This window comes from Hymenobacter terrenus, from assembly GCF_000972495.1.
Taxonomy (GTDB): domain Bacteria; phylum Bacteroidota; class Bacteroidia; order Cytophagales; family Hymenobacteraceae; genus Hymenobacter; species Hymenobacter terrenus.
In genome coordinates this window covers 518,581-576,251 of the sequence record NZ_LATM01000001.1, presented here as the reverse complement: position 1 = coordinate 576,251, position 57,671 = coordinate 518,581, and the positions used below count along the sequence as shown (strand labels likewise).

Annotated in this window: 50 protein-coding genes (1 of these 50 running past the window's edge); 25 read left to right on the top strand and 25 right to left on the bottom strand. The window is 58.7% G+C overall.

Annotation, left to right across the window (positions count from 1 at the left end; all coding sequences use genetic code 11):
• Positions 1–382: 382 nt before the first annotated feature.
• Both WX88_RS02460 and aspA read right to left on the bottom strand, forming a co-directional pair.
• Positions 383–2,191: an SWIM zinc finger family protein gene (locus tag WX88_RS02460; protein WP_046242669.1), complete on the bottom strand. Its 1,809-nt coding sequence runs from the start codon at positions 2,189–2,191 to the stop codon at positions 383–385.
• Positions 2,192–2,402: 211 nt separating this feature from the next.
• Entirely contained in the window at positions 2,403–3,809 is a 1,407-nt protein-coding gene (aspA, locus tag WX88_RS02455) for an aspartate ammonia-lyase (RefSeq protein WP_046242668.1), read from the bottom strand.
• A 194-nt stretch (positions 3,810–4,003) separates the two neighbouring features.
• Here aspA and WX88_RS02450 point away from each other — a divergent pair, with 194 nt between their 5' ends.
• Together WX88_RS02450 and WX88_RS02445 are read left to right on the top strand one after the other, a co-directional pair.
• Entirely contained in the window at positions 4,004–5,758 is a 1,755-nt protein-coding gene (locus tag WX88_RS02450) for a DUF885 domain-containing protein (protein WP_046242667.1), read from the top strand.
• A 43-nt stretch (positions 5,759–5,801) separates the two neighbouring features.
• Positions 5,802–6,569, top strand: coding sequence for a YdcF family protein (locus tag WX88_RS02445; RefSeq protein ID WP_046242666.1), 768 nt, complete (start codon positions 5,802–5,804; stop codon positions 6,567–6,569).
• Positions 6,570–6,676: 107 nt separating this feature from the next.
• On the opposite strand, the gene WX88_RS02440 is transcribed toward WX88_RS02445, so the two are convergent.
• Positions 6,677–8,071: an NAD-dependent succinate-semialdehyde dehydrogenase gene (locus WX88_RS02440; protein WP_046242665.1), complete on the bottom strand. Its 1,395-nt coding sequence runs from the start codon at positions 8,069–8,071 to the stop codon at positions 6,677–6,679.
• Between the two features lie 194 nt (positions 8,072–8,265).
• On the opposite strand from WX88_RS02440, the gene WX88_RS02435 reads away from it, so the two are divergent.
• The 5 genes from WX88_RS02435 to WX88_RS02415 all read left to right on the top strand — a co-directional run bounded on the left by WX88_RS02435 (position 8,266) and on the right by WX88_RS02415 (position 12,214).
• Positions 8,266–8,826, top strand: coding sequence for an RNA polymerase sigma factor (locus WX88_RS02435; protein ID WP_046242664.1), 561 nt, complete (start codon positions 8,266–8,268; stop codon positions 8,824–8,826).
• Positions 8,827–8,834: 8 nt separating this feature from the next.
• On the top strand, positions 8,835–9,740 hold the full coding sequence (locus WX88_RS02430; protein ID WP_046242663.1) for an anti-sigma factor: 906 nt from the start codon (positions 8,835–8,837) through the stop codon (positions 9,738–9,740).
• Between the two features lie 315 nt (positions 9,741–10,055).
• Positions 10,056–10,589: a rhodanese-like domain-containing protein gene (locus WX88_RS02425; protein WP_072052921.1), complete on the top strand. Its 534-nt coding sequence runs from the start codon at positions 10,056–10,058 to the stop codon at positions 10,587–10,589.
• Positions 10,582–11,232: a TIGR04282 family arsenosugar biosynthesis glycosyltransferase gene (locus WX88_RS02420; RefSeq protein ID WP_046242662.1), complete on the top strand. Its 651-nt coding sequence runs from the start codon at positions 10,582–10,584 to the stop codon at positions 11,230–11,232. The genes WX88_RS02425 and WX88_RS02420 overlap by 8 nt, the downstream gene beginning before the upstream one ends.
• 88 nt (positions 11,233–11,320) lie before the next feature.
• Positions 11,321–12,214 (top strand): hypothetical protein, encoded by an 894-nt coding sequence (locus WX88_RS02415; protein ID WP_052732261.1) that lies wholly within the window; start codon positions 11,321–11,323, stop codon positions 12,212–12,214.
• 2 nt (positions 12,215–12,216) lie between these two features.
• On the opposite strand, the gene WX88_RS02410 is transcribed toward WX88_RS02415, so the two are convergent.
• From WX88_RS02410 to WX88_RS02400, 3 genes are all read right to left on the bottom strand, one after another.
• Positions 12,217–13,533: a glycosyltransferase 87 family protein gene (locus WX88_RS02410; protein ID WP_046242661.1), complete on the bottom strand. Its 1,317-nt coding sequence runs from the start codon at positions 13,531–13,533 to the stop codon at positions 12,217–12,219.
• A gap of 208 nt (positions 13,534–13,741) precedes the next feature.
• Positions 13,742–15,196 (bottom strand): glycosyltransferase, encoded by a 1,455-nt coding sequence (locus WX88_RS02405; protein ID WP_046242660.1) that lies wholly within the window; start codon positions 15,194–15,196, stop codon positions 13,742–13,744.
• A gap of 63 nt (positions 15,197–15,259) precedes the next feature.
• Positions 15,260–15,958 (bottom strand): glycosyltransferase family 2 protein, encoded by a 699-nt coding sequence (locus tag WX88_RS02400; RefSeq protein ID WP_046242659.1) that lies wholly within the window; start codon positions 15,956–15,958, stop codon positions 15,260–15,262.
• Between the two features lie 135 nt (positions 15,959–16,093).
• Here WX88_RS02400 and WX88_RS02395 point away from each other — a divergent pair, with 135 nt between their 5' ends.
• Positions 16,094–16,549: a peroxiredoxin gene (locus WX88_RS02395; RefSeq protein ID WP_046242658.1), complete on the top strand. Its 456-nt coding sequence runs from the start codon at positions 16,094–16,096 to the stop codon at positions 16,547–16,549.
• A gap of 864 nt (positions 16,550–17,413) precedes the next feature.
• Here WX88_RS02395 and WX88_RS02390 read toward each other — a convergent pair.
• The 4 genes from WX88_RS02390 to WX88_RS02375 form a co-directional block, all read right to left on the bottom strand.
• Complete coding sequence (locus tag WX88_RS02390) at positions 17,414–17,842, bottom strand: hypothetical protein (protein ID WP_046242657.1); 429 nt, start codon at positions 17,840–17,842, stop codon at positions 17,414–17,416.
• Positions 17,843–18,120: 278 nt separating this feature from the next.
• Entirely contained in the window at positions 18,121–19,479 is a 1,359-nt protein-coding gene (locus tag WX88_RS02385; RefSeq protein ID WP_046242656.1) for a 4Fe-4S binding protein, read from the bottom strand.
• A gap of 5 nt (positions 19,480–19,484) precedes the next feature.
• Complete coding sequence (locus WX88_RS02380; protein WP_046242655.1) at positions 19,485–19,751, bottom strand: hypothetical protein; 267 nt, start codon at positions 19,749–19,751, stop codon at positions 19,485–19,487.
• A gap of 72 nt (positions 19,752–19,823) precedes the next feature.
• The gene (locus WX88_RS02375; RefSeq protein WP_046242654.1) at positions 19,824–21,161 is read right to left on the bottom strand and encodes an NAD(P)/FAD-dependent oxidoreductase; all 1,338 of its coding nucleotides are present in this window, start codon (positions 21,159–21,161) and stop codon (positions 19,824–19,826) included.
• Positions 21,162–21,688: 527 nt separating this feature from the next.
• Here WX88_RS02375 and WX88_RS02370 point away from each other — a divergent pair.
• From WX88_RS02370 to WX88_RS02355, 4 genes are all read left to right on the top strand, one after another.
• Complete coding sequence (locus WX88_RS02370; protein ID WP_082115799.1) at positions 21,689–22,459, top strand: DUF547 domain-containing protein; 771 nt, start codon at positions 21,689–21,691, stop codon at positions 22,457–22,459.
• A 146-nt stretch (positions 22,460–22,605) separates the two neighbouring features.
• Positions 22,606–23,037, top strand: coding sequence for a hypothetical protein (locus tag WX88_RS02365; protein WP_052732259.1), 432 nt, complete (start codon positions 22,606–22,608; stop codon positions 23,035–23,037).
• A 278-nt stretch (positions 23,038–23,315) separates the two neighbouring features.
• Positions 23,316–24,068 carry a carboxypeptidase-like regulatory domain-containing protein gene (locus tag WX88_RS02360; protein ID WP_046242653.1) on the top strand — a complete coding sequence of 251 codons (753 nt, stop codon included), beginning with the start codon at positions 23,316–23,318 and terminating at the stop codon, positions 24,066–24,068.
• Positions 24,069–24,441: 373 nt separating this feature from the next.
• Complete coding sequence (locus WX88_RS02355) at positions 24,442–25,683, top strand: serine hydrolase domain-containing protein (RefSeq protein WP_046242652.1); 1,242 nt, start codon at positions 24,442–24,444, stop codon at positions 25,681–25,683.
• A gap of 134 nt (positions 25,684–25,817) precedes the next feature.
• Here WX88_RS02355 and WX88_RS02350 read toward each other — a convergent pair whose 3' ends face one another.
• From WX88_RS02350 to WX88_RS02340, 3 genes are all read right to left on the bottom strand, one after another.
• Positions 25,818–27,302 (bottom strand): APC family permease, encoded by a 1,485-nt coding sequence (locus tag WX88_RS02350; protein ID WP_046242651.1) that lies wholly within the window; start codon positions 27,300–27,302, stop codon positions 25,818–25,820.
• A 162-nt stretch (positions 27,303–27,464) separates the two neighbouring features.
• The gene (locus tag WX88_RS02345) at positions 27,465–27,956 is read right to left on the bottom strand and encodes a hypothetical protein (protein WP_156175911.1); all 492 of its coding nucleotides are present in this window, start codon (positions 27,954–27,956) and stop codon (positions 27,465–27,467) included.
• A gap of 162 nt (positions 27,957–28,118) precedes the next feature.
• On the bottom strand, positions 28,119–28,742 hold the full coding sequence (locus tag WX88_RS02340; RefSeq protein WP_046242650.1) for a hypothetical protein: 624 nt from the start codon (positions 28,740–28,742) through the stop codon (positions 28,119–28,121).
• 306 nt (positions 28,743–29,048) lie between these two features.
• On the opposite strand from WX88_RS02340, the gene WX88_RS02335 reads away from it, so the two are divergent.
• Together WX88_RS02335 and WX88_RS02330 are read left to right on the top strand one after the other, a co-directional pair.
• Positions 29,049–31,814 carry a hypothetical protein gene (locus tag WX88_RS02335; RefSeq protein WP_046242649.1) on the top strand — a complete coding sequence of 922 codons (2,766 nt, stop codon included), beginning with the start codon at positions 29,049–29,051 and terminating at the stop codon, positions 31,812–31,814.
• A gap of 150 nt (positions 31,815–31,964) precedes the next feature.
• Entirely contained in the window at positions 31,965–33,011 is a 1,047-nt protein-coding gene (locus WX88_RS02330; RefSeq protein ID WP_046242648.1) for an AAA family ATPase, read from the top strand.
• 115 nt (positions 33,012–33,126) lie between these two features.
• On the opposite strand, the gene corA is transcribed toward WX88_RS02330, so the two are convergent.
• Positions 33,127–34,335 carry a magnesium/cobalt transporter CorA gene (corA, locus tag WX88_RS02325; protein WP_082115798.1) on the bottom strand — a complete coding sequence of 403 codons (1,209 nt, stop codon included), beginning with the start codon at positions 34,333–34,335 and terminating at the stop codon, positions 33,127–33,129.
• Positions 34,336–34,499: 164 nt separating this feature from the next.
• Between corA and WX88_RS02320 the strand changes: the two genes are divergently transcribed.
• The 7 genes from WX88_RS02320 to WX88_RS31730 all read left to right on the top strand — a co-directional run bounded on the left by WX88_RS02320 (position 34,500) and on the right by WX88_RS31730 (position 42,743).
• Positions 34,500–35,519 (top strand): hypothetical protein, encoded by a 1,020-nt coding sequence (locus tag WX88_RS02320; protein WP_046242647.1) that lies wholly within the window; start codon positions 34,500–34,502, stop codon positions 35,517–35,519.
• A gap of 77 nt (positions 35,520–35,596) precedes the next feature.
• Positions 35,597–36,892 (top strand): MATE family efflux transporter, encoded by a 1,296-nt coding sequence (locus tag WX88_RS02315; RefSeq protein ID WP_046242646.1) that lies wholly within the window; start codon positions 35,597–35,599, stop codon positions 36,890–36,892.
• 78 nt (positions 36,893–36,970) lie between these two features.
• On the top strand, positions 36,971–37,924 hold the full coding sequence (locus WX88_RS02310; protein ID WP_156175910.1) for a glycosyltransferase family 2 protein: 954 nt from the start codon (positions 36,971–36,973) through the stop codon (positions 37,922–37,924).
• Between the two features lie 114 nt (positions 37,925–38,038).
• A complete protein-coding gene (locus tag WX88_RS02305) occupies positions 38,039–39,703 on the top strand; it encodes a hypothetical protein (RefSeq protein ID WP_046242645.1) in 1,665 nt (554 codons plus the stop codon).
• 175 nt (positions 39,704–39,878) lie between these two features.
• Positions 39,879–40,859 carry an acyl-ACP desaturase gene (locus tag WX88_RS02300; protein ID WP_046242644.1) on the top strand — a complete coding sequence of 327 codons (981 nt, stop codon included), beginning with the start codon at positions 39,879–39,881 and terminating at the stop codon, positions 40,857–40,859.
• Between the two features lie 134 nt (positions 40,860–40,993).
• Positions 40,994–42,430 (top strand): FG-GAP-like repeat-containing protein, encoded by a 1,437-nt coding sequence (locus tag WX88_RS02295; RefSeq protein ID WP_197076643.1) that lies wholly within the window; start codon positions 40,994–40,996, stop codon positions 42,428–42,430.
• On the top strand, positions 42,312–42,743 hold the full coding sequence (locus WX88_RS31730; protein WP_082115797.1) for a T9SS type A sorting domain-containing protein: 432 nt from the start codon (positions 42,312–42,314) through the stop codon (positions 42,741–42,743). The genes WX88_RS02295 and WX88_RS31730 overlap by 119 nt, the downstream gene beginning before the upstream one ends.
• A 201-nt stretch (positions 42,744–42,944) precedes the next feature.
• Here the strand turns inward: WX88_RS31730 and WX88_RS27110 are convergent, their stop codons facing one another.
• The 3 genes from WX88_RS27110 to WX88_RS02275 all read right to left on the bottom strand — a co-directional run bounded on the left by WX88_RS27110 (position 42,945) and on the right by WX88_RS02275 (position 46,615).
• Positions 42,945–44,720 (bottom strand): SMP-30/gluconolactonase/LRE family protein, encoded by a 1,776-nt coding sequence (locus tag WX88_RS27110; protein ID WP_197076642.1) that lies wholly within the window; start codon positions 44,718–44,720, stop codon positions 42,945–42,947.
• A 788-nt stretch (positions 44,721–45,508) separates the two neighbouring features.
• Positions 45,509–46,258, bottom strand: coding sequence for an NAD-dependent epimerase/dehydratase family protein (locus WX88_RS02280; protein WP_046242641.1), 750 nt, complete (start codon positions 46,256–46,258; stop codon positions 45,509–45,511).
• A gap of 75 nt (positions 46,259–46,333) precedes the next feature.
• The gene (locus WX88_RS02275; protein WP_046242640.1) at positions 46,334–46,615 is read right to left on the bottom strand and encodes a DUF427 domain-containing protein; all 282 of its coding nucleotides are present in this window, start codon (positions 46,613–46,615) and stop codon (positions 46,334–46,336) included.
• Positions 46,616–46,836: 221 nt separating this feature from the next.
• Between WX88_RS02275 and WX88_RS02270 the strand changes: the two genes are divergently transcribed.
• On the top strand, positions 46,837–47,943 hold the full coding sequence (locus tag WX88_RS02270; RefSeq protein WP_046242639.1) for a vWA domain-containing protein: 1,107 nt from the start codon (positions 46,837–46,839) through the stop codon (positions 47,941–47,943).
• Between the two features lie 50 nt (positions 47,944–47,993).
• Here the strand turns inward: WX88_RS02270 and WX88_RS29355 are convergent, their stop codons facing one another.
• On the bottom strand, positions 47,994–48,194 hold the full coding sequence (locus WX88_RS29355) for a DUF6576 domain-containing protein (protein WP_052732255.1): 201 nt from the start codon (positions 48,192–48,194) through the stop codon (positions 47,994–47,996).
• Positions 48,184–48,822, bottom strand: a complete 639-nt coding sequence (locus WX88_RS02265) for a rhomboid family intramembrane serine protease (RefSeq protein WP_052732254.1) — start codon at positions 48,820–48,822, stop codon at positions 48,184–48,186. Before WX88_RS02265 ends, WX88_RS29355 begins: the two co-directional genes overlap by 11 nt.
• A gap of 319 nt (positions 48,823–49,141) precedes the next feature.
• Here WX88_RS02265 and WX88_RS02260 point away from each other — a divergent pair, with 319 nt between their 5' ends.
• The 3 genes from WX88_RS02260 to WX88_RS27095 all read left to right on the top strand — a co-directional run bounded on the left by WX88_RS02260 (position 49,142) and on the right by WX88_RS27095 (position 51,922).
• The gene (locus WX88_RS02260; RefSeq protein WP_046242638.1) at positions 49,142–50,665 is read left to right on the top strand and encodes a sigma 54-interacting transcriptional regulator; all 1,524 of its coding nucleotides are present in this window, start codon (positions 49,142–49,144) and stop codon (positions 50,663–50,665) included.
• 430 nt (positions 50,666–51,095) lie between these two features.
• Complete coding sequence (locus WX88_RS31725; protein ID WP_052732253.1) at positions 51,096–51,275, top strand: TPM domain-containing protein; 180 nt, start codon at positions 51,096–51,098, stop codon at positions 51,273–51,275.
• Positions 51,276–51,340: 65 nt separating this feature from the next.
• The gene (locus WX88_RS27095; RefSeq protein ID WP_052732252.1) at positions 51,341–51,922 is read left to right on the top strand and encodes a TPM domain-containing protein; all 582 of its coding nucleotides are present in this window, start codon (positions 51,341–51,343) and stop codon (positions 51,920–51,922) included.
• 249 nt (positions 51,923–52,171) lie between these two features.
• On the opposite strand, the gene WX88_RS02250 is transcribed toward WX88_RS27095, so the two are convergent.
• The 6 genes from WX88_RS02250 to WX88_RS02230 form a co-directional block, all read right to left on the bottom strand.
• Entirely contained in the window at positions 52,172–52,591 is a 420-nt protein-coding gene (locus WX88_RS02250) for a nuclear transport factor 2 family protein (protein WP_046242637.1), read from the bottom strand.
• A 138-nt stretch (positions 52,592–52,729) separates the two neighbouring features.
• Positions 52,730–54,691: an Ig-like domain-containing protein gene (locus tag WX88_RS02245; protein WP_156175909.1), complete on the bottom strand. Its 1,962-nt coding sequence runs from the start codon at positions 54,689–54,691 to the stop codon at positions 52,730–52,732.
• Positions 54,692–54,872: 181 nt separating this feature from the next.
• Positions 54,873–55,808: a nuclear transport factor 2 family protein gene (locus WX88_RS02240; protein ID WP_156175908.1), complete on the bottom strand. Its 936-nt coding sequence runs from the start codon at positions 55,806–55,808 to the stop codon at positions 54,873–54,875.
• Between the two features lie 86 nt (positions 55,809–55,894).
• Entirely contained in the window at positions 55,895–56,752 is an 858-nt protein-coding gene (locus WX88_RS02235) for a helix-turn-helix domain-containing protein (RefSeq protein WP_046242634.1), read from the bottom strand.
• Positions 56,753–56,772: 20 nt separating this feature from the next.
• Positions 56,773–56,889, bottom strand: coding sequence for a hypothetical protein (locus WX88_RS32065; RefSeq protein WP_394331743.1), 117 nt, complete (start codon positions 56,887–56,889; stop codon positions 56,773–56,775).
• Between the two features lie 552 nt (positions 56,890–57,441).
• A protein-coding gene (locus tag WX88_RS02230; RefSeq protein ID WP_052732251.1) for a TonB-dependent receptor crosses the window boundary here: on the bottom strand, positions 57,442–57,671 show its final stretch. Its footprint extends 2,320 nt past the window's final position; only the last 230 of its 2,550 coding nucleotides appear in the window; the start codon falls outside the window, past its right edge; the stop codon is at positions 57,442–57,444.

The window sequence follows — 57,671 nt, the reverse complement described above, 5'->3', positions numbered from 1 at the left end:
TAAAAATTTAATTTAAAAAAATACTTGAAAAGCATGAAATACAAGATAGAAAACGGCAAACCGTAAAATAATACCCTCCATAAATTCCATAGTATTACACTTTCATGAACTCCCCTATGCTCAGCTGAACTAAAAAAGAGTACTATGAAACCGATTGCTATTTCAGCTAAAAGTAGAGTTGAATGTAATTATTAAAAATGAAATGTATTTATTCATGGAAAGATTTAATTGCGAGTCAATATACTTCTAAATTGATGAGGTTAGAAAATAAAATCATCGTAGCAGTAGGTTAGGTCAGGTACAAGCGCGAAGCTGATTCTACAGTGGCTTGTTGTATTCCGCTCAGTGTGTGAAACAGCCTACTATCAGCATCCGCAGGAAGCTACTGCCCTCGCCGGCCCGGCTTGGCCTTCACGGGGACCGGTTCCGTCACCAGCAGCCCCTCGCGGCGCAGAATATCTTTCAGGCCGTGGAGGGTGGGGAACTCTTCGCGCAGCTCCTGGGCCAGGCGGAGCACGGGCTCGGTGAGGCGGGGGGCGGCGCCGCGCACGGTGACCAGCCAGCGGCCAATGCGGTCGTATAGGAAAGTGCCGCGCTTGGTGTTGGCGCGGCCGTTGAGGTAGGCGCGGGTGCGGGTTTCCAGCTCCAGCATGAGGGGCGTGGGATCGGTGGTAACGAGGCGTAGCAGCGCAATTTCGGTATGGTAGGGCGGGCTCACGGTTATCCACTCCAGGCCCAGCACGAAGTCACGGAGTTCGGCGGTATCGCCTTCGCGGACCAGGAGCTCGGCGGCGAAGGCCACGCTGCCGCGCCGGGCCTGGGCAGCGGCCACAGCTTCCTGCACGAAGGCCCGGATAGCGGCTGGTTGCAGCAGGGGGCGCAGGCGTTCAAAGTCTTCGAGGCTGCTGTTGGCGAGGGTGTGGTGGCGCAGGGCAGCGTGGTAGAGGTCGGGGGCCTGGGCCGGGGTGAAGGTGCTGAGGACGTAGGTGCCGAACCGGTCGGGCCAGGTGGTGAAGGCGGCAGTGGCGGTGCGCAGCAGGGCGGGGCCGTCGGCCTGGTTGGCGTAGAAATTCAGCAGCTGTTGGGCCACGGTGGCATCCGTAGTGAGCAGGGTTTCGGCGGCTTCCTGCCAGGCGGTGTCGTTGGTGAGGGTCTGGGCGCTGCGCAGCGCGAGGCGGGTCCGGGCCGCGGGGCTGAGGTAGGACCGCTCCAGGTGGGACGCTAGTAGCGGGGCGGCGCCAGGGTCGGCGGCCAGGGAGAAGAGCAGGGGTAGCCAGCTTTCCTCAAAATCAGCCCACTTGGCTGGTGGGTTGGCGAGGTATTGGCCTAGCCACCGCAGCGCCGCTTCCAGCTCGGCGGGCGGAATGACGGCGGTGAGCAGCACGGCGGGCCAGCCCGTGGCGGCCAGGTCGGCGTGCCATTGGCGCAGCACGTCGGTGCCGTAGTGGCCAAACGAGCCGTAGTCGTCACTGGCTGGCCCCTCCACCTGATAGATGGCCGCGCACGCCGTGGCCCAGTAGCGCAGTGCGGTGCTGAGCTGGCCGCCGCGGGCGAGGCCCAGCAACTCGGCCACGAAGGACGCCAGAGCATCGCGGAGGGCGTCCTCAGTGGCTTCGGCTAAGGCGTCGCCCTCGTCGTCTTCGTAATTGGCCTCGCTGTTCTCCCAAAACTCTTCGTCAAACTCCAGTACTTCCAACGTGTCGGCGAGCCGCTGGGGCAGGGTGGCGAGCAGGGCGGTGTTGGAAACGGGCACGGGCTGGATACCGAACCCCAGAAACTGCCGGGCCAGGTCGTCGTTTTTGGCCAGCGCCTGCTTGAGGAAGCGCAGCTTGTCGGACTTTTTGCGGTCGGCCCAGACGGCCTTGAGAGCGGCAGGGAGGGCGTTGGGAGACGGGGTGGTGGTTGGGGGCGGGCTGGCCAGGGCGGTGCCGTAGGCATCGAGCACGGCCAGGCCCAGGGCCACGGCGTGCTTGCAGATGCCATCGAACGAGTAGGGGCAGTTACAGGTAAATTCCGGCCTCGCGGCGGCTAGGCGCAGCGTCACGCGGTAGCTCCGGCTGCCCCGGATGCTGGCGTGGAAGCCGTCGCCCTCGCGGCGCAGCTTGGTTACGCTGCCTTCATCGTAATAATCTTCTCCGCGCTGGAAGCTGTTGGCGTTGGCCAGGCGGCGCAGGGTTTGGCGGGTAAACATGACTACTGAAAAGCTGGGAGGCGCCGCCAAAAATACGCGGACGGCGGCTGGTATGGGGCTTTTCGGCGGATAGCTCCCTGCTTCGCGCTCATAGCTAAAAGGCTACGGCGGTTTGAGTAAATAGGGTGCGGGACTGTGACGCATTGCCGCCTTCGCCGCAGGGCGGCGATACGCGTAGCAAAGGCTACGCGCCACAATTCGTTGCGATGTATTATTGGATAAAGACGGGGCGAATCAGGTTTTCGAATGTGAAAATCTCGTTCCATTTCTCCTCGGTCAACAATTGGCGCTCCACCACGGCGATATCGTGGACGGATTTACCGGTTTTGAGGGCTTCCTTGGCGATTTCGGCGGAAGCCTCGTACCCGATGACGGGGTTGAGCTGGGTGACGATGCCGATGCTGTTGCGCACGAGGTTTTCGGCGTGGGCCTTGTTGGCCGTGATGCCGACCACGCACTTCTCGCGCAGGGTGCGGCAGGCGTTGGTCATGTAGGAAATGGAGGTGAACAGGGCGAAGGAAATCACGGGCTCCATCACGTTGAGCTGGAGCTGGCCGGCTTCGGCGGCCATGGTCACGGTGAGGTCGGCGCCGATGACGTAGAAAGCCGTCTGGTTCACTACTTCGGGCACCACGGGGTTTACCTTGCCGGGCATAATGCTGGAGCCAGGCTGCAGCGGCGGCAGGTTGATTTCGTTAATGCCCGTGCGTGGGCCAGAGGATAGCAGGCGCAAATCGTTGCAGATTTTGGAGAGCTTCACGGCCGTGCGCTTCAGCACGCCGGAGAGCTGCACGTAGGCGCCCGTATCGTAGGTCGCCTCAAACAGGTCGCCGGCCAGGGTCAGGTTGAGGCCGGTGATGTCGCGCAGGTATTCGGTCACTAGCTCGGGGTAGCCGGTCGGCGCGTTCACGCGGGTGCCGATGGCGGTGGCGCCCATGTTGATTTCGTCGATGAGGCGGCGGGAGTCGTCGATGCGCAGCAGTTCCTCGCGCAGGTTGGTGGCGAAGGCGTGGAACTCGTCGCCCATGCTCATGGGCACGGCATCCTGCAACTGGGTGCGCCCCATTTTGAGGATGTCGTGAAACTCTTCGCCCTTCGCGGCAAAGGCATCGGCCAGGTTATACAGCGTTTCGCGGTAGCCCACCAGCTTGTTGTTGAGAGCGATGCGGAAGGCAGTGGGGTAGGCGTCGTTGGTGCTTTGCGAGCAGTTGACGTGGTTGTTGGGGTGGCAGTACTGGTATTCGCCCTTCTGGTGCCCCATGATTTCGAGAGCTACGTTGGCGATTACCTCGTTGGCATTCATGTTGACCGAGGTGCCCGCCCCGCCCTGAATCATGTCGGTGAGGAACTGGTTGTCGAACTCGCCGGCCGCCACCCGGTCGCAGGCCGCGGCAATGGCCGTAGCAATGGGTACGGGCAGCACGCCCAAGTCGCGGTTGGCCAGGGCGGCGCCTTTTTTCACGAAAGCCAGGGCCTGTACAAACAGCGGCTCAGTATTGATGGGAATGCCAGTGATGGCAAAATTTTCGAGCGCACGCAGGGTTTGGATGCCGTAGTAAGCGGTATCGGGGAGGAGGCGCTCACCCAGAAAATCATGTTCGATGCGGGAAGTATTCATGGGAAAAAGCTGGGTGGGAATGTTGAGTTTGTAAGTGATAGGCAAAACGCCTAGGCAAACCTACGGCGGCGCTTTGCAACGTGCGGGTTTTGCGGTGTTCCTTTATAGCATACCGGGCTCGTTAGCCCGGCATGCCAGAGCGGAGTATGACGTTCTTTCGTTTCGTTGCTAATCCATTCTTTCCCCACCCTTACATGAAATTTCTCTACTTACCCTTGCTGATTCTAGCGCTGGCCGGCTGCTCTCAGGCCGACAAAGCCGCCACCGCTACCACCGGCCCCGATGCTCGTTTCGATGCCTTCAAAAATCAGTTTATTGAAGCGCTGTGGCGGCAAAATCCTGGTTACGCGTCTGGCCAGGGCTACCACAAATACGACTCGCTGCTGGTGATTCCCAACGCTGCTCAGCGCCAAAGCGACGCGGCCTTCACCCAAAAGTACCTGGCCGCGCTGAGCACGTTCGGGCTCGACAGCCTCTCGCCCAACAACCAGATTGACCTGCGCCTGCTGCGCAACGAACTGCGCGCCCAGCGCTGGTACGCCGACACCCTCAGAAGCTGGCAGTGGGACCCCTCCAACTACAACCTCGGGGGGGCAGTGGGCGACCTGCTCAACGGCCGCCACTACCCGCTCGACCGTCGGCTACGCAACATTTCTGACAAAATCAGCCACGCCGCCGAGTTTTACGCGGCGGCCCGGGCCAATCTTAGCAGCCCGACCCGAGAGCATACGGAGTTGGCCATTAGGCAAAACGCGGGCGGCCTAGCGGTATTCGGCTCGGCGCTGGCGGATTCGGTGCGCAAATCGGGGCTGACCGAGCAGGAGAAAAAAACGTTGACCGACCACATTGCCACCACTCGGCAGGCCGTGCAAGGCTACCTAGATTTTCTGAAGAATGAGGTGCTATCGGTGGGCAAGTACCGTTCGTTCCGCATCGGCAAAAACTTGTTCGAGCAGAAGTTTGCCTACGATATTCAGTCACATTTCTCGGCTGCCGAAGTCTACCAGCAAGCCCTGAAGCACAAGGCGGAGCTGTTGCACGACATGGGCCACCGCGCCGCCCGGCTCTACCCCAAGTATTTCCCCGGCCAAAAAGCCCCCGCCGACACGCTGGCCCTGATTAGGTCCGTCGTGAACCAGCTCACGCTGAAACACGCCCCGCGCGACGGTTTCGTGGACGCCGTGAAGCGCCAGATTCCCACGCTCGTGGCCTTTGTGAATGAGCACAAATTACTGACTCAGGACCCCAGCAAGCCGCTCGTGGTGCGCGAAACCCCGCTCTACATGCGCGGCAGCGGCGCGGGCGCCAGCGTATCGGCCCCCGGCCCTTACGACAAGGGCGCTAACACCTACTACAATGTGGAGCCCCTGCCCGCCGAATGGACGCCCGCCCAGGCCGAAAGCTACCTGCGCGAATACAACGACTACACCCTGCAAATCCTCAATATCCACGAGGCCATTCCGGGCCACTACACCCAGCTGGTGTACGCCAACCGTTCGCCCTCGCTGGTAAAAAGTATTTTCGGCAACGGCGCCATGATTGAGGGCTGGGCCGTGTATACCGAGCGCATGATGCTGGAAAACGGCTACGGCAACAACTCCGACGAAATGTGGCTGCTCTGGGATAAGTGGAACATGCGCGTGACCCTGAACACCATCATCGACCACGCCATTCAGGTCGACAATATGAGCGAGAAAGACGCGGTGGCCATGCTGCGCCTCGACGGTTTTCAGGAGGAAGCCGAGGCCCGTGGCAAGTGGCTGCGCGCCACCCTGAGCCAAGTGCAGCTCAGCAGCTACTTCACCGGCTACTCCGAGATTTATGCCCTGCGCGAAGAGCTGAAGCAGAAACAAGATAAGGAATTCGACCTGAAAGCATTCCACGAAAACTTTCTTAGCTACGGCAGTGCGCCGGTGAAATACATCCGCGAATTGCTGCTGCGCAAGTAGGCGGTACTCGGTACGACCACGGGGCAGCAGCCTACATTTGGGGGTGTTTTTCCTGCTCTCCAAACTCCTCGACCTCCTGCTGCTGCCCACGGTGTGGCTGTTGGCGCTGCTACTGGCCGCCTTGGTAGCCCGGCAGCCGCACCGGCAGCGCCAGTGGCTGCGGGCAGTGGTGGCACTGCTGCTCGTCGGCACCAATTCGGCCCTCGTCAACGAAGCCCTGCTGGCCTGGGAGCGCCCGCCCGTGCCACTGGCCGCCCTACCCACCCGCGCCGATGCCGCCGTGCTGCTCACTGGCATCACGTTGGTCGATAAATCGCCTCACGACCGAGTGTACCTCGGCCCCGGCGCCGACCGCTTCACCAATACCTTGTGGCTGTACCGCGCCGGGCGGGTGCGCCGCATCATCATTTCAGGCGGCTCCGGGTCAGTGCTCAGCAAGGCCCACACCGAGGCCGGAGATTTGGCCACGCTGCTCCGCCTAGCCGGCGTGCCGGCTTCGGACATTTTGCTGGAGGAAAAAAGCCGCAACACCCGCGAAAACGCCTTGTTCACTAAGCAGTTATTGGCCGCACACCCCGATATTAAGTCGTTGGTGCTCGTCACGTCGGCGTTTCATCAGCGGCGGGCGCTGGGCTGCTTCCGCAAAGTGGGTTTGCAGCCCATTTCCTTCCCTGCCGGCTTTCGCAGTTCCGACCGCACTTACACGCCCAATTACTGGCTGGTGCCCAGCGCCGAGGCTCTGGAAAACTGGAGCCTGCTGGTACACGAGATAAGCGGATGGCTGATGTACAAGGCGCTAGGTTATCTGTAGCACCGGCTACCACAAGCACGGGCTCAGAACTTATTCAAACTAGCCGAGCGAGATGCTTCGTTGCGCTCTGCATGACGTCCTACTGAGATAGGGCCCCAGGTCTGTTGCTATTCCGTTTTGGCTTTCTGAACCACTTCCTTGCCAATCCAGATTGACTTTTGGTTCACGAACTCGCGAATGCCGAGGTACGACAGCTCCCGCCCGTAGCCCGACTTCTTGACGCCACCAAATGGCAGCTCGGGCATGGATTTGACGAGGCCATTGACAAACACAGCGCCGCTCTCCACTTGTCGGGCCAGAGCTTCGCCTTTTTGCACGTCCTGGGTCCAGATTGAGGCACCCAGACCAAACCGCGAGTCGTTGGCCAGGCGCACGGCATCATCGGCGTTTTTGGCTTCAAGCACCAAGGCTACCGGGCCGAAGAATTCCTCCGCATAAGCGCGCTGGCCGGGCTTGATGTTGGTCAGAATCATGGGCCGGAATAAAGCAGTGCCGGGCTTGGCTTGGCCGCCGTGCAGCTCTATTTTGGCACCTTGACCCACCGAATCCGCTACTTGCTGGGTCAGCTCATCGGCCAAATCGGGGCGGGCCAGCGGGCCGTATTGAGTGGCTTCGTCGAGCGGGTCGCCGGAGCGCATGGCCAGCAAGTGGGTCTTCAGCTGCGTAATAAATTCTCTGATAACCGGCTTCTCCACGATGAAGCGCTTCGCCGCGATGCAGCTCTGGCCGGTGTTTATCATGCGGGCCTGAGCGGCGGTTTTGGCAGCCAGGGCCACATCGGCATCAGCCAGTACGATGAAGGCATCGGAGCCGCCCAGCTCCAGCACGGTTTTCTTAATCTGCGCCCCCGCGATGGCGGCCACGGAGGCGCCGGCGGCTTCGCTACCGGTGAGAGTGGCGGCGCGCACCCGGTCGTCGGTCAGCAGTTTTTCCACCAGGTCGGAGCCGATAAGCAGGGTGCGGAAGCAGGCCGGTGGCAGGCCCGCATCGTGAAATATTTTTTCCAGCGCCAGCGCGCACTGCGGCACGTTGGACGCGTGCTTGAGCAGGCCCACGTTGCCAGCCATCAGCGCCGGGGCGGCAAAGCGCACCACCTGCCAGAACGGGAAGTTCCAGGGCATGATGGCCAGCACCACCCCCAGCGGCTGGTGGCTGATGAAGCTGCGGTGGGCATCCGTTTCGATGATTTCATCGGCCAGAAAACCTTCGGCGTGCTCGGCGTAGAACTCGCAGCACGCGGCGCACTTTAGCACTTCGGCACGACCGTCGGTTACGGGTTTGCCCATTTCCAGAGCCATGAGGCGGGCCAGGTCGTCCTGCCGCTCACGCAGCAGTGCGGCGGCGGCCCGCAAAATGCCGGCCCGGTGGCCAAACGACGTGGCCTGCCACGCGGCCGCCGCCCGGTGCGCCTGGCCCAGAATACGCTCGGTCTTGGCCCAGCTGAAAGCGGTGAAACGGCGCAGCGTGCGGCCCGTGTAAGGATTATAAGATTCGATTGACATGGCGAAAAGCAGGAAAGGGACCGGGCTAAATAGGGTGCGCAGCAAACATTATTTCCTCCGGCTTCAACTTAAACCGGGTTACTTCGGTTACGCTGTGCCGAAACACAACCCCGTCAATTGCGCGGGGCACTGTATATTTCGTTCGCTTAGCATAATGCTGCCTCTACCCTCATTATTCACTTTCTGCCCCTCCTGTGTCCGACAACCCACTTATTTCCCTGCCCCCCGCTGCTGAAGCGGAACTGGTCCGGCGCCTGCAGGCCCGTGACGAATCAGCCATGACGCTGTTTTACGAGCGGTATTCGGCGGCGCTCTACGGTGTCATCTTCCGTATCGTGAAAGCCGAGGACGAGGCCGAGGATGTGCTACAGGAGGCGCTGGTCAAAATCTGGCACGCCTTCGCCAGCTACGACCCGGCCAAGGGACGGCTCTTCACTTGGGTGCTTAACATTTGCCGAAATCTCAGCATCGATAAAATCCGCTCAAGGCAGCACCGCGTAGGTAGCCGCACTCAGGGACTGGACGATAGTCTAACAGCACAGCGCCAAGCGGCGCCCGCAACGTTCCGTCCCGAGCACATTGGCTTGCAGGAAATCACTCAAAAATTGATTCCCGAACAGCGCCAGATTATCGACTTGCTCTATTTCGAGGGCTTCACCCAAAGTGAAGTGGCGGAGGAGCTCAACATTCCTTTGGGAACGGTGAAAACCCGTGCCCGAACCGCCATCAAAGTTCTAAGCAAACTTATTCGCTGAAATTCATCGTGGAAAACATCCAACAATTTATAGAGTCAGGCATTCTGGAGCAGTACGTGCTCGGCGAACTCACGCCGGCTGAACAAGCCGACGTGGAGGCCAAAGCCGCGAGCCACCCCGAAATCCGGGAGGAACTGCAACAGATGCAAGCGGCTTTAGGTTTTTATGCCGAAGCCCACGCCATCACGCCCCCGGCCGGGATGCGTGAGCGGGTGCTGGGTAACGTAATGGCCCAAATCGCGGCCCCTACCAGTGCCCTACGGGCCGATGTCGATGCCGTAGCCCAAGTCAATACCTATTCCACTTCGCCCGCCCAACCCACATCGGCAACACCGGAAGCCGTCGTTCGTCCCCTGTCATCGGCTCCCGTGGCCGAGCCGGCTACTCGCTCCATCTGGGCCATGGCAGCTTCGGTCGCCCTCATCCTTAGCCTCGGTGCTAACGGCCTGCTTTACAGCCGCTGGAAAGAGGCCAGCTCAGATTTGGTTGCCCTGCAAAACGAGCAATCCCGCTTTGCCGCCACCACCCAGGTAGTGGAGAAAAAGCTAGGTGAACTGCGCGAAGAAAACCAGGTGCTACGCAGCGACGAGTTCCGCGCTGTGGCTCTGGCCGGCACCAAAGATGCTCCCACGGCCCGTGCCCGGGTGCTGTTCAACGCTGCCACGCACAAGGTGTATGTCGACGTGAAAAGCCTGCCTGCGCTGCCCGCCGGCAAACAATACCAGCTCTGGGCCCTCGATAATGGCAAGCCCGTGGATGCCGGCATGCTAGCCGCTACCACCGCCGCCGGCGAAGACATTCAGCTGATGAAGGATATTGCCAGCGCCCAAGCCTTCGCCGTGACGGTGGAGCCCACGGGCGGCAGTGCTAGCCCAACCATGCCTATTCAGGCCATGGGTGCGGTATCCATCTAGCAGCCCGCCATACAAGAGTGCCGAAATTAGCCCCTCGCAACTCCGTTTCATCGCGGATAGCAGGGGTTTTTCTGTAACTAATGGGTTCGTAATCGTAGGGCGCAGCCTTTGCTGCGCCTCATTGAACGATGTTTTTCTGCAACTAATGGGCTCATAATCTGGGTTAGAACCTTCCCTGGCCGTCCACTTCCAATCATAATGCCTGCTTTCCAACGGTATTTTGTCGCTTGTAAATAGGCTGAATGGCGCAGGGGCGTGCCTGGTAGGGCAGTGCCCCACTCCATCAGCACCAGCCCCTCACCTTTTAAGCACGCCTTGAAACGCACCGCTTTTACTTCTTTCTGGTGCAGCCTGTTCGCGCTGACGGCTTGCAACCAAAACGGCTCCGATACCGCTGCGAGCAGCATTAGCCCCAGCTATAGCCGACTGTTGCGGACCTTGTACCGCAACACCGTGCCGACGGTGCAGTCGGCAACCTTGGCGCATGAGCTACAGCAGGCTGCCGGTGTGGTGCTACTCGATGCCCGCACACCAGCCGAATTTAAAGTCAGTCACTTGCGTGGGGCCCGCTTCGTCAATTTTGATTCGGTGGCCACAGAAACATTCGTGGAACTCGACCGCAGCCAGCCCGTGGTGGTATACTGCTCAGTGGGCTACCGCAGCGAGCGCCTGGGCGAACAGCTCCATGCCCTCGGGTTTCAGCATGTGCGCAACCTTTACGGAGGAATGTTCGAGTGGATAAATGAAGGCTACCCAGTGTACAATGCCCAAGGTCCTACCCACAATGTTCATCCTTATTCGGCGTTGTGGGGGGCTTGGCTAAAACGTGGAAACAAAGTGTATGAGTGATAAGCCAATAGTTGAAAGCGCCGGTCCGGGAAGGGGCGACCACCTGCTAGTATTTGCCCGCGTGCCCGCGCTCGGGCGGGTAAAAAGCCGGCTGGCTGCGGGCGTGGGCCCCGACCAGGCCCTGGCCATCTACCACGAGTTGCTGGCCATCACCCGGACGGCCGTTACCGAGGCGGGGGTGCCCACCACCGTTTGGCTGGCCGATACCGCCGGGCCAGAACCCACTGACACGGAGGCCCGGGAATGGCCTGGCATGACTACCCGCTGCCAGGAAGCCGGTGACTTAGGTCAGCGCATGATGGCGGCTTTTGGGGAGGCTTTTGCAGCTGGGGCGCACCGGGCAGCCATCATTGGCACCGACTGCCCTGGCTTGCGCGCCGCTCACCTCACTCAGGCCTTTAGGCTGCTGGCCGACCACGATGTGGTGCTGGGGCCCGCCACCGATGGCGGTTATTATCTCCTCGGATTGCGCCAGCCCCAGCCCGAATTGTTTCAGCAGAAGGCCTGGAGCACGGCTTCCGTGCTGACCGATACCCTGGCTGATGCCCGGCGGCTGGGCTTGCAGGTGGCCCTGCTACCAGAGCTACGCGACGTGGATACCGCCGCCGATTTGGCGGCTTGGCGCAATAAAAATTGGGAATAACTCGCCCTCTGAGCCAAGCCACCCGCGGGAGCCACCCTCTGAATAGAAGGTGATTGTCGACTTATTTCCCATCTCACCCGTTCAAAATATGTTTCAGTGGCCCTTTCGGAAATCGTTGCTCGCGTCGTTGCTCAGTCTGTGGCTGATTGGCTGCAATGCCCCGGAAAAGCCTGAGTCGGGCGGCCAGGTGCCAATCTCGGCGCAAGCGTTACAAGCGGTGCAGCCTTATTTCGACCAGGAGTGGGCCATGCGCAAGTTGTGGGAAGATGGCCTGGCGGAAGTCGCCACATATGATGCGGAGCGTGTGGTATACAAGAAAAAGCGAGCGTTCGAGTACGTCCAGATTACGGTTAAGGAAGAATTTAATCAGCAGTTCAACGTCAAGACGGACGACTATAATCGGAATGATTTATTTCCGGTGATGAAAATAAATCAGTTCTGCCAGATTCAGACCGACCAGTACCCCTACCATTACCTGACGTCGCTATTCTTTCGGCGTGACCAGCCCGTAGCACTCTATAAAATGACCACATCATCGCAGGAATGGTGCGGTAATACATTCAAATCCATTGTTGATGATGGCGTTAATTTTCAACAGACTTTTGATTCGTATTGGGACAAGCAGGGCGTGGGCCACCGCGATTTGCGGCGTGATGTTTTCTTGGAAGACGCGCTTTCCTACACCTTGCGTAGCCTGAAATTCGAGCAGTTGCCCGCTTTTGATTTAGTAGTAATGGACTTGCAGCAAACCAATCAGGCCAAGCCACCCGTCTATTATCAGGCCCATCTTACCACTGCTGAAGCACCAGCCAATGATGTTTCAGAGCCCGCCTGGCGCGTGGCCGTAGCTCTGGCATCCGGCAAAGAAAACGTGTATTGGTTCGCCAAAAAATACCCCAATGTATTGCTCCGTCAAGTCACTTGGGACGGCCGTAGTCTGCAATTAAAATCGGTGCGTCGATATAAATATTGGCCCCAGTAACTTCATGCCTCGGTTCTCCTTAAGTGAAGCGGCATAACCTCAACTGCCAACGTGGCAAAGGTTATGGTATACTCCAGTGCTACGAGCCAGAGATTTTCGGTGTATAGATTAGTGCGATAAGCGGCGTAGGAGAGTATAGCGAGTCCGCCCCATACCAACGGGTAGCGGAAGCGGGAAAACGTGCTCAAGCCAATCAGCAGCGTGAGATACCAGGGGTGCACAGTGGTGGCCAGGGCGTAGTAGGCCGTTAGCATGAGCAGCAGGGTTTGGGGCAGCGAAGCTAGGGTGGGGTGGCGTTCCCGCCAGGCAAGGACAAGGCCGGTCAGGCCGCTGACGAGGGCGAGCGAGGGCCCGATAATGGCAATCTGATTGTAGGTAGTGAGCCAGATGCCGATGGGTCGGAGCAGGTAATAAATGCTCGCATTGAATTCAAAGCTGCGGAAATATAATTTGAGACTGCGGCTGATATTTATAAACAACTCAACTGAAATAAATGGGGTAAATAGTAGCAATAATATGGCGGTGCTACTAGTGGAATAAGCAACAAGCCGACGCCACCCCAGCCGGCTCCACAGCAGGGGAAGCGCAAGTAAAGGCAGCAGCTTAGTGGCCACGCCCAGCCCTAGTGCTACGGCCGAAACGCCCCATTTCTGGCGAGCCAATAGCCATAGGGCCAATAAAACAAATAGAAATACTAAGCCTTCAAAATGCAGGTTGCCAGTTAGCTCCGTGATAACCAAGGGGTGTAGGAAGTAGCGCAACACGCGCTCTGGCGGCCAGCCCAAGGCTGGTAGCAGGGCCAGTAACAGCCAAGCAACGCCTACCTCCGCCATCAGAATAACAACCCGCAGACTGAAGGCGAAGCCGCTGTCCGAAGTTGGAAATAAGCGGGCCGCAGCGCCAAAAATAAATTGACAAACCGGCGGATAAACCGAGTAGTAGTGAGGGGAATTTATTTGCCGATATAACTGCTGCAATTGAGGCAATTCCCGGTTTCGAGCAGGCTCATCTTTGATAGCCTTGCGGGCGCCATCGGCAATTATTTCATCGGGCCGGAACCGGAAAGGGTTTACGCCGTTGGCTACCAGAATGCCATCCCAGCGAAAGCGGTAAATGTCATCGGAAAGCGCGGGCATGGCTGGCAGCCAGATGAGCCGGAACAGCAGCGCCGCCCCCAGCCCCCAGCGCCACGGCAACTGGCTGTGCAACAGCCACGCATAAGCCAGCAGTGCTACTGCAAATAATGCCACCAATTGCCCAAAATGCGCCCGCGGCGTGGCATAAGCCAGCCCCGCGTAGGCCGCGCCGGAAAGTAGCATCGCCCCGACTTGATAAATCGATGGAAGCTTAATTGACAAGGCTGGTTTGTTGGTAATTAAAGCTGTTTTAGAAATTTATATTCAGCCAGATGAGCAGGACCTTCTGAAAGGATGGCCGCAAAGTCCTGAACGGCTTGAGTTGTCAGCTGGTAGTCGGCGGGCGCTAATTATTTCGAAAAGAGTTTAGCAATAATTAGCAATTAGAATTTCAGCGGGCGTGGCGCACCGAGTAATAGCAGATGGCCGCAAAACCGACCGTGAGCAGGGAATGAAACGGAAGGAGGCCAAAATCGCGGAAGTAGAGCCCGGCAAGGAGGCCAAATGCAAAATACGCGGCTAGTATTCCTTCGAGGAGCACCAGCGGCCCTACGTCGCCGGTGCGGTAGCGCCGCTGAGGCCGGCTGCCAGTGCCAGCCTTGGGCGTGCGGATGAACGGCGTGCGCTGCCCGAGCCAACCCAAGGTTACGGCCCGGGTATTGTGCAAGGCCAGCCCCATTGATACTGACAAAAACAGCAGGAAAAAGCCGGGGTAGAAACGCGCTTTCCCTTCAGGCTGCGCCAGCCGCCACGCCGTGTAGTAATAGTAGATGAGCGGAGTGAAACCCACCAGGAAGACGGAAGCCAGCTGGAACACGACCTTGTATTCATGGTACTGCTCGCGCACGAACACCAGGGGCACGCTCAGCAGGGCCATGAGCAGGATGACGATGTACACGCTGCTATTGAGCAGATGAAACGTGGCTTGTAGCTTGACGGCCAGCGGCTGCGACGAGCGCCACATGGTGCCCAGGTGCTTGCGGGCGGTTTCGGCCGCGCCCTTAGTCCAGCGAAACTGCTGCGATTTGAGGGCATCCATTACGGCGGGCAGCTCGGCGGGCGCCACGATTTCGGGACGGTACACGAACCGCCAGCCGCGCAGCTGGGCGCGGTAGCTCAGGTCGAGGTCTTCGGTGAGGGTGTCGATGTGCCAGCCGCCGGCATTGTCGATGCAGGCGCGGCGCCATACGCCGCCGGTGCCGTTGAAATTGATGAAAAACCCGGCGAACGTGCGGCCCACTTGCTCAATGAGAAAGTGGGCATCTAGGCCAAAGGCTTGCAGGCGCGTCAACAGCGACTCATTTTGGTTGAGATGGCCCCAGCGGGTTTGTACGACGCCCACAGTTGAGTCCTGCAAAAAATACGGCACGGTGCGGCGCAGAAAATCCGGCTCGGGCACGAAGTCGGCATCGAAAATGGCAATGAATTCGCCGTCGGTAAAATCGAGGCCGTAGCGCAGGGCGCCCGCTTTGTAGCCCTCGCGGCCCAGGCGCCGCACGTGGCTGATGCGCAGGCCCAGGGCCGTGAAGTGCGTGACGCGGGCCGCCGCCAGCGCCACAGTGGCATCGGTGGAGTCGTCGAGCACCTGAATGTGCAGCTGCTCAGGCGGGTAGTCGAGGGCCGCGGCGGCATCAATCACGCGCTCCACTACATTTTGCTCGTTGTAGAGCGGGAGCTGCACCGTCACACGCGGCCACGCGGCCGGAGTCGGCGGCGGGGCGGCGGCCGGCCGGGCATAGGCCCGCAAGGCCAAGCGCGTGAGCTGCCACTGGCCCACGCTGAAGCCCAGAATAAACAGCAGGCACAGGCCGTACACCACCACAAGCAGAATGGGCAGCAGCGGCATCAGAAACGTAAGAGTAAAGCGTAAATCACAGGCAAGTCAGTGGAAAAAAGGCGGTAATAAATCTTACCAATACCGGAAAATGGTCCACAGAATTTTGTAGCCGGCCCCAATCGTGCCGCGCACCGTGCCCGATATTTTGCTGGTGCCAATGCGGCGGCGGTAGCGCACGGGTACTTCCACAGTGCGCAGGCCCTGGCGGGCCGCTTTTACCTGCATTTCCACCGTCCAGCCGTAGGTTTTGTCTTCCATGTTGAGGCTGAGCAGGGCAGGAGCAAGCACGGCCCGGAACGGCCCTAAATCGGTGAAGGTACCGCCGTAGCGCAGCCGCAGCAGCCGGGCAGCCAGCCAGTTGCCGAAACGCTGCTGCGGCAGCAGGGCCCCGCGCTCCCGCACGCCCAGCGCCCGCGAACCAATAACTAAGTCGGCGTCGCCGCGCAGCAGGGGTGCCAGCAGGTCAGGCATTTGCTCGGGGTAATCGGAATGGTCGCCGTCGAGAAATACGATAATGTCCGGCCAATGAGATTGGGCCTTGCCGAAGACGTAGGCCATGCCGGCCAGGCAGGCGTAGCCGTAGCCGGGGCGGGGCTCGCGGAGCACGGTGGCGCCCCCGGCCCCCGCCGCGGTACTGGTGTCGTCGGTCGAATTATTGTCCACTACCACCACCTCCTGCACCAGGCCGGCGGGAATCTCGCTCAGCACCAAGCCAATGGCCTGGCCTTCGTTGTGGGCCGGTATAATGACGGTGATGCGAGGCTGGGACATTAAAATAAGTCGTGGGACCGGGCCCCATCAGCGTAATGGAGTCAGCGGCAAGCGCTACTGGGCCACAAAGATGCCGCTGCGGCCGTAAAGCAGCACGGTGCTGCTAATTTGCAGCTCTGTTCAACTCCTCCAACTATGCTTCAAGTAGGCCAACCCGCGCCCGATTTTACGCTGAAGACCACTACTGGCACCACGTTTCACCTCTCCGAGCAGCGTGGCAAACGTAGCATCGTGCTTTATTTCTACCCTAAAGACGACACGCCCGGTTGCACGGCCGAAGCCTGCTCGTTCCGCGACCAGTACGAGGATTTCAAAGACCTCGGCGCCGAAGTCGTAGGCATCAGCTCCGACAGCGAGAAGTCGCACCAGAAATTTACCGCAAAGCACCGCCTGCCGTTCGAGCTGCTGGCCGATACCGAGGGCAAAGTGCGCAAGCTCTACGAAGTGCCCCGGGCGCTGCTGGGCCTGCTGCCCGGCCGCGTCACGTTCGTGATTGACAAAAACGGCATCATTCAATACATCTTCAACTCGCTGAGCGGCGCCACCGACCACGTGAGCAACGCCAAGCAGGTGCTGCAAGGATTGCCCTGACGGCTGCCTTCCTGATACTGCCAGGGCAACATCCGGCATTCAGGTTGCGGCTAGTCTGCCCACGATTTAAATTAATCAGTATGGCATATCAGGCAGTTTATTACAAGTTGCCCTATGTTGTAAGGGAATGGCGGTCAGTCATCAGGGCCAGCTTAGGCGAGACTACCGGGCGGGGCTTCTGCCTCACAAAGTCCCCGGCGAGCTATTCGATGGCTCTGGCAAGTGGTTCGATGGCTCTGGAAAGTCATTCGATGGTTCCGGAAACCCGTCCGATGGCTCCACAGGTCATCCGATGGTACTGGCGGGTCGTCCGATAGCTCCGGAAGGTCATCCGATGGTTCTGGTAAGTCGTCCGACGGCGTTAGTACTCATTCTCTCTGTTGATTGTCGGCCAAGAGTAACGGATATGGATAAGGAAGGCGCGAAACAGGTGTAGAGAAGGTAGGATACCTGCCGCACGGTGGAATGACCGGCACAGTCTTACGTTGTAAAGGCTCAGAAGTCCCTGGCTATTTTCAGAGTCTTGACAAATAGCCCTTGTTGCTGTCAATATCACGCCCTCTGTACTAGTCTGTGCTTCCCAGTGGCACCGGAATGGCTATTGAGCAAGGAACTAGCGAGGCAACGGGCATAAGGTGGGGACGTCACCGTCCATTATTTTAATGGACTCAAAGGCCCCTTAAATATGGACCTACTGTGGTAGCGAAAGGCATCGCAAAGATGGCATGCGGCACTACCCTGATAGCAGCCGCAGATATAATTAGTGCGGCTAGTACAGCCGTGCACTATTTGCCTCAAGCAGCCAGCAAAATAAGATTTAGGTAGAGGCAGTTCGAAGCCTCAAAGCAGTCGGTGCCTACTCTGCTACTGCTTGGCGTAGGTAATCGTTCCACCTAGGCTCGCTGCTACTACCTCTAATTCGTTCCAAGCTATCATAAAAGGGCTGCCAACCATGCCACGCATAACTATTTGCATTGGCACATCATTAAGTGTGTGGGTGTTAAATATGCCCCGAAAAACTACTTGATGTGCACTTACATTTGAGCTTAATATTACGTCACCTGCTCGACTAATTGACTTGCTTTCAGTTGAAAGAGTGAGTAGTTCCTTATCACTATTTTTGATGGTGTAACCCTTGCTAAGGAGCACCTTCGCAGCTGCTTTCCACGCAGCTACTCCGCTATCGGGCAACTGCACAAGAATAGTATTGGCGCCTTTAAATGGTTTCGCAGAGGTCTGGGCTCTAGTCGAACCAACAATAAATAAGAGCAGACAAAGTAGTAGAGGTTTCATGCCGCTAATATAGCCAACTCTCAGTAAGTAGAATACTTCAGTGTGGTATGTATAGCAATTAATTACATATATACAAAAACAACCTTTTTATTGAGATTTAGTTCCTGCAACAGGAACGCTGCTAGGGACCATAATTGGATTATGAATATCACCCTTGAAATAGGAAACAGCGTTTAGCTAAGTACGGGCTAGGCGAATAAATGGTGTGGTCCAGTGTGCTATTAGTGAAGCCAAAATTGTGCGGTGAAAATAGCTGCGGCAGCATTGGACCAGCTTGATTAGAGGATGCGCAGTGAGTCGGCGTGAATCAGCTGCGAGCCTTGGTAGCGCCCTTCGCGCGGGCCGTTTTCGAGGTTGAGCACGCCGCGGGGGCAGGCGGTGCTGCACATGCCGCAGCCCACGCACGAGGCCCGGATGATGGGCTCGCCGCGCTGGGCATACTGCTTCACGTCGATGCCCATCTCGCACACGTTGGAGCAGTTGCCGCAGCTGATGCACTGCCCGCCGTTGGTGCTGATGCGGAAGCGGGAGAAGTGCTTTTGCAGCAGGCCCAGGTAGGCCGCCATGGGGCAGCCGAAGCGGCACCACACCCGCGAGCCCATAATCGGATAAAACCCCACCCCAATCACGCCCGAAAACACTGCCCCGATGGCAAAGCCATACCACTTGGCGGCCACGTTGCCCGCCTCGCCCAGCAAGGTGCTGCCGGTGGCAAAATGCACCCACAGCAGCCCCGTAATGACCAGAATGATAACCAAAATGGGGTAGATGATGCGCACTTCCCAGCGCCAGGCCGCCCGGCTTTTGTCGGCGAGGTGGCGGTAGGGGTCGCCGGCGGTTTCGGCCAGGCCGCCGCAGCCGCACACCCACGAGCAGTACCAGCGCTTGCCGTAGAAATAGGTGAGCACCGGCGTGGCCAGCAGCGACATCACCCCGCCCCAAAATACCATGAATACGCCCAGGCCGCCATTTTGCACCAGCGAGTTGACCGTGCCGGGAAATAAGTAGTCGTATTTCAGCGGCCAGAAATAGGTGAAGTAAAACTCAGGTTGTTGAAAAAACAGCAGCAGCCCCGGAATTAGAAAAGCGAATCCGAGCTGAAAAAACATGACCGACGCCGTGCGGATGAGCTGGTAGCGCGAGTGGCGGTATTTCCAGAGGGCGCGGGTGCCCATGAGCAGCACCGCCAGCGTGTAGAACGTGCCGTAAAGAAACCACTGGTCGGCGGGCCGGGCGCGCAGCCACTGGCTGAACCCGTCGAGGGCGTGCACGAGGTTGTTGAGCGGGCCGAAATGGCCGTGGCCGTCATCGCCGCTGTACCAATAGAGCACCACGTAGAAGCCCGTGAGCACGAGGCCGGTTACCCAGGCCACCGCGCCCCGGCCGGTGCTGGCCCGCCACCACAGGTTGTTGTGCTGCATCCCGGCCGGGTGCTTGCCGAACTTCAGCCAGCTCCAGGCCAGCGTACCGCCACTTATGAGCCCCAGCGCCAGGTAAAACCAGGTTTGCTGGCGGCCCGGGTCGGCATCGGCCAGGGCCAGGAGCAGGGCCAGCAGGCCGCCGGCCACCACGGCCAGCGTGAGTTTTTCAGCCGGCGAGGTGGCGGGTAGCGGTGGGGCGTTGAGCGTTGGAGACATTCAATTTAGTGATGGTGGTGCGGCTCGTCGGGCTTGCCAAACAGATTGATGAGCGTGCCAATGATGTAGAAGCCCGTCCAGCACACGTAGAGCCAGTTGAAGCCGCTGGGCATGGGGCGGCTCACAAAAAAGTGCAGAATCAAGTGGGCGCCGGCGCTCATCAGCAAGCCCGTGAGGGCGATGAACTGGAAGCTGTTGAGGGCCGAAGGGCGATAAAATTTAGAATAGTCCACGGGCAGGGAGGGGAGCAGTAACAAGTAGGAATGAGGCATTGAAAGGGCAGTAGCAAGACGTTTTAATTAGCGTAGTACTATCTCCTTATCAGCCATTACAATTATTAATGCTCATTTTTTAATCAGTGAAAACAAGCCCTTTCGCTGCTTCAGTGCCACGGGTTGCTGCGGAAACTGCTGATTAAAAGCCGTCACCATTGCCTTTTCGTGCTGCGGAAAGAACTCCGGGTCAAAATTAGCCGCCCCCAGGTGGCTCATCACCGTGGCCACAGGAGCCTGCTGCCGAATCCAGTGCTCGCACACGTCGTGGCGCAGGCGCAGCCCCAGGGCATTGAACCCAACCACAGCGTGCGGCGCCTCGGCCCGGAAGTAGACGCGCAACGCCGCGCGACCTGACGGATGTTCCCAATAAAAACTTTCGAGGCCGGCTATTGGGCTGGCCGGAGCCTGTCCGTAGGTCTGGTATTCGAGGTTGAAGAACTTGGCCGAGTTGAACCACACGCCGCGCCGGTAGGGCGTGGGCTGTCCGCAAATGGTGTGCGCCACGGCTTCGCCCTGCATGCGGCCCGTGTACCAGAGCTGCTCGATGGCTACCTCGCCCGCGGCGGGCTGGCGGTGCTGGGCGCAGTCGCCGGCCGCATACACGTTGGGCACGTTGGTACGCAGGTACTCGTCGACGAGAATGCCCCGGTCGGTATCAATTTCCGACGTTTTGGCCAGGGTCAGGTTGGGGCTGACGCCAATGGCCAGGCCCACCCACTGGCAGGGTATTTCCTCGCCAGCCGTTGTCACTACCGCCCGCACGCGCCCCTGCGCATCACCCAGAATCTCCCGCAACTCGGTTCGGTAGCGCACAGGTACCCGGTTTTCCTCAAACTGGCGGTCGACCAGATTGGCCTCTTCAGGCGGCAGCACCGAGGCCCAGTAGTGGGCATCGCGCACCAGCACCGTGGGCTCGATGCCGCGGGAGTGGAGCATCTCGGCCAACTCCACGCCGATGAGGCCGCCGCCGACCACCACGCCCCGGCTGATGCCGTGGGTATCGCGAGTCATGGCTTCGAGGTCGGGCAGATGGTAGAGGCCCTGTACGCCGGCCAGGTCCTGGCCCGGCCAGCCGTGCCGCTTGCTCTCGGAGCCCGTGGCCAGCAGCAACTGGTCGTAGGCAAGGGTAGTACCGTTGGCGAGAGCAATGAGCTTCTTGCTAGTATTCAGCGCAGTGGCGGTGGCGTGTACCAGTTCTAAGTGGTTTTCTTTCCAAAACCAGTCTTCGTAGGGCTTGATATCCTGCGGGCGCAAGTGACCCATGTACACGTACATCAACGCCGTGCGGGAGTAGTGGTGGGCGCTCTCGCTCGAAACCAGCGTGATGCGCGCCTCCGGGCGCAGCCGCCGCACGGTCAGCGCGCAGCTCACGCCGGTAATGCCATTGCCAATAATAACCAGGTGCATGAAGTAGGGCAGGAATGCTACTCGTCAAATGTAGGCGGGGCGAGGCACAATCCTACGGTCACAATACTTTCGTTTGTCCCCGAAGACTTGCTTACCACATCGTGGCCATAGAGTGTCACGGAGCTTTTCTATCCTGCTCATTATTCAGGCACATTTCCGGCTACTTTTCTGGGACTGTTGTGGCGTGGATATGTATAAATAAATGACAAAAAAACACTATAAAAAGCAAAGCAAACGGTCTCCAAAGTCGAAGTATTTCATAGTGAAAAAGGAGAACCTTTAACGAGGGTAAAGAAAGCCAAACCAGGTATTTTAGGCGACGAACTCAAGTATTATTCCGGTCAGCGCCAAAAGCAGGCAAACTATTTTTTGGAAAAAACGTAGCGCCGCATTGGTTTTTGCGCAAGAAATGGGCTTTCATATCAGGTGAGTATGGACCAAAATGGGAAATGCAAAAAAGGCTAAATCCAACCGCCATTTTGGATAGTAGCTTCGACATTATTTACCTGTTTTAACCATTTTATTTTATGAAATCTTTACACGCTTTCGGAGGGTCTTGGGCAGCGTTTATAGTGCTATTGCTATTAGTTAGTGGCTCGGCTACGGCGGGCAGCGGCGCGCCAATTACACCCGCTTCTTTTACGGCGCAGACGACGGCATTTCTTGAAAAATTTGTAAACAAAGAGGGCAAAGTAAATTATGCGGCCATTCAGCGCAATCCCGAACAGCTGGATGGGTTGCTGGATAGCATCGCGGCATTTGAGGTGGCCGAAGTGAATATGGCCGACCAGTATGCGTTTTATTTGAATGCCTATAATATTTTAGTTATCAGTGAAATAGTGCGAAATTATCCGCTCACGTCGGTGCAGGACATGCCCGGCTTCTTCAACAGGTCCCGGATGCAAGTGGGGGGTGAAGAGCTGACCCTCGACCAGATTGAAACTGATAAGCTGCGCAAAATCTATGATGACCCGCGGCTGCATTTCGCGCTGGTGTGCGGCACCAACAGCTGCCCCCGCCTGAGCCGCACGGCCTACGTGGGCAAGCAACTGTTTGTACAGCTCAACAACCAGACAAAGTTTGCCTTACTTGACCCGAAATATGTGAAAGTCGATGATGCCAGCAAGATGGTAAAGCTGCCCGAAATATTTAAATGGTATGAAGCAGACTTTAGCAAGAGCGGCGACGGCAAAACCGGCGTGATGTACGTCAATCAATTTCGTAAGGAAAACCGCTTGCCCACCTGGTACGCGGTTGAATATTACCCCTACAACTGGAGCCTGAACGACCAGAAATAAGGTGCAGGCGAAAGCGTAAGGCAGTATGGGATAACGGAAAGCCGCGACAGGCGGGGCTGCCAGCAGCCCCACCTGTCGCGTAACGGAATGACGGGACCTGCGTAAGCTTAGTTAGACAATTCCCTCATCCACTTTATCTCCAGCTCATGATTCCTGATAATATATCCGGCGACGGAACCAACACCGACGAAGGCGAAAACGCCGAGATTACGGAAAATAAGAACTTCCCGAAGAACGAAGCGCTGGAAAAGGAGAAAGAATACCAGCAGGACCAAAGTAATAACAAGTCGAGCAACGACCCCACGGCCGCCCGCTACACCGGAGCCAACGGCTACATGCAGCGCAACAACCAGAAAGACCAACTGGAAAACTTGCACATTGGCGGCTCCGATATTGCTCCCAGCGGTGGCAACGACCATACCGGCGCTGGTGAGCAGGCGCAGGGCCCGGGTTTCGAAGCCGAGGGCAGCTATGAGATAGACCATAACCTGCGCACCCGCCACCAGGAGTTCGGCGAAAAGGCTCCCAGCGGTACTCCAACGCCTGCTGGCCGCAACGAAACCATCAGCGACGAATAACCCACCACTGAGCGTGGTAAGCGAGGCCGGCACAGTCGGGGCACATGCCCCGACTGTGCCGGCCTCATTGCTTTTTTATCAAGGCGATTATGCCCTCAATTGGCCTGCTTTTCAGCAGCCGATGGTTGCTCAGGGCGGTGCGGCCGTAAAAAAAAGTGCTGACTGGAGCAGATAACCCGGCAAAAGCTTAACTTGCGAGGCATATTCGGAGAGGTGACTTTAGTGGCCGACTGATTTTCAGACCTTTTAACCCGGGTATTTATTTTATTTTTGAATCTATGAGTACAGAAAATTTACCCAAGTCAGATAACGAACAATATGACCCTAACCTGGAAGCGCAGGACGAAGAAGTGCTGTCGGGCGGCAACAACCGGCTGATGTACGTTCTGGTGGCGGTGGTGCTGGCGCTGGCACTGGGCTACGTGGTTTTGCCCAAAGGTGGCAAGGGCGCTAGCAGTGGAATCACGTCGGTGACACCTTCGTTCATGCTCGACGATGCGGCCGTAACGGCTACCGCGACCACTGCGGCCGACAGCATTGCCGCGGACCTCAAAGGCGCACCTACGGAAGATACCAAAGATTCGGAGGAAAAAGCTAGGAAAGCAGCCACAGAATCAACTAGTAATCGGTCTAAAGCTTCCGCGTCTGCCATACTAGCAGCGACCTCCACGAATGAGGCAGTTGCTCCCAATGTGGCATCACTGTCCACTCCCGAGCCCGAACCTGTGGTAGTACAGGCCACGCCCGAACCACAGCAAGCCGCCGCGCCCGCCAGCATGACTATGTCGGGTAAGATTGAGGATGAAAACGGTCGGCCACTCGTGGGGGCGACCGTGTTGCTTAAAGGCAGCAGTAAAGGCACCAGCACCGATGCCAATGGCAACTATACGCTGGAAGTACCCGCTGGTAACGACAATTCCCTCATCTATGGCTACGGCGGTTACGACGATGAAGTGGTGCGTATTCGCAATAGCCAGCCCGTGAACGTGACCCTCACGCCCCGCGCCAAAGAGAGCCGGAGACGGCGCTAATATTATTACTGGGTTTTAGCTATTGGTTAGAAATATAAAATGTTACGCAAAAGGCCTCTCAGTACGAGAGGCCTTTTTGGTGTTGAGCGAGACAAGGTGCGGCAGTTGGTTGAATGGTGTAGAGTTATGCCTCGTATAGCTTATTTGGCGGCCCCAGGCCAGCGCACATGACCCGATTGCCGATGACGGAGGTCTTCGTTATAACAAGGCGAAAGATTACGGGTAACTATTGATTGAGCTGCGTAAAAAAGGATTTATAACGAAGACGCTAACCCACGCCAGCTAGCCAAGCAGTAACTAGTACTGCGAAAAAACCTTGATTTGCTGTCGGCGCTACCCGATAGCGCGAATTGTTTCCCTGAATATCTTGCTCATGATCAGAGCTATTATTGCCTCAGTCCTCTGTCTTGCTTTCGGCCCCGCCACGCGGGGAGTGGCCCAACCGGTCCGGCGCCGGGCCGCAATAGATTCCTTGACGGCGGAGTTGGAAGCGTTGCGCAGCCAAAGTCATTTCAATGGGTTTGGGGTAGCCATCGTGAGCCGGCAGGGCACCCTCTACCAGCACGGCTTTGGCTTTGCTGACGCACAGGCCCAACAAGCATACGGCATCCACACCGTGCAAAGCATCGCGTCGGTGTCCAAAACGGTGGTGGGGCTGGTCCTGCTCAAGGCGCAGGAACTGGGCCTGCTTACCCTGGACGACCCAATTAACAAGTACCTGCCTTTCCCGGTCATCAATCCAGCGTTTCCCGACGTGCCAATTACGCTCCGGCACCTGGCGACCCACACATCCACCATCCGCGACAACGATTTCTACCTGAGCAAAAACTATTATCTCAAGCCCGGCCAGAACGTAACGGGCATGCCGATGACGTTCGAGGACGTACAGACGTTTATTCCCGCAGATTCGGCGGTGACCCTGCCCGTGTTTCTAAAAAATGTGTTGACTCCGCAGGGGAAGTGGTACCAGCCGAAAGGATTTCTCGCCCGCCGGCCTGGAGAGCTGTACGAGTATTCCAACGTGGGCGCGGCCCTGGCGGCGTACGTGGTGGAACTGGCCAGTGGGCAGCCGTTTCCGGACTTTACGGCCCGGTACATCACCCGGCCAATGCGCCTGCGGGATTCGGGCTGGCGCTTCACCGACGTCGATTTTTCCCGCTACGCCCGGCTCTACCAATCTCCCGCCGTACCGCTGCCCTACTACGGGCAGGCCACGTACCCCGACGGCGGCTTCATTTCGTCCGTCGCCGACCTGAGCAAGTATCTGCGTGAGCTGATTCGGGGCTACCAAGGCCACGGCACCGTGCTGCGGCCGGAGAGTTACCGCGAATTCTTCCGTCCCCAACTGGCGGCCGGCAATTTTGAGGAGCGCAACGAGCGCAATCCCTACAGCGAATCCTACAACGTGGGCGTTTTTATGGGGTTCGGCTACACCGGCTTCATCGGCCATACCGGCGGCGACCCCGGCGTGATAGCTCTGCTGTTTTTTGACCCCAAATCCGGTATTGGCCGCGTATTGCTGATGAACACCAGCACTACCAACCGCGCAGGTGAAGTCACCATGTACAAAATCTGGGAAACGCTGGCCAAATACCAGCATCGGATAGGTCACTGATAGCCAGGCAGGCGGACTGCTCAACAGTGCTTTGGAACTCACCGGAATCTGTCGTCCCATTGTAATGAGAATCTCATAACACCCATTAACCCCGCGTTATCTCCTGGTAACGCTAGTCTAATATTAACAGCTTCTTAAGCAGCCGGGCCACCAAAACGCCGGCCAAACAAGAAGTACACTGGGAGCCCTAGCGCCATCAGGGCAAGCCCGCGACGGGAGAATTCGGCCGTGTCCGGAGCAATGAGCAGGATGACGCAGAAAGTGCTGGCCAGCACCACGTACAAGCCCGGCACCAGCGGATAGCCCCAGGCGCGGTAGGGGCGGGGGGCCTCGGGGCGGGTGCGGCGCAGGACGAAAATGCCCACGATGGTGATGACGTAGAACAGAATAACGGAGAACATCACGTAGTTGAGCAGCTGGCCGTATTTGCCACTCAGGCAGAGCAGGCAAGCCCACAGGCACTGGGCCCAGAGCGCGCGGCCGGGCACACCGGCTCCGTTGAGTCGGGCCAGGCCGGGAAAGAACAGGCCATCCTTGGCCATGGCAAAATAAGCGCGGGCGCCGCTGAGAATGATACCGTTATTGGCTCCGAAGGTGCTGAGCATGATGAGCACCGCCATCACGTAGGCACCGGCGCGGCCCAATACTGACTCGGCCACGGCGGTGGCAACCCGGTCATCGGTGGCATACTGAATGCCGCGGCCGGCGAGCGTGGCCGCTTCGGGTGTGCCGTGCAGAGGCAGCACCAGCAAGTATACCACGTTGATGAGGATATAGAGCGCCGTGACAATGGCCGTGCCGATGGCCATGCTGCGCACCAGCGTCCGCTCCGGGTTCTGGATTTCCTCGCCCGCGAAGCCAATGTTATTCCATGAATCAGAGGAGAACAGCGAGCCGGTCATGGCCATGCCGATGGCGATGACCAAGGCGCTGCCGCCGATGGGCAGCACTGCCGCACTATCACCGGGCGCGGCCGAGCGGGTTGCCGTCCAGAGGTCCGCGAAGTTGGCCTGAATGGCTTCGTGGTTCAGCCCCAGGGCCATGCCGAATATAATGAGCAAACCCAGTGCGATAAGCTTGGTGCTCCCCAGCACGTTCTGAATGAGCTTGCCGGTGCGCACTCCCTGCGCGTTGAGGGCGGTGATGCCAATAATGAGGGCAATGGCTAGCAGCTGCACGCTGCTAAACTCGAAGCTACCGACCTGGAACAGCGCGTTTTTCACGCTAAAAAACGGCACCAGCACCCCCGTAAACTTTGCGAACGCCACGGCCACTGCCGCAATCACGCCGGTTTGGATGACGAGAAACAGCGTCCAGCCGTAGAGGAAAGCCGTGAGTCGCCCAAAAGCCTCGCGCAGGTACACGTACTGCCCACCCACCTTCGGAAACATGCTGGCCAGCTCGCCGTAGCTGATGGCCCCGGCCATGGTGATGAGCCCAGTGAGCAGCCACACCACCAGCAGCCAGCCGGCGCTGCCCACCTGCCGGGCAATATCGGCCGCGACGATGAAGATGCCCGAGCCTATCATGCTGCCCGTGACGAGCATGATGGCATCAAAAAGCGTGATGGCGCGTTGGAAATGAGGTTGGGCAGCGGAGTCCGGTTGTATTTCGGGCATGGATAGGGATTAAAATTTATCAAAGAAAATGCCTCCGGCCCGCCTGCGGAGGCGAGCCGGAATAAAACAACCACGATTGGACTACTACCGGGGCTTGACTTGGAGTCTGGTAGCTAACCAATTCCAGCCTGCTCAATGGAATATCTAGTTAGCTCCAAAAAATTAAAACTCACTCCGGTCATACCAACTGCGCATGCGCCAGGGGGCGTTCCGGTTCTTACGCACCAGTATCAGCCGAGCGGTGCCCGAGCCGGAAAACCGCTCATCGTCGCGCTGCTCAATGGTGAGTAGGAACGACCGTTCCACGGTGGCTATCGTGTCCGACGACAGCGTATCGGAACTGGGCAGATACTGCGTCCACTGCAAGTTGGTGGAGCGGGCGGCCCGAAAAAGCCGGTAGGTGGTATTGGCATCTACATCGCGGGTCCAGGAGCGGTCCACGTTGGCGGCAAAGTCGCGGTAAGTAAACCTGAATTTAGGTGACAGCAGTTGGCCGTAAAGGGTAGAATCGCGCAGCTGATACGCGGCCCGAAACCGGTCGAAGAATCCGCGTACGGTGACCGGATTGCCCAATAGCTCGTTTGGATCGGTCGGCACCTCATCAAGAGCCGGGGCGAAGGGGTTGCAGGCGGGCACCGTCAACATCAGCAACATGCCCAAAAGCAGCGAAACTGAGAAAGATGGGCGCGCCGGCGACTTCATGAGGCGAAATATACACTCTGCTTCATTAAAGAAGCGGGAGGCTGGAAAGGGGAATGGGTAGAAGAGTGAAGAAACAGGTCGGAAGCGCCTGCTTCTTCATCAAGCACCGCATAATCATTGGGAGCTGAAATACTTCTTTAAATCGGTCCAGCAGAGGCCGGGGCCGGTGCGCTGGTCGCGCCAGGCAATGATGCGCCATTCGTTGTTGCGGCGGCGCAGGATGAGGCGGATGTTACCTTGCAGCAGGCCGGCGCGGAAAGCGGTATCCTGTTGACTGACGCGCAGCTGATACAACGCAGAAACTTCAATTGAGTCGGCGGTGTAGAGCTGGTCGCGGCGGTTGGTGAGGGTGAGAGTGTTGTCGGGCATGGCGGCCGAGCGGCGGCGCAGGCTGGTGAAGTAAGTAGTTTCGTCGGGCACGCTCCAATTGGCAAACAGGGCAGGCGAGGAGCCGGCGCTGGTCGGGTCGGGCACGAAGCGGTAGTCAGGGCCGCTAAGGCTGCGTTCGTAATTGGCCACGTTGAGGCGCTGCACGGCAGTGGTGAAGTTGGCCAGCAAAATGTCGACCTGCGTAGGTTGAATCCATTCGCTGGCCGCCGCGGCCGGCTCGGGCTCGCGCAACTGAAAACAGGCCGCCACGGCCAGCAATGGGGCAAAGCGCGCCCATACCCAGCCCCGCCGGAGCCGGTTGCGCCGGAAGCCAGCCGGAACGCGAAAGGATAGAAACGAAAATTTCATGGGAGAGGCCCTGGGGTTAGCCGTGAGCAAGATACGTTGCCCGGTCCATTGGGCTAGTGCCTACGGTGTAAGGTGCAGCCGGGATTTCCTATCAACTCACAGGTTAGAGCGGTTTCATGAAGACGTAGGTCTTGCCTTCGCGTCAACCTCACCTCCTGGCCCCCTCTCCGCAGAGAGAGGGAGCCAGTTGTATATCGGTTATGAAACCGCTGTTAGCATAGGAGAGGACCGGGGTTTTTGTACCAGCCACCAATCAAAACCTGGCTTCGGCCGTACTTTCGTCGCCCGTCATCCGCTTCCCATTGCATGTCCCGAAAGCTCCTGGCGTTACTTACCGCGCTTCTACTTCTGCTCGCGCTGGCCACGTATGTCTATTACCGGCGCACCCTGGCGGCCGTGCCCGTAGACCCCTACGCGCTGGTGCCCGATGATGCCGTGCTGGTGCTGAGCACCCACGACCACCCCGCGCTGGTCCGCCACTTGCAGGAAACCGAGCTGTGGGATAACCTCACAGCCGTGCGCTATTTCCAGCAAGCCGCCGGGCACCTGGCCCTGGCCGATAGTCTGGCCGGCGGCAATGCCCAGCGCCGCAACAGCCTTCTGACGTTACTGGGTCGGAAGCTAGTGATAACCTCGCTGCACGTGACCGGGCCCGGCGAGTTTGACGTGCTCTACCAGATTCCGCTTACGCGCGTGACCGAATATCGCCAGGTGCGGGGCCTGCTCGAAACTCTGAGCCGCGATGCCCGCTACCGCCTCACTACCCGCGACTACGAAGGCCAGGAATTCAACGTCCTCACCGAGCTGCGCAGCGAAACCAGCGTCACGGTGCTCAACTACCGCAACCATCTATTGATTAGCGCTAACTCCGGCTTGGTGGAAGCCGTGGTACGCCGCCTGGCCCACCCCGCAGCTCCCACCGTGCTGGCCGCCTTTGGCTCCACCGATTTGCTGAAGCTGCGCGGCGTAGATGCCACGCTGCTGATAAACTACCGCCGCCTGCCCCAATTCCTCGACGTTCTGTTTCGGCGCGATGCCCACGGGCAGTTCGACCAATTGACGGGCCTGGTTTCGCAAGGCTTGCTCGGGTTGCAGCTGGCCGGGAGCCGGGCCCAGCTGCAAGGCTTTTCGGAGCCCGAAACGGCCAAGGGCACGTTGCAGCAAAGGATGCGCGGCCAGCCGGCCCAGCCGCTGGGCCTGACTAGCCTGCTGAGCACGCGCACGGCCATGCTCTTGCACTTGGCGGCTAACCCCGCCCGCACCTGGCCCGCGGCAAGCCAGCCAGTGGCCGATTCGCTCGGGCGCAGTGCTGCCCTCGACAGCTTGCGGGCCACTTTTAATGGGGAAATGGCTATTGGTTATCTGGCTGCTTCGTCGGCTCGCAGCCGGCCGGGGCGGTTGGCTTTCGTGCGCTGCCCGGCGCCGCGCCGCACCGACACGTGGCTGGCTCGCCTGCGCCGCCTCCAGGGCAACTCACCCGCCTTTACCAAAGTGGGGCCCTACGAAATTCATCCGGTAGGCTTTACGGAGGAGGCGGTGCTGGGGCCGCTACTGGCACCCGCCCAGCCCAGCGCCGTAGAGGTGGTGGCTAGCGCGGGCGTATTGGTAGGCAATTACTTAGTGCTGTCGGATGAGCAAACGCTAAATGGCTATCTGGCCGACGTGGTGGCCGGGCGCACTTGGGCCCAAACGCCATCGCAGGTGGCTTTTTTGCAGGAAACTCTGCCCCGGGCGCGCCTGAGCATCTTCGTGGATACGCGCAACAGCTGGAACGCGTTGCTGGGGGTGCTCACCGAAGAGCGTCGGGCGGGCCTGCTGCGCAATGAAACACTGTTCAAGCGCTTCCCCCAGGTGGCCTGGCAGCTGGTGCCAGCCGACAACGAGGCCGCTCCCGATGCTCAGTATTTTACCCAACTCTTGCTGCGGCGCCCCGACTTAGGCCCGGCCTCGGCCCAGGCTGGCGGCGTAGCAGCCAATGGTCGGGTGCTGGCCTTCAAGCACCTGCTGGTGGGGGCGCCCACGCTGCTGCCCGTTGTGGGCACGCGGGTGCCGGCCGTGGTGGTGCAGGATTCTGTTGGCACGCTGCATTTTGTGAGTGCTGAAAATACCGTGTTGTGGTCGGATACGCTGGCGGGGCCGGCGGTAGGAGTGGGGCCAATGCCGGTGGGTGGGGGCGGGCCCGCCGGCCTGCTGCTGGGGGCCGGCCCCCGTCTGCACCTGCTCGCCAACGATGGCCGTGAGGTGCTGCCTTTCCCCCTCAACCTACCCGATACTATGCGCGTGGCTGCCCTCGTGGCTGCACCCGGTCCGGGCTCTAATCCGCCGCGCCTCCTGGCCGTAACGACTGGCAACGACCTGCTGCTGCTCGATGCGCGGGGCCGCTTGTTTACCGGCTGGCAGCCTAAGCGGCTTGATGTCCCACTGGCCGGGCGCCCGGCCTTGCTCAATGTGAGTGGGCGTGATGTGGTGTTGGCGCCCTTGCAAAACGGTTACATCTACGCTTTCGACGGGCAGGGAAGCTTGTTGCCCGGCTTCCCACTGAGTATGGGTGGCCGGCTGGCCGGCGACGTGCTCGTGGAGGCCGGTACCACGCTGGGCCGCACCCGCTTCACGGTGGTAAATCAGCACGGCGAACTGGTGACCTTCACGCTGGCTGGCGACGTTCTGAGCCGGCGTCGGGTGGCCACCTGGAGCCGGACCGCCCGCTTCCGCCTGGTGCCGGACCGCCGTGGCCGCACCTTCGTTGTGACCCGCGAAGACGGCAATCAGCTCGATGTCTATCTGCCCAATCAGGTGGCTCCGCTACTCACTCAGCGTTTTATTACTTCAGGTGAAAAGCCCGTTCAGTTCTTTGATTTTGGTAATGGCCACCGCCTGATTGCCATCACGGAGCCGGGGCCGGGCCAGGCGTACCTATATAACGCGCAAGGACGACTGCTGGGTGGCGCGCCCCTGCCGAGCACCGGTACCGGCGTGGGCCTGAGCTACGATGCCACCACCGATACCTACCAGCTGGTGCGCACTGTGGACCACGAATTGCGCCGCACCGAACTGCGAATGGCCCAGCCATGAGTTGAGAAGAACGTCCGGCTGAGCGCAGCGAACCCAAGGTCGACATGACTATTCTCTGCGGTTGCGACCGGCGCGGGGACGCGGACTACAGAGTTCGCGCGACGGTACCCCGACCCCGAAACTGCTATAATTCCCAACCAACTCTCGAAGATGACTCTACTGAATACCACTGGCCTTGTAGTAGGCAAGTTCAGGCCGCCCCATCGGGGCCACCAGCTGCTGCTCGAAACCGCCGCCGCTCAAGTAGCGGAGTTGGTGGTGCTGGTGTATGCCAACCCTGACGGGGCCAGCCCCGATTCGGCGGCCGTACGCGCCCAGTGGATTCGAGCGCTGTACCGGGATGATAACGTGGCTGATGGCCCCCGCATCGGCACCACGCCGCTTCGGGTAGTGGCCTTATCCACTGAGGCTGATGGGGTGCCGCCCGACACGGCCCCTGATGATACGCACCGGGAGTTTGTGCGGCAGTGGCTGGCGCGCCAGGGCATTCGGGTAGCGGTGGTTTTTACCAGTGAGGACTACGGGCCGGGCTTTGCCGCGCACCTGGGGGCCACCCACGTAGCGGTAGACGTGGCCCGCGAGCAGGTGCCCGTATCGGGAACCTTAGTACGCCAGAATCCAGAATTGGCCGCGCCGTATCTGCATCCGCTGGTGGCGGCGCAGCTGGGGGTGGTGCCGCCCGCCGTGGTGCCCCACATAGTATTGCTCGGGGCTGAGAGTAGCGGGAAATCGACCTTGTGCGCGGCCCTGGCTGAAGCCTGCCACACCACCTGGGTCCCCGAATACGGGCGCACGCTGCACGAGCAAAAAAACGGCAACCTCGACTACGAGGACCTGCTCTACATTGCCCGCCGCCATGCCGAATTAGAAGATGAAGCCGCGCTCCGGGCTAAGGGAGTCCTTTTCTGCGACACCAACGCTGCTACCACCGCGCTCTATTCCTACTACTATTTCCACCGTTGCGACCCTGCGCTGCAAGCCATGGCTGCCGTCTGCGGCCAGCGCTATGCCCACACTTTCGTGTGCGCCCCCACGGTGCCCTTCGAGCAAGACGGCTGGCGCGGCCCCGAGGCGCTCCGCAGCTTCCAGCACGGCACGATACTCATGCAGCTGGATTTCTACGGCATCCCCTTCACCTTGATTGAGGGCACCGTGGCCGAACGGGTGGCGCAGGTGCGCGCGGTGCTCGGCCGGTAGTTCGGTGCGGGGGCGTTTGGGTAAAGTCGCAGCTATTATCGCTAGCCAGAGATGCTGGGCACCCGGAAGGCTGTGAAATACATGCGGCTACCGCTAAACAAACCGTTCAGCGACTCTACCGATTTGTGAGCCAGCCTTTGCGGTAGAAGTAGACTAGCTGGAAGATGACGACCACTATCATCACGCCTACTACCAGCGGGTAGCCCCAGGGCTGGTACAGCTCCGGCATATTGAGGTGGTTGACGGTGCCGTCGGGGTTCTCGCGCTGGAAATTCATGCCATAAAGGCCCACCACGAAGCTGAGGGGAATGAAAATGGTGCTAATCATGGTCAGCACTTTCATCACCTCGTTCATGCGGTTGCTTTGGTCCGACATGTAGAGGTCAGTGAGGGAGGAGATGTTGTCGCGGTAGCTTTCGGCCAGGTCTAGTGCTTGGATGGCGTGGTCGTAGGCGTCGCGGTAGAATATTTTCAGCGTTTCGGGCATTATTTCCTCGGGCAGGCGCAGAATCTCCGCTATTTTATCGCGCTCCGGATATACCAGGCGGCGGAAGCGCACCACGTCTTTTTTGACGCGCAGAATGCGGTTGAGCAGGCGGCGGGGCCGCTTGTCGGCAAAAATGGCCTCTTCCAGCTCTTCAATGTAGTCGCCGATGGCGGCCATAGTTGGGTAGTAGTGGTCGAGCACCACGTCGGTGATGGCGTAGGCCAGGTACAGGCTGGGCTGGCGGCGCAGGGTGCTGAAGTTGCTGCGGATGCGCACTCGCAGCGTATCGAGGCAGTCGTCGTAATCGTCTTGAAACGAGAGCACATAGTTCGGCCCGGTGAAAAGGGAGAGCTGGTCGTCGTCGATTTCGAGGTGACGGGTAAAATCGGTCATGCGCGACACCATGAACAAGCGGTTTTCGTCGAACACCTCTAGCTTAGCCCGTTGGTAGTCGCTCAGCACGTCTTCCATTTGCAGCGGGTGCAGGCCAAAATCGCGCATCATGTGCTCAATCAGCGACAGGTCGCCGTAGCCGCGCACATCAATCCAGTGTTTCAATTCGGAGTGCTGGTGCAGTTGGGCCAGCATTTCGTCGTAGCGGTCGGTGTATTCCTGCTCGGTGCAGCTGGTATCGTTGTAAGAAGTGAGGAACAGGCGCGGCTTGAGGGCGCCCTCCTGGATGGTGAGGGTGCCCGGGCGCTGGCCTACCTGCTGCTCGCGGGCCAGGCGGGTAGCTTCGCGGTCGGCGATGCTGATTGCGGGCGGGTCCGAGTCGTCGGCCTCGGCTAGGGTCGGCGGGTTCTCGATAGCGCTATCGGAGGGACTGATGGGGTTCATACAAGAAAAAACAGGAATGCGGGCGATAGGGCGGCCTCGGCCCCCTACGTACGGGAGAACCGACAAGATACTCTTGAGGCTGAATTCACGCGATAAACAGTGCAAATAGAATCTGCCAACCGTTCTCTGCCGTACTTTGCCCGGCTTAGCCATCAAATTTGGGTTTGAAAGTAACTGATTCCTTTGCTGCGGCCGAAGCGGGCACCGTGCACGAGCCAGCGAGCCTCGCCGTATTCGTTGCCGAAAGCGGGCCCAAAGGCCCCGCGCCGCCGAGGCTCCCGCTGGCATTTGAGTCGTTCCTCTACCTGCGGCCCGAGCATCAGGCGTTGCAGCCGGCCACTGAGCCAGTGCTCAGCTTTTACCTCGAAGAAACGGCTGCGGGCCTAACCGTAGCGCAGCTTCACATAGTCCTCGACGCGGGCAGCAGCGTGGCCCGCAGCCCGGCCCAGGCTCCTTTTGGGGCCGTGCAGTTGGCCGCTGGGGTCACGGTAAAGCAGTTGCACCGCTTGCTGGCGGTTGCGGAAAGCACCCTTCAGCAGGGTGGCATCCGCAAGCTGGTCCTGCGCGGCTACCCCTTCGCCTACGACCCCGCGGGGGCCGCCGGACTGGCCGAAACCTTGCGGCAGCGCGGCTACCGCGTGGCCCTGGCTGAGCAGAACTATCACCTCGACCCCTGCCAAGGCTACGAGACTCGCTTGCACCCATCGGAGCGCCGACGTCTGCATAAATGTCGGCGGTTCGGTTTGCATTTTGAGCAGGAGCCGCCTTTTTTATTGCCCAGGGCCTACGATTTTATTCGGGCCTGTCGGCAGGAGCGGGGGCAGGAATTATCGTTGCCTCTGGCGCGAGTGCAGGAGCTGTTTCAACGCTTCCCCCGCGAACATTTTCTGTTCTCCGTACGCCAGCCCGATGGCGAGTGGGCGGCCCTCACCGTAGCCATTCAGGTGAGTGCGCGGGTGTTGTATAACTTCTACCCAGCCAGCTCATTGCGCTGCAATTCCCTGAGCCCGGTGGTGATGCTGAACGAAGGCCTGCACGCCTTCGCCCAAGCCAGCGGCATGGTCGTGCTTGACCTCGGCACTTCCACGCTCGACTCGGCCCCCAACGCTTCGTTGCTGCGCTTCAAGCGGCACCTCGGTGGTGTGGCCGGCCTACGTCTGAGCTGGGAAAAGCTGATTGGGTAATAGAAGCGAGAATTGTACTATAAGGCTCGGTGTGCCGTTATTTGTCCACTCCGACTTTCCCAGTTACCGCGTTTTTCGTGCTCAAAGCCGCTACCACTTCAGCACCCCAACACCTCACCATCTGGCGGGGTTTTGTGCGTGGCTCGCTGGGTACGGGGGTAGCCGTAGCGGCGCGGGCAGCGGGTGCCCTCATCATCAATAAGCTGTTTGCAACTTATGCGCCCGCCGGGGGCCTCACCCTGCTGGCGCAGTTCCAAAATCTGATGGCCTTGCTCACCGCTTTGCCCAGCGATGGAGTGCATGTGGGCCTGGTGAAGTACCTGGCGCCGCTGCGGCCCGGCAGCCCGCGCTACCGTCTCTGGCTGGGTGCGGGGGCCGGGCTCAATGTGGCCGCGCTACTGGCCGGGGCCCTGGTGTTGGCTAGTCACGGCCTGTTGAACTGGGGCTGGGGGAGTCTGGTCGCGTTTCTGGTGGGCATTGCGCTGGTGACGGGGCAGGGGCTGCTGGGGGCGGCGTTGCTGGCGGCGGGCCAGTTGCGGGCCTACATTGGCTTGTCGGTGATGCTGGCCGCGGCGGGGACCGGTGCGGTGGCCGTCACGTTGCTGCACCAACTGCCGCTCAACGTGGTGTTATTGGCCTACTTGCTGGCGCAAGGCCTCACGCTGCTGCCGGCGCTGGGACTGGCGGCCCGGGCCGGGCTGTTGCGGCACCTGCGCTGGCCGGCGCCCATCAGCCGCCAGGCCTTGCGGGGGCTGGGCCAGTTCCTGCTGATGGCCGTGAGCACCCTGCTCTTCGGCAAGGTGGTGGATTACACGCTGCGGGCCTATTTGCTGGCCACTTTTGGCCCGGCCCGCACCGACTTATGGCAGGCCGTGGCCAAGCTATCGGATAATTATACGATGGTATTCGTGGCCGTGATGAGCAGCGTGTTCTACCCCCGGCTGGCCACGCTGGCCGGGCAGCCCCGCGCGGCCAGCAGCTACCTTCTAAGCGTGCTGGGCCTTCTGGCGCCCGTGCTGGCCCTCGGCCTGACCCTGATTTTTATGTGCCGCAACTGGCTGCTGCCGCTGCTGTTTGCCCCGCAGCTGCTGGGCGCGCGCGACTTTCTGGTGCCGCAGTTGCTGGGCGACTGGGCCAAGTTTCTGAGCTGGATATTCATTCTTCAGCTCACCGCCAAGGCGCGCACTGGCCCCTACATAGTGGTGCAGGCCGCATCGGCGGCGGTATTTGCAGCCTTGCTGGCGGTGCTGTTACCCCGCTTTGGCCTGCTGGGGGCAGTGCTGGCCCACGCCGCCCGATATGGCCTGCTGCTGCTGGCCTGCGGAGCCTATCAGCTAAGTAACCAAGCAAAAGTAAGCGCCTCAAACAGCTAGTATTGCTAAGAAGAATGTCCTGCTTCGGCTGCGCTCAGCATGACCTGACCGTCTCTTGATTTTCTTTGTGACTGCCGCATGATGCCCCATACCCCATTCGTCAGTTCTCAGTCCTCATTAAGCAAGGCGCCCCTGGTGACGGTGGTGGCGCTGTGTCATAATCATGCGGCTTTTTTGCGGGAGGCGCTGGATTCTATTCTTAGTCAAACCTATGCTGAACTGGAAGTGTGGCTCGTGGACGATGCCAGCAGCGATGGTAGCCCCGCTATTTTGCAGGAATACGCGGTCCGCCATCCGGCCTGGCACCTGCTGTTGCTCTCGGAAAACGTGGGCAACTGCCGGGCCTTCAACCGAGCCTTTCAGCAGAGCCTGGGGGAGTTTGTCATTGATTTCGCTACCGACGACGTGCTGCTGCCCGAGCGCGTTGCCCAGCAGGTAGCAGCATTTCAATCGGCAGAGCCTGCGGTTGGGATGGTCTATTCCAATGCGGAGCTGATTGACGAGAGCGGCCGGTTGGTGGGCCTGCATCACCGGCCTGACGGCCGTGGCGGCCTACGCCCCGTGCCCACCAGTGGCTGGGTATTCGCGGAGGTGCTGCGCCGCTATTTCATCAGCACGCCTACCATGATGATGCGCCGCGCCTGTCTGAGCCAGTTGGGCGGCTACGATGAAACGCTGGCCTACGAAGACTTTGACTTCTGGGTGCGGGCCAGCCGGGGGTGGCAGTTTCTGTACCTCGACGAGGTGACGACCCGCAAGCGCAAGCACCCGCGCAGCATGAGCAGCCGCGCCTACCAGCGCCACGACCCTTATCTGGCTTCCACCATCCGGGTGTGCGAAAAGGCGCTGGCCCTGGCCCGTACCCCCGATGAGCGTGCCGCTCTGGCCACTCGCCTACGCTGGGAAATGCGCCAGGCCGCCCGCCGCCACCGTCCAGCCGAAGCACGGGCTCTATTCGACCTGCTGCGCCAAACGGCCCGCCCCACGCCGTTGGATTGGGCCCTGGCCGCCTGGAGCCGGGCGTTCTCGTAGCTCCATCGATGCTTTCACCCAGGAAACGGCCGCTTATTTCCCCTTTAAACCACTGCCGCGCAAGCACGATAACGCCGCTTCCCGTTTCTTAGGGGCCAAACTCTCGTTGCTGCCGTGCTGCCTTCTTCTCGTTTAGCCATTTTTGCCCGCGTTGTGCTGTTGCCGGCAGGGCTCGTGCTCGGCACCATAATGGGGCTGGGAAGCTACTGCGAAACCAGTGATGATGTCACGTTTGCCTGGCTTTTTTCGGGCGTGCTGGCCCTAAAGCCGGTGCCTTCGGTGCCCCTTTATTTTCACGGCTACGGGCACGTGCTGGCCACTGCCTACACCGCCGCGCCCGGCATGCCATGGCTGGGGCTGCTACTCGGGGCGCTGCTGAGCCTGGTCATTATCCTCCTCTGTGCGGTGCTCGATAAGCTGCTGCGGCCGCATTTGCGGCCCGCGGCTATTGGAGTGGCATTGATGGTGTTTTTTATAGTAGCTGGGCTGGAGCACTGGCTATGGTTCAGCCACGTGCGCGTGGCGTTGCTGCTGGCGGGAGCAGCCGTGTTGTTCGCCGCTCAGCGGCCGGGGCGTCCGGCGGCGTTGGCGTTGGGGCTGGCGGGGGTGGGCGCGGCCTGGTTGCTGCGGCCCAGCGCGGCACTACTGGGCTTTGCGGCTGTTTTGCCGGGGGCCCTGGTGCTGGCCGGTAGCTGGCGCCGCGTCGCGCCGATAGCCGCGGGTGGGGTGCTGGGACTGGCCCTCGCTGCCGGGGTAGCCTCCGCTCTGCAAACGCCCATTGAAGCCCGGACCCAATTCCGCGACCGATATTTTGCCCGCATCCTGGATTTTGACCAGCTGCGCCCGCAGCCCCACACTCCGGCCGACAGCCTGGGCACCGCTGCCATCAGCCTGTGGCTACTGGGTGATGCCACGGTCGTCAACGAAGAGTTGGGCCGCCGGGCCTACCAGTTTGATGCCGCTCATTTCTGGGGCCGTGAAGTGCCAGCCAAGCTTTGGCTGCGAGCCGGTTTGCTGGTGCGCGACTATTTCCCGCTGCTGTTCGCCCTGGCGGCTACGGCCATCGTGGTGCGCCGCCGCGTTACTGGATGGTTTTGGCTTGTGCAGCTCGGCTTTGCTGGTGCCTTGGGCTTATGCGCGGGTCTGCTCAAGCTTCCACCCCGGCTGGCATTGCCGCTGCTGGATTTCTGGCTATTCACTAACCTGGCTTTCTGGCTGAAAACCATTGTCCGTGTTCATTCTGCCGAAACCACGATGTATGCGGGCCAGCCGCGGCGCCTTTTCCTTACTAGGCCAGCTCGCTTGGGTGCGGCGGGGGCGCTACTCGTACTACTAGCTTACGGAGCCAAAGTCTGGCACCGCCGCCAGATACTAGGGCAGGAGCGGAGCCGCCACGAACAGGCTTTGGTCGAAATCAGTCGCCGCACCGCTGGCCGCGTTCGGGTGCTGGCGGGGACCAATGATTTGCTCAAAAGCCTCTCGCCATTCCGTACCTATCGCCTCGGGCCCGGCGCAACGTTGCTGCTGTCGGGTTGGTCTGCGCACGACCCATCTCAGCTCGAATTGCGCCAGCACTTGGCGGGCACCACCGACCAGACCGCGTGCCTGCGCCGCCTCGCCGAGTCTGCACAGGCCACGCAATGGCTGCTTTCGGCCGAAACGGCCCAGTGGCTGAACCATCGTTTCCAGTACCGCGCTGGCCCGGCCCTGGTACTCCGGCCCGAAGCAACCCTGGCCACGGATTCCTCCCTGCGTTTCTACCAACCGCTTCTGCGTTGAAAAGCAAAGCAGCCTGTTGGGGAAAATACTATTCTGGCCAGCTCAACAGTACTACTAGCGTGCTCCTCTCTGGTAATGCCATAATTTTATACCCCGCCCGGTGCCCTCACAACAGACCTTTGCTTCGGCAAAAGCGTTTCGTCATTGTATCACCCACGCTTTCGTGCCCCTCCCCATGCTTACCTCCACGATGACTTCCCGCAGCGAAGTCTTGCAGCACCTCGAAGGCTTCCTGAAATCTAACATGGGCACCTTCCTCAAGAGTGTGGAAGACAGTTGGCAACCGGCTGATTTCTTGCCCGACTCGCGCCTTGACAACTTTTTTGACCAGGTAAAAGAGCTGCGCGAAAAGGCTAAAAACCTCAGCTACGACCTGCTGGCCGTGCTCATCGGCGACACTATCACCGAGGAGGCGTTGCCCAACTACGAAGCCTGGTTCCACGAACTCGACGGCCTGAATCGTGACCCCGACAACGGCTGGGCCCAGTGGATTCGGGGCTGGACGGCTGAGGAAAACCGCCACGGCGACCTGCTCAACCGCTACCTCTACCTGAGCGGGCGCGTCAACATGCGCGAGTTTGAAACCAGCACCCAGTATCTCATCAACGACGGCTTCGACCTTGGCACGGCCCACGACCCGTACCGCGCCTTCGTGTACACGAGCTATCAGGAGCAGGCCACCAACATTTCGCACCGCCGCGTAGGCCAGCTCGCCCGCACCGCCGGCGACGACCAGCTCTCCAAAATCTGCGGTATGATTGCCGGCGACGAAAACCGGCACGCGCGCGTCTACAAGACCTTCGTGGAGAAAATATTCGAAGTGGACCCCAGCGAAATGATGCTGGCCTTCGAAGACATGATGCGCAAGAAAATTGTGATGCCCGCTCACTACATGCGCGAAATGGGCATCGAAATGGGCAAGACCTTCGGCCACTTCACCGATGCCGCCCAGCGCCTCGGCGTCTACACCAGCACCGACTACACCGACATCCTCGACTCCCTCATCCGCGACTGGAAAATTGAGCACATCGGTGGCCTCAACGGAGCCGCCGAAAAGGCCCGCGACTACATCATGGCCCTGCCCAATCGTCTGCGTCGCGTAGCCGACCGCATGCCCGTGCCCAAGCTGGAGTACAAGTTCAAGTGGATTTCGTAATCCGGTAGGACCTATTCTGGCTTGCGCCGCACATTGCCCCATCTGGTCAAGCCGGGTGGGGCATTCTGTTTTAAGCATTGTGAGAGGTTCTGGCACAAGTACATTTGCCAAGTCTTATCACTTATATGCTCTACATGAAACACTGCTCTACGCTACCTTCTCGCTACTTGCTTTTGGTCATACTACTCAGTGCCTCGCTCGCTGAAGCACAAAGCCCGACAGTGGTCGGTACAGCCTTAAGCCCGGCCCGCAATGCCATAGCCGCTCCCCGTACGGCTCCAGTGCTGGTACCGTTTTCGCAGGCCATCAACCCAGCTACGGCGGGCAATATCAAGATATTCTCCTCGCAGTACGGGGGGCAACGCACGGCCATGGCCAACACCAACGGTAACACGGTGACGCTGGTGCCCACTGCCCCAGCCGGGCAGTCGGCCGCCTTCAAGCCGGGCGAACTCCTGACAGTGACCGTGTCGGCGGCGGTGGTGGGTACTAGCGGGGCGGCTACCGCGCCATATGTGTATCAGTTCGCGGCCGCAGCCACGGGCGGAACTGGTCGCTTTGTGACTGGGGCTCATGTACCGGTCATTGGCTACGACTATTCAAGCGATGTAAGAGTAGGTGATTTAGATGGCGATGGTGACTTGGATTTTGTGACGAGTTCAGGATTATACCGCTCTTTCCAACTCATTCCCGGGAAAATTAACGTGCGCATTAATGATGGAACCGGCAATTTTACGGCTGCACCCGATATAACTGTTCCACAGGGGCCTACCAGCGTCGCGTTGGGGGATGTGGACGCTGATGGCGATTTAGACGTTGTCTCGGCTAATTACGGCGGGTTTGGAGGGGCCGGGAACACAGTAAGCATTTGCCTGAATAACGGCACCGGGCTATTTAGTAGCCCAAGCAATATCGTGGTGGGCCCTTACCCTAAACGGCTGGTATTGGGCGACATTGATGGGGACAGTGACTTAGACCTGGTGATATATGGGGGAACCCTCTTTCAGGTCCTTTTCAATAACGGCAGTGGAAATTTCGGTGGTGCCGTTACCCTCGCGCCTGGTAACACTGGCACGACCGAAATAGGCCCAGCTCTGGCAGATATGGACGGAGACGGAGACTTGGATATAATAGGGCCAGATAGGCTCTACCGCAATAATGGCCAAGGAGCGTTTACGGCAGTCACCGGTGGCATGACAACCTATTATCGCAATGACGTACTTGGAGATGTTGACGGGGATGGTGACTTAGACCTAGTGACGACAGCGCGCGCGAGAAATTCATTGTTCATAACCCTCAATGATGGCAATGGCAGTTCTTCGGCCTCCAAGGTAATACCAACCGCTGCCAGTTATACTCCGTGTGTGGCGCTGGGTGATTTGGACGGCGACGGCGACCTAGACTTAATGGCGCCAGTGTTTACTAACAACCTCGCGTTGAACGTCTGGCTCAATGACGGGCTCGGTAATTTTTCGGCCACGCCCACACGTCTGGGCAATACACAGGCCATGGACAGATGCGGACGGCGATGGCGACCTCGACTTGTTGGCGGCCAATTATGGTGGTCGTAGCATTGATGTTTTATTAAATGGAGCTGTTCTGGCTGCCTCATCCGCGAAGGCATCTCCAGTCCTGTCCTTGTATCCCAACCCTGCTGTTGCTGCCAGCCTTGTTCAGGTAGCTTTGCCCGTTTCAGTTGGCGCTCGCGAAGCCCAAGCCATCATTTTCAATACGCTGGGCCAAGCCATAACTTCGGTCCCGCTTTTGGTACAGGCCGGACGGGCAACCGGCTCCTTGCCCACTGCTGAACTGGCTCCCGGTATCTACGTTGTGCGGCTACAAGCCGGCGCGACGGTAGCTACTCAGCGGCTGGTGCTTCAGTGATGCTCGGCTAGAACGGTTATTATCCATGCTGCTCCCCAGCCGAGTAGCGCCGCTTTTCGCGCTGCTGGACTAGCGGTACCGGACCAATTCATCGGTTTGGCGGATGAAGCGGTGGTAAGGAATGAGACATCTGCTTTTTTCAAATAAAGAGGCCCCCGATACGCTCAGTACCGGGGGCCTCTTCATTTGGAGAAGGACATGCTACCGCCCAATCACCAATCGCTTCGTTACGGTCGTTTCCTTGCTACGCAGCTTAACCGAGTAGATACCAGGCTCCAGGGTTGTCGTGCTTAAAGTAAGCTCGTTGCCCTTCTGAAGCGCATCTACTTTATGCGTCCGTCCCTGGGCATCGGTCACGGTTACGGCAATGGCTTGCTCGCACCAGTTGTCGCCGCGTAGGGTCACAACTTGGTCAGCCGGATTGGGATACATCGCCACTTCGGCGGCTCTTGCTGCGGAGGCAGGGCTGCTAGCCGCCGCTGGTTTGGAAGACGGGCCCGGTACGACTGAATCTTTTATTCTCACCCGCACCACGTTCGGCGACGACATGATGTAGAGCACGCTCTCGTCTTCGTTAAACGCGCAGTTCGGCACCGTCTGGCCCGTGCGAATTTTACCCAGAACTTTGCCTGCGGGCGTAAATATCCAAATACCCCCCGGGCCCGAGGCAAATACATAGCCCTGCCGGTTTACCTTCAGCCCATCGGGCGTGCCAGAGTCCGTATTGCCAGTCACATCATAAAACACGCGGGCGTTGGTCAGCGCCCCATCGGCCTGCACCGTATACGCCATCCAAATAGCCCGCGCCCCATCCGAGTTGGCAACGTACAGCGTCTTCTCGTCTGGTGAAAACGCGATGCCGTTGGGCCGGCTTAATTCCTTGGTCAGCAGCGTCACGGTGCCATTGGGCGCTACCTTAAATACGCCCTGGTATGTAAGCTGGCGCTCCCCTTTCAACGAGCCATAGGGTGGGTCGGTGAAGTACAGGTCGCCTTTGCTGTTGTAGGCAGCGTCGTTGGGGCTGTTAAACCGCAGGCCCGTGTACTGGGTTGCCAGGGGCACGTAAGTTGGTTGTGGGTTGCTCAGCGGTGCATCCATTCGGCCCATTCGCCGGTCGCCTTCCTGGCATAGTACCAACCGGCCTTGGGCATCCAGCAGCAAGCCGTTGGAGCCCCCACCCGCCCGCGGCGGCCCCGAGGTATATCCCGAAGGCGTTAAATAGGTTTTCACCCCTTCCTGCTCGCTCCAGGAATAAACTTTGTTGTTGCTGCCTTCTGAGAAGAGCAGCTTTTTCTGGACCGGCAGCCACAGCGGACCTTCAATCCAGGCAAAGCCGTCGGCAATGACTTCTGGTTGCACGCCGGGCTTAATTACGGCGTCCAGTTCCGGGTCGAGCCGCTCAATGTAGCCTGCCTTGCGGAACGTGAAGGAATTGGTATTGAACCCGGCCTTGTCGATGGCGAAGCGCATGACGTGCTGGCCGGCAGATAGCGTCACTATTTTGCGTACCGTCTGCCATCGCTGCCATGCGCCCGTGTTAGGGACTGTTAGCGGCCCGGTTTTGTCCTGCCCGTCAAATTCCAGGTGAAACTCGCCACCGGTAGGAGAGGCCACCCGAATATCAATTTGATAATCCGCTGCCTGCGTCGCGTTAATGGTGTATGTCAGCCATTCTCCCACTCCACCCCAGCCCAGATTATACCCGCCCCCAGTATCCAGGGTCACTTGGAGGTCGACCCCATCTTGCCGGTATTGACCGCCTTTGTTGGTTGGGTCTGCATCGTGGTAAGCCACGCCCTCGCCCCCGGTGTCATAGTTCTCTACTTGCACTACCCCCGGTAATGCAGCCGGAGTTCCACCGTAGGGAGCACCCTGAACAACGGCGGCCAGTAGAGCAGGGTTTTTGGCGGGACGAGTAGTTGCTGGCTGGCCGGAAAATTTATCAGCTCCCGGGCTTGCCCAGGCCGAATGGCTCAAAGCGAAAGCTAGAAAAAAGGATATTTCTTTCGCGGGAAAAGAATTTGGTATACTAGTGGGCATTTTATTGAGAATTATGTGAAAGAATGAAGGGTTTGTTATCAAAATGCTCATAAATATAGTCCTGACATTGGCTTGGTAATAGTGTTCAGCTAATCAAAAAGGCCATTGAACACGATTCTATTTCTTGTAATAGTTTTATTTATTGCTTGGTAGGTTAATAAGCTGAACTGTGGAAGCGAATCCTTTCTTCTAGTTGCACGCCCCGGTGCCGGACTCGCTCACCTACTTCATTAAGCGCTTTTCTCAGTGCGGTGAGTTGCGCAGTAACGCGTCGACCTGTAGCGGAAATACTGCTCTACAAGTGCTCCTATTAAAGTGTCGTCCGACGACTTGTGGGTCGTCTTCCAAAACATCCTCACGTAGGCCAACATTGATTGTTGATTCGGGTGCGCCCATTGTCATGGTAATGAGCCAACACGACATAGCCCACACCGTCTAAGGCAAAGGGGCCGTGGCAGAAAACGGGAAAGTGCAATGGGATGGTACCCCTGTTTTCGAAGCAAGCCGCCATCGGCCCAGTACCGTATGCAGAAGCCGGTCTTCACAATACAACCTCACCCAACTGAACAGCGGCAGCGGGCCAAATATCGACGGTGACGGTTTGTTAGGGTAAATTTTTGCGGCAATACCGCATGACCGTGAATTATGAGCCCAAGTAGCAGATAGTTCATCGGAATTAGGAGCCAGGCCTCTGGTTCGCATGAAGCTCCGCTACTCCAGCTTACTTAGCCCATCAGGTTAAATCCCAACAACTCAAAAGAATCATCTTGGGGGGCATAACCCAAAAGTTGGGTAGTAGTGGTAAGGTCCAAGCGTTTGAAACGGTTATTGGAAACACCGTGCACAATAGCGAAAGGCGTTGCTAGCGGAGCTTCAATGCATCTGACGAGCAATTGCACTAAGTCGCGGCGGCTGATGTAGGCGCTCATGTCGCGTGCTGTTTCTGCTTTACCCGCCATAAACTCTTCGAAGCAGGCAATGCGGACGGCGATAATGGGCAGGCCTTCCTGGTAAGCGAAGTAAGACGCTAGCGATTCGCCAAAGCACTTGCTTACCCCATACAAATTCTTAGGTTGTGGGAGCATGTGCGGGGTCACTTGCACGTCCAGCGGGTAGCCTTCCACTGCCTGCGCGCTGCTGGCAAACACTACGCGCCGGCAGTGCGCTGCCTTGGCAGCCTGGAACACGTTGTGAGTGCCGAGTATGTTCACGGCCAGTAGCGACTCAAAATTCGCCTCTGGGTTGGGGTTGGCGGCCAAATGCAATACCGTATCCATGCCCTGGCAAGCACAAAGACAGGCCTTCGGGTCGGTAGTGTCTAACTCGATTAACTGGTGGGGCAGGCCGTGCAACTTACTCGTCTCTTTATCGGCCAAGTAAAGGTCATAGTCAGCGCCAGCGGCTTGATAAAAAGCAGTGCCTACTCGCCCCGCGGCTCCCGTTACCAAAATCTGCCGCTTCTTACTGGTCGACATAGGTTAGGTGTTGTTTCACAAAGCGGCCGTCGGAAGCACAGAGCGTTGGCTCCAGGCTTTCGACGGCCGTTGCTTTTACTTCTCTACTTTCACGCCCTTCCAGAAGGCCACGCGGCCTTTAATTTGTTGGGCGGCATCTTTGGGCTCGGGGTAGTACCAGGCGGCATCTTTATTATGCTCGCCGTTTACGCGCAGCGAGTAGTAGCTGGCCTGGCCTTTCCACGGGCAGGAGGTGTGGGCGATGCTGTCTTCGAAAAACTCCTTTTTGATGGAGTCGGCGGGGAAATAGTGGTTGTTCTCAACCACCACGGTGTCGTCGCTTTCGGCGACGACGGTGTTGTTCCAAATGGCTTTCATGGGTAGGGGCGTGCAGCCTGCGCTGCGCGGGGTTGTTGAATGATGGGAAAAAGTAGCACGCAGCCTTTGCTGCGTGGGTCATCAGAAGGAATGAGAACAAACCGACCTGGGAGCAAGGTTTTGCGGGCGCGGATGGCTGATGCAGCGAGGGCTGTGTCCTACGAATTGAACATTGCCAGCGCGGCGGTTGTTTTCCGGGCCTATCCTGAAAGAGAAATTATATGGCCGTTGGCTTCCGCTTCCGCGATTTTGTGCCCGAAGACCAGCCCGAAAAGGGCTTTGAGTCATTGTTTAAGCTGTTTATGCAGCTTGTTACCATCACCTCCGGGGACGTGGGCGAGGCCCTGCAGTGGCTCAATGAGCTTGATAAGCAGTATGGCCTCACCGATAATGACTACGGTATGGGCAATTTCATCGAGGACCTGAAGAAAAAGGGCTATATCGATGAGAATGAGCAGGAGAGGGGCGAATTCAAGATTACGCCCAAAACCGAGCAGGGCATCCGTAAATCGGCATTGGAAGAAATTTTCGGCAAGCTGAAAAAGAGCAGCACCGGCAACCACCGCACCCCCCACACCGGCCAGGGCGATGAGCAGAGCACCGACCTGCGCGAATTCCGTTTTGGCGACTCCCTGGAGCAGATTCAGATGTCCGAGTCCATCCGCAATGCCCAACTCAACCACGGCATGGACGGCGACGATTTCATGCTGACCGAGGGCGACTTGGAAGTGCGCGAAAACGAGCACAAGTCCCAGACCAGCACGGTGCTGATGATTGACATCTCGCACTCGATGATTTTGTACGGCGAGGACCGTATCACGCCGGCCAAGAAAGTGGCCATGGCCCTGGCCGAACTCGTGAAGCAGAAGTACCCCAAGGATTTCCTCGACGTCATCGTATTCGGCAACGACGCCTGGCAGATTGAGGTAAAGGACTTGCCTTATCTGCAAGTAGGCCCCTACCATACCAACACTGTGGCGGGCCTGGAGTTAGCCATGGACCTGCTCCGCAAGCGCAAGACGCCGAATAAGCAGATTTTCATGATTACCGACGGCAAGCCTACCTGCCTGAAAGAAGGCAACGGCTACTATAAAAACGCCTTCGGCCTCGACCGCAAAGTGGTGAACAAAACCCTGAACCTGGCCGCCGCCGCCCGCCGCGTCAAGATTCCCATCACCACGTTCATGATTACCTCCGACCCGTATTTGCAGAAATTCGTGGAGGAATTTACCGAAGTGAACCAGGGCAAAGCTTACTATTCGGGCCTGAAAGGTCTAGGCCACTTGGTATTCGAGGATTATAAGAAGAACCGCCGCAAGACGCTGTAGCCTTTCAAGCGGATAGGCCATCATGCTGGTTGTTGCTATTCTGTTGCTACCTAACGGGATAGCTCCTCCAGTTCCTTTTTTTCGCGGGCGGTCAGGCCTTGCATTCCTTTGCGGCTGATTTTGTCCAGGAGTTCATCGAGTTCGGCTTCCTGCTGTTTTTTGTGGTTTTTGTACTTGTCATCAACCGACTCATACCCGGACGACGAGAAGAAAGTGCCGCGTAGCAAGCCCTCTGGTTTTTTAATGAGCAAATAGAAGAAACCTATGTATGCTAGGCATCAGGATAGTAGCAATAGTCAGGTAATTAACTAGTAGTAGGTCGGGTTGCAGGCCAATAACAGTGAGCAAGCCGACGAGCCCACCTCCCAAATGAGCATCATGGCCAATGTTGCTGCGCCGGGTGGTAATGCCGTAGGCGGAAAACACAACATAGAGCATACCATACAGCCATCCCGGCACATATATGCCCAGCATGCCAACCCTGATATCGGGGTAGAGCGCAATAGCGGCAAAAACCAGCCCACTGATGGCTCCGGAAGCGCCCACGGCCGTATAGTCGGCCTCGCGTCGGTGCAGGAGCAAGGAGAAAAGGTTGCCGCCAACGAGGCTGGAAATGTAGATAATCAGAAAATTGCGGTAGCCAACCGCCATTTCGACGCCGCTGCTAAAGCAGTAAAACGTGACCACGTTGAGCAGCAAGTGTACCCAGCCGGTGTGCAGCAAACCAGAGGTAAGCAGTCGGTAGTACTGGCGGCCGTAGAGAATATCCTTGACCCGAAAGGCGTATTGGGAGAGGTAGACCGGGTTTTTGAACCCGTGATAGGAAACGAGAAAAGTTACTACCAGAATGGCTAGGCCAATGATACCAAATTCATTCATGCAAAAGAAGCTGCCAGGAAACGTGTTGAAAACCGGACTAAAATAAAAGATGTCAGTGTGCCTAATTAATTGGTAGTTAATCAGCCGCGAAAGGTATGACAAACTCTATGTTTTTCAATACCAAATGCGTAGATAAGCACTATATAAAGCCAGATAATTGCAAATAAATTAACTGGTAGAGCTGGTTTCCCTCCTTACTTAGCCGATGCATTTTGCAAGCTCGTCAGTCAGGTCATAGCCCTATCAGCCGCCAGCTGAACCTCAGTCCGCCTTTCGCGGTTAACGTACCCGGGAAGCCCCTTTCCCACCAACGCATTCCATGAAGCACGAAACCATCCGCACCCTGGGCCAGCTCCGCGCCAGTGGCTATAAACCCCGCAGCGTGAAAGCTGAATTGCGGGAAAACCTGATTTCTAAACTGCGTAACAAAGAGGAAGTGTTTCCCGGGATTTTTGGCTACGACGAGACCGTGATTCCGGACTTGCAGCGCGCCATTCTCGCGGGCCATCACATCAACCTGTTGGGCCTTCGCGGTCAGGCTAAAACCCGCATTGCGCGCCTACTTATCTCTTTGCTTGATGAGTACATGCCCGTGGTGGCTGGCTCTGAGTTGAACGACGACCCGCTGCAGCCGCTGTCGGTGTTCGCCAAAAACCTCATTGCCGAGCATGGCGACAACACCCCCGTGACCTGGCTGCACCGCGACGAGCGTTACACCGAGAAGCTGGCCACGCCCGATGTGTCGGTGGCCGACCTCATCGGTGACGCCGACCCCATCAAAGCTGCCACGCTGAAGCTACCGTATTCCGACGAGCGAGTGATTCACTTCGGCCTGATTCCGCGAGCGCACCGGGGCATTTTCGTTATCAACGAATTGCCCGACTTGCAGGCCCGTATTCAAGTGTCGCTGTTCAATATTTTGCAAGAGGGCGACATCCAGATTCGGGGTTTCAAGGTACGCCTGCCGTTGGATATCCAATTCGTGTTCACGGCCAACCCGGAGGACTACACCAACCGCGGCAGCATCGTGACGCCGCTCAAGGACCGGATTGACGCTCAGATTATTACTCACTATCCAAAGTCGATTGAAATCGGCAAGCGCATCACCAAGCAGGAGGCCCGCATCAAGGACGAGCAGCGCGGCATGGTGACGAGCAACGAAATCGTACACGACCTGGTGGAGCAGGTGGCCGTGGAGGCCCGCGGCTCCGAGTTCGTGGATGCCAAGTCGGGCGTGTCGGCCCGTCTCACCATCTCGGCCTACGAGCAGGTGATTGCTGGTGCCGAGCGCCGGGCTCTGGTGAACGGCGAAAAGAACACCTATGTGCGCGTAGGCGACTTTATTTCGGCCGTGCCCGCCATTACTGGCAAGGTGGAATTGGTGTACGAGGGCGAGCAGGAAGGCGCTGGCATTGTGGCCGAGAAGCTTATGGGCAAGGCCGTCCGCACGCTATTCCTCCAGTATTTCCCAGACCCCGACAAGTCCAAGAAGCTCAAAAACCGCCCCTCGCCCTACAAAACTGTGCAGGAGTGGTTCGGCAATGGCCACACCCTCGACCTGCTGCACGACGCCAGCACTGCCGATTACTGCAAAGCCCTCGACCAAGTGCCCGGCCTGCGCGACATCGTGAAGGAGCTGCACGCCGACGAAACCCCTGAGCATACTTATTTCCTCATGGAATTCCTGCTGCACGGCCTGGCCGAGCACAGTCTGATTTCGCGCAACCGCCTCACTTCGGGCGCGCAGTTCAAGGACTTGCTTTCCTCAATGTTCACCATGCCCACCTTTGGGGATGACGACGATGAGGATGATGAAGAAGAAAAGCCGCGCCGTCGGCGCTAGGGTACAGCAGTGACTAGCAGGGCACAATAAAGCCCGGCCGCCCCGTGCGGCCGGGCTTTATTGTGCCCTGCTGAGTTGCCGGATGTTGGGGCATGGGATGAAGCAAGTACCACACTAACTGGGTAAGCAGTCGCGCCATTGGGAGGCAGGGCGCTGCTTCCGGCTGCCCATCCTGAAAAGTCCGACTATGCCGTGTGGTTGGGCTTATTAATGCAGTGCATTGCCACCTACTATGAGTAAGTCCGCTACGTCTCCAAGCTATTCTCTCGCCGACGTTGTTTTTGGAACTATGGGGGGCCTTTGCTGGCGGTTCGTGCACAGTTTTGTGCTCGTGACACTGGGCATGATGGCTTGATTTGGCGTCCGTTTAGCCTATGCTGCCATCACGGCGGCTCCGGCCGCCGGACCCGCGCCGGTAGCGCTGCAGAACGTGATTCCGCCGCGCCCACCCCATTACGAGCCCCTGACCGACGAGGCGCGCCTGCTCAGGCCCGACGAGCGGGACACGCTGCGGGCCCGCCTCCAACGCTTCGAGCGCGCCACGACTACCCAGATTGTCATCGTAACGCTGCCTAGCATCGGCGAAGAACCGGTGGAAGACGTGGCCTAGCGCCTCTACACCAACTGGGGCATCGGCCAGCGCGGCTCCGACAACGGCGTGCTCCTGTTCGGTTCGTGGCCCGGCAGGAACGTAGGCTCCGCCTCCAGCCTGGCTACGGCCTCGAAGGCGCCATCCCCGATGCCATCGCCTCCCGGCTGATTGAGGAGGTCCTTGAACCGGCTTTCAAGCAGGAGCGGTACTACGTGGGCCTGGAGGCGGTCACTACCCAGCTCATGCGCCTGGCGCGCGGCGAATCGGCTTCGTTTGCTCGCTCTCCGAAACTGTCTGGTGTCGCGCCCATTCCTTTCAAAGTCTTCGCTTGCTGGCTGCTGGGCCTGTGGAGCCTGCTGCTGCTACGGCAGTGCTGGCGCCACAGTGGCCCCTCCGGCCTCTGGGCTTGGCGAAAGAGCGAGTGGTGGCTGAAGCCAAATCGGCCCGCGGCCCACAAAAGAGCCTTTCGACGCCGCACCAAGCCACTGCATCCTCCGATTCCGACCGGGACGACCACCGCTATAGTAGCAGCTATAGCAGCAGCAGTTCCGATTCCGGTAGCAGTTCCAGCTCCGACAGCGACTGGGGCGGGGGCAGTAGCGGTGGGGGTGGGGCGAGTGGTGACTGGTAAGAACCATCCGTGGATTGTGCCTCTAATGAAATGAAAAAGTGGTAGCACCTGGGCTACAACCTGCCGTTCTTTGGCCGATGCCCGCAAACTGGGAAGATATTAGCTACTTACAGCAAGGCAGCGAGCCGCAGTAACTGGCGCAGCAACTGCTGCGGTACTGAGGCCGCCTGTGGCCAGCTCCTGCGCCTGTTCGGCGACCCTACTAGGCCCTGCTGGCTGCTCGAAGATTGCGATGATGCGGCCCTGCGACGGCTTGTAGCCGGCAGTTGAGTAACGACCGGATTCATGCCAATACTGCTTCTGGATTCCCCTCCATAGCCTGCACGTTTACGGTGAGGGCAACTATTTTGCCTGCTTCCAGGCGGTAGCTGTACCACCCATATACCGAAAAAGCCTCGGCTTGTCCCACCGCGCCCCTGAAATGCCGAGCCGAGAAATACGCAATGAATTCGGTTGGGTCGTCGGGGTTCTCAAAAACCTGCGAAATGGCCGTATGCACCCGCAACGCTGGGTTATCTAGCACATTTCGCAGGAAACTCTGCAATTCTTGTTTCGATAGATGGCCTTTCAGGGCACCCACTTGGCTATAGTCAGCATCAATAAGAGGGGCAAAAGGCCGGGTCGCAAGTTCATATTGGTTAGAATCCATGCCATAAGTGTAGGCTTGGATGGCATTTGTGGCTTCTTGAAGGGCAATACTCATAAGGAGAAAGAAGGGAAGTGGCCGGCCCGCACTACAAACGGGACCTGACCGTGAAATGGCGTTGCCAAGACTGAAATAACCCCACAAAAAATCCGGACCTGACGGCCCGGATTTTTAGGGTTCAGTAGCTGCGCTGGCTTAGCGTTGCAGGAGAAATTTCCGTTTGTGCACTAGCCCGTCTTTGCCCTGGATGACGGCATAGTACAGGCCGTCGGCCAGGCCGCTGAGGCTAACTTGCCCGGCAGCTGCTGCGGGTGCGGTCTTCGCTAGGCGCCCGGATGAGAAGTAGAGGGAAAAAGCGGCAATATCGTTCGGGTTCGTGTCCGCCACGGCCAGCGTATTGGTTGCCAGGTTAGCGACCAGGGCGTAGTCAGAGGCCGCAGCGGTACGGGCCTGCGAGGGACCGTTCACCCGCACGGTGACGGGGGCCGACACAGTGGTGACGGTGCTGCCATCAATGTATACCTTGGCCGTGAGTACATGCGTGCCCACTGGGGCCCCGGCCCATTTGTAGGTAAACTCGCCCGTAAAGCCAAAGGTCAGAACGTTATTATTCCCGCCTATCGTACCCAGTAATGTGGTGCCGTTGTAAATCTCGATTTTGGTCACAATCAGCTGATATCCCCCGGCAAGAACCGTGATATCGATGGCCGCCGGGGCCGTAAACTGGGCCTGCGCGCCCGGGCTGAGAATGCGGCTGATCGGCCCGAAGGACACCACCGACGTCGGAACAATCCGCAGCGCGCGGGTCCCGTCATTCCACGTTCTGTAGCCACCATTCGCCGGGTCTCCTTTGTAGGGGCCCGTGCGCGGAGACACGTCTTCTAGGCATGGTACCTCGCCATCCAGCGCCGTTTCTGTATGGTTGCCGAAGTCGTTGGAGTCGTACAATTCCACCTTGTAGCCGTTGCTTACCTTGAGGGAGGAGAGGGTGCGGTCGAGGCCCAGCGCGGCTAACTCCCCCTGGTTGTAGTCGCCGGCGGCCAAGGCCACGGCCCGCCCACCATAGGCGCAGTCAGTATAGAAAGTGGCCACGGCCGGACCGGTGGTAGCCGGGGCCGGTGCGGCGTTCACCGTTACGGAAAACGGCGCCGACGTGCTTACGGAACCATTAGAAGCCGTGAATCTGGCCGTAAGGGTATACGTGCCGGCCTTAACGCCCAACCATCGGAAGCCGAATTGATCTATATTATTACGAAATCTGATTTCTTCCCCCAATTTTGTGCTGCCGTTAAAAAATTCCACTTTCTGATTCCGCTGGCCGCCAGTCCTGTCTTCGGTGTTGGCCCGAATAATAAGGTCGGCTGGTTCCTGATTAAAACTGCTGGCTTCCGGTGCGACAATGGCCACGCTGGCACTTGCTGCGGCATTCACCGTCACGGAAAACGGCGCCGATGTGCTGACGGAACCATTAGAAGCGGTGAGCTTGGCCGTGTAGCTGTAGGTGCCAGCCTTGACGCCCAACAGGTTGAAATTGACGGTACGGGCGGGGACGAGGGTTGAACTGAAAAGAGTAGTGAACCTTACTCTCGTGCTGCCATCAAAAAGCTCTACCTTCAGGGGCTGCCGGCCGCCGGTTCGGTCTTCTAGGTTGATCACGAAGTCAAGGTTGGCTGGTTCCTGATAAACCTGGCCGGCTGCCGGGCCGACAAGGGCCACACTGGTATTTGCTGCGGTGGTTGCTGCGGCGTTCACCGTCACGGAAAACGGCGCCGACGTGCTGACGGAACCATTAGAAGCCGTGAACCTGGCCGTAAGGGTATACGTGCCGGCCTTAACGCCCGACCATGGGTATTGGAAGGTTTGGGTGGGACGCAGGCTTGTGCTAAAAGGATCTATTTCGCCCAATTTCACGCCGTCAACAAAAAATTCGACTTTCAGGTTACGTCGGCCGCCGGTTCGGTCTTCTGTGTTGACCACGATGTTAAGGTTGGCCGGTTCCTGATAAACCTGGCCGGCTGCTGGGCCGACAATGGTCACGCTGCCCACGGTTGCCGCTAATGATGAGTTGGCGGTAGCCGCGGGCGTAAGCGCGGCATAGGTTGGGGTCGTAGCCGCGAGGCCGGCCACGAGAAGTAAATGGGGAAGTAAGGTTTTCATAAGATTGATGTGGGTAATTGGGTTGATGGGGTTGGTAGGTTGTGAAAAATAGTGGGTTGTAAGATTGGTAGAGAGACAGTTGTTTTGCTATAAGTTGCTGGTGAAATAACTCTGGCGATGCGGGGCCCTGCTGGTGCTCGCCCTGGAGCTGTTTGTCCAGATACTATGCCTTCAGCTGGTGCTAGAACACCTTGCTTTTGTCGGCGCCATTCAGTTCTTCCAGCACGTCCCAGTGCTCCGCCGCTTTGCCTGTTTCATCTACCCGAATCAGGTCGAAGCCAATGGGGTCGGTGAAGCCTGGCACGCCCGGCTTGGTCTGGTAGTTGTTCAGCGCCAGCACAAAATCGCCTTCTGCCAGTTGCTGGTAGGTGGTCAGAGTGGTCGTAATTCCCTGGCTTTTCAGAAAGGTGAGCAGCCCAATAAGCCCGCCAACGCCATTAGGGGCTAAGGGATTATGCTGGATGTACTCCGGGGTATGGGTTTGCCGGACCAGGAGCGTGTCGTACGAATTGAAGGCTCGCTGCTCGGCAGCCACAATGGCCTCCCGGCTACGAATACCGATAGTTGACTGGTAGTTGACGGCCGCTCCATCAAACATCGTGTTGGGGTTGGCCCGCCGCCGGGGTTGCCCTTGCACCGCTTCCCAGTGAGCGGTAATCTTACCATTAGCATCAAAACGGAACAAGGCCATGTGGGCCACCGAACTGTCGGCGGCTACCTGCTCCTCCACGTGCAGGGCGACCAAATCGCCCTGAACCAGCGTGCGATGAATAATCAGGCGTGCGGCGCCCCGGGCCTGGGTCCGGTTCTGGGCATAGGTTTTCAAGCCCGCCAGCGTAAAGCCGGTGTTGAGTTGGTGCTCAACGTAGTCAGTCGTTACGTAAGAGTCGAGGTTGGTTTGGGCAGGACTGTAGAGGGCTTGGTAAAAGCTGGTGGCGTTCTGCCGCAGTGTTTCCTTATCGACCGGTACCGTAGCTGTATCCGTCGCGTTGTCGTCGGAACAGGCCGTGCCCAGCAGCAGGGGCAGGCAGTAGCAGCAGCCGGCGAGCAAACGGCGGGCGGCCGATGAGACTCGCCCGCTAAGGAAAAGAGCAGGATTGGGGTGAGTGGACAGCATACAATGGGGGATTAGGTGTGAAAAACACGCTTATCGTGTGTTGCAAAGGTCCCCGGGCCAGCCTGCACCAGCCATGCATAAACTGCCTATTGTGCTGTACTTTTTGTCCCTTCCTGCCGAAACCGCTCTGGATACTGGGTGGTCTGTTTTTTGAAGAAACGGCTGAAATAAGCCGGGTCTTCAAATCCGATGCTGTACGCTATTTCCTTTACAGTCAAAGTGCTATACAGGAGCAAGCGTTTGCTTTCTACCAGTAGGCGGTGGTGCAGTAGCTGCGTTACGGACTTGCCCAGCGTGCGCCGAGTGTAGTCGTTCAGTCGTTTTGATGACAGCCCCAGCTGGTCGGCGTAGAAGGCGACGGGCTGCTGGCGGGTGTAGTGTTGCTCTATTAATTCCTGCAAGCGCTGGGTGTAGGTTTGCGCCAGACTGGGTATGCTCACGCCGCCCTGCGTGTTGCTGATTCGCTCGGCATTCAGCAGAAAAGCCCGCAAATAGTTGCGCATCAGCTGAGGGCAAGCATCTTCCCGCTCGTACTCTTGCACCAGCAACAGCAGCAGGGCCTCAAAGGCCGGGGCATTGTCAGGGGTGAGGTCGATGTACGGTTGCCGTTGCCAGTTATTAAACAGCGTAGCCGCGGAAAATGGGTCGGCCCCCAGCTCCTGGGTATCCAGAAAAGCAGGGTCAAAGGCAATGAGCCAGCCTTCGAGGCTAGCGGCCTGCAACGCATGCACCTGCCCCACGCCGATGAAGTAGATACGGTTCTTGCTTAAGGGGTACTCCTGGAAGTCAATCTGGTGGTGCCCGACTACTTCCCGCAATACCAGGATTAAAAAGAAATTGTGCCGGTGTGAGGGCTCAGAACCGGTGTAAATGTCAAGTGGCTTGATGCGCAAGAGACTGGCAGCCCACAGCTCGTGCGTGGGCAAGGGCGTTTGGTCGTTCATGAGTTGCTGAGGTAGTCTAGCTAAGCTGGACAGAGTTGAGATGCGGTTCGGAGTTGGGCTTCGAAGTGGTTGGAAGCGAGGTAACCGAGCGAAGAATGATGCCGTTTGGCGTTGTGATAGGCGATGTAGTGGCTGATTTCCAGCTATCGGTCAGGCTAGGAAAAATCAGAGTACACGATAAGCCCGGCCGGCGGGCGGTGCACGGCCCAGGCTCCGCGCAGGGCCTCGCTGCCCAGGTCTTCCGGCATCGCGAGAGCGCACGTCCCAGCCGACAATCTTGCGCGAGTAGTGGTCCAGCCAGACGCCAAGTAGAACCAGCCGCCGCCCTGCTGGGGTCGTACCAGTAAGGCAAGTACGTCATGTCTCCCTATCGGGTACGACCCAGTGGCCGCGCGGCCGCCTGCTTGCTGTGGCTCTCACTGGCCAAGCGCCGGGCCTCGGCTTTGAACGCCTCGTCGTCTTTACGTCGTTTGTCGGGCGACGTCCCGTTGGTTTTGGTTGCCATAACAGAAGATACGTCCTGCTTCTATCCGGCTTGCCTAGACCACCTCATCTCTACATCGACTAACAACTAATTCCAACCGCTTCGGAAATATGAATTGCCCTTTGTTATCCCACTGCCAAAACCAAGGGGCGCAAGGAGACTACTCCTTGCGCCCCTTGGTTTTCGGTGCGTTGTAATCTGATTGCTACAGCGAGTACCGCAGGGTCAGGCCGTAGGTCCGGGGGTCGCCGAGCACGCCGGCGTAGTGACCGGCATTGCCGGCGGCGGGCAGCAGCTGCTCAAAGTAGTTGCGGTCCAGTAAGTTGCGAGCCCATAGCAGCACCGAGAGGCCAGTGGTGGCCCGGAAGCCGATTCGGCCGTTGAGCAGGGCGTAGCCGCCAATGTTGAGGTATTGGGAAGCCGAGGAACTCGAGG

Coding starts and splice junctions, on each gene's coding strand:
- WX88_RS02260 (WP_046242638.1), top strand. CDS start 49,142: ATGAAGCACGAAACCATCCGCACCCTGGGCCAGCTCCGCGCCAGTGGC.
- WX88_RS02265 (WP_052732254.1), bottom strand. CDS start 48,822: ATGAATGAATTTGGTATCATTGGCCTAGCCATTCTGGTAGTAACTTTT.
- WX88_RS02415 (WP_052732261.1), top strand. CDS start 11,321: ATGTTTCAGTGGCCCTTTCGGAAATCGTTGCTCGCGTCGTTGCTCAGT.
- WX88_RS02420 (WP_046242662.1), top strand. CDS start 10,582: ATGAGTGATAAGCCAATAGTTGAAAGCGCCGGTCCGGGAAGGGGCGAC.
- WX88_RS02460 (WP_046242669.1), bottom strand. CDS start 2,191: ATGTTTACCCGCCAAACCCTGCGCCGCCTGGCCAACGCCAACAGCTTC.
- WX88_RS02295 (WP_197076643.1), top strand. CDS start 40,994: ATGAAACACTGCTCTACGCTACCTTCTCGCTACTTGCTTTTGGTCATA.
- WX88_RS02235 (WP_046242634.1), bottom strand. CDS start 56,752: ATGAACGACCAAACGCCCTTGCCCACGCACGAGCTGTGGGCTGCCAGT.
- WX88_RS02365 (WP_052732259.1), top strand. CDS start 22,606: ATGATTCCTGATAATATATCCGGCGACGGAACCAACACCGACGAAGGC.
- WX88_RS02370 (WP_082115799.1), top strand. CDS start 21,689: ATGAAATCTTTACACGCTTTCGGAGGGTCTTGGGCAGCGTTTATAGTG.
- WX88_RS02350 (WP_046242651.1), bottom strand. CDS start 27,302: ATGCCCGAAATACAACCGGACTCCGCTGCCCAACCTCATTTCCAACGC.
- aspA (WP_046242668.1), bottom strand. CDS start 3,809: ATGAATACTTCCCGCATCGAACATGATTTTCTGGGTGAGCGCCTCCTC.
- WX88_RS02250 (WP_046242637.1), bottom strand. CDS start 52,591: ATGAGTATTGCCCTTCAAGAAGCCACAAATGCCATCCAAGCCTACACT.
- WX88_RS02355 (WP_046242652.1), top strand. CDS start 24,442: ATGATCAGAGCTATTATTGCCTCAGTCCTCTGTCTTGCTTTCGGCCCC.
- WX88_RS02275 (WP_046242640.1), bottom strand. CDS start 46,615: ATGAAAGCCATTTGGAACAACACCGTCGTCGCCGAAAGCGACGACACC.
- WX88_RS02380 (WP_046242655.1), bottom strand. CDS start 19,751: ATGCCTCATTCCTACTTGTTACTGCTCCCCTCCCTGCCCGTGGACTAT.
- WX88_RS02330 (WP_046242648.1), top strand. CDS start 31,965: ATGACTCTACTGAATACCACTGGCCTTGTAGTAGGCAAGTTCAGGCCG.
- WX88_RS02405 (WP_046242660.1), bottom strand. CDS start 15,196: ATGCCGCTGCTGCCCATTCTGCTTGTGGTGGTGTACGGCCTGTGCCTG.
- WX88_RS31730 (WP_082115797.1), top strand. CDS start 42,312: ATGACGGGCTCGGTAATTTTTCGGCCACGCCCACACGTCTGGGCAATA.
- WX88_RS02245 (WP_156175909.1), bottom strand. CDS start 54,691: ATGAAAACCTTACTTCCCCATTTACTTCTCGTGGCCGGCCTCGCGGCT.
- WX88_RS02385 (WP_046242656.1), bottom strand. CDS start 19,479: ATGTCTCCAACGCTCAACGCCCCACCGCTACCCGCCACCTCGCCGGCT.
- WX88_RS02390 (WP_046242657.1), bottom strand. CDS start 17,842: ATGAAACCTCTACTACTTTGTCTGCTCTTATTTATTGTTGGTTCGACT.
- corA (WP_082115798.1), bottom strand. CDS start 34,335: ATGAACCCCATCAGTCCCTCCGATAGCGCTATCGAGAACCCGCCGACC.
- WX88_RS02375 (WP_046242654.1), bottom strand. CDS start 21,161: ATGCACCTGGTTATTATTGGCAATGGCATTACCGGCGTGAGCTGCGCG.
- WX88_RS02395 (WP_046242658.1), top strand. CDS start 16,094: ATGCTTCAAGTAGGCCAACCCGCGCCCGATTTTACGCTGAAGACCACT.
- WX88_RS02360 (WP_046242653.1), top strand. CDS start 23,316: ATGAGTACAGAAAATTTACCCAAGTCAGATAACGAACAATATGACCCT.
- WX88_RS02240 (WP_156175908.1), bottom strand. CDS start 55,808: ATGCTGTCCACTCACCCCAATCCTGCTCTTTTCCTTAGCGGGCGAGTC.
- WX88_RS02440 (WP_046242665.1), bottom strand. CDS start 8,071: ATGTCAATCGAATCTTATAATCCTTACACGGGCCGCACGCTGCGCCGT.
- WX88_RS02450 (WP_046242667.1), top strand. CDS start 4,004: ATGAAATTTCTCTACTTACCCTTGCTGATTCTAGCGCTGGCCGGCTGC.
- WX88_RS02280 (WP_046242641.1), bottom strand. CDS start 46,258: ATGTCGACCAGTAAGAAGCGGCAGATTTTGGTAACGGGAGCCGCGGGG.
- WX88_RS02410 (WP_046242661.1), bottom strand. CDS start 13,533: ATGCTACTTTCCGGCGCGGCCTACGCGGGGCTGGCTTATGCCACGCCG.
- WX88_RS02335 (WP_046242649.1), top strand. CDS start 29,049: ATGTCCCGAAAGCTCCTGGCGTTACTTACCGCGCTTCTACTTCTGCTC.
- WX88_RS02300 (WP_046242644.1), top strand. CDS start 39,879: ATGCTTACCTCCACGATGACTTCCCGCAGCGAAGTCTTGCAGCACCTC.
- WX88_RS02400 (WP_046242659.1), bottom strand. CDS start 15,958: ATGTCCCAGCCTCGCATCACCGTCATTATACCGGCCCACAACGAAGGC.
- WX88_RS02345 (WP_156175911.1), bottom strand. CDS start 27,956: ATGTTGCTGATGTTGACGGTGCCCGCCTGCAACCCCTTCGCCCCGGCT.
- WX88_RS02340 (WP_046242650.1), bottom strand. CDS start 28,742: ATGAAATTTTCGTTTCTATCCTTTCGCGTTCCGGCTGGCTTCCGGCGC.
- WX88_RS02270 (WP_046242639.1), top strand. CDS start 46,837: ATGGCCGTTGGCTTCCGCTTCCGCGATTTTGTGCCCGAAGACCAGCCC.
- WX88_RS02310 (WP_156175910.1), top strand. CDS start 36,971: ATGATGCCCCATACCCCATTCGTCAGTTCTCAGTCCTCATTAAGCAAG.